This is a genomic window from Streptomyces sp. NPDC101152 (assembly GCF_044768275.1).
GTDB lineage: Bacteria > Actinomycetota > Actinomycetes > Streptomycetales > Streptomycetaceae > Streptomyces.
Window position 1 is genome coordinate 1 of the sequence record NZ_JBIWPO010000056.1, and the last position, 40,709, is coordinate 40,709.

The following is a 40,709-nucleotide window of genomic DNA, read 5'->3' on the forward strand; positions in this document are numbered from 1 at the left end:
CAGTGATCACAGAGCGTCGCAACTCCATGATCACGGAGGCCTGTGCCCGCCTTGCGGCTGGGGCTCCCCATACCGCCTATCTGCGCGAGCTCTAAGCGCAGCCTCCGCGTCGGCCAGCTCGGAGGGCGACGGGATGCAGTCGCATGCTCCACACCGTGCTGCGCCGGAGGGAGAACGGGGACTCCGGCATGCTGAAGAACCGGCGCCTCGCCCGCCGTATCGCCGACGCCGGATTCGGGGAGATCCGCCGCCAGCTCGACTACAAGATGCGCCAGCGCCACGCTACACGCATCGTGGTCGCGGACCGCTGGTACCCGTCCTCGAAGACCTATTCCGGGTGCAAACCAGTGAAAGCCAAGCTGCCGCTGCACGTACGGACCTACGAATGCGACGCCTGCCACCTGGTCATCGACCGGGACGACAACGCCGCGCTCAATCTCGCCGCCCTAGCGGCGGCCTGCACGACTGGTACCGGAGTGGCCGGAGACCAGGACACCGCCCCGGCGGTGTCAAAGCCTCGTGGAGCCGACCAGAAGACCCGCGCCACCCGCCCCCGCCGCAAGGCGGAGGCGGGGCGGGCAGGTGGCGCAACCCTGCCGCAGCAGCGGCAGGAGGAGGCGAGAGACCGTCCTCAAGCCGAAGCCCTCACGCTTTGGTCATGTGACGGGCCTTCCGGGCCGGAATGCCCGGAATGCTGAGAGCCGCTGAGGCTCAAAGCAACGGTGACCAGACCCCGTTCGACCATGCTGCGGCCGGCAGCCACGACGGCATCCTCGCTCGGATGCGGATCCCAGCGCAGGATTCGGCGTGCCTTGTCGGTCGAGAAGCGGCGTGAGTAGCCCAACTCGTCCTTGACCGAGCGCAGGGTGGGGTTGGTGGCAGCTCCAGCGCGCACCGCGTCGTCGGGGATGACATCGGTCGGCACCCGAGCGGCGGCCTTGTCGAGGCGTGCCCTGAGAATGCCGGCGATCTCGCCCATGCTCAGTGCGGGGTCGGCGGCCAGGAGGAACCGCTCGCCGGCCGCGCCGGGCGCGGTCATCGCGGTGACGTGCGCGGCGGCGACGTCGCGCACGTCGACGACCGGGAAGTAGATGTTGAGCAGGCCGGGCACCTGGCCGTTCAGCAGTCGCTGGAGCACCTGGTTGGCGCCGGAGACCCGCGGGCCCAGAACCGATCCCATCACCGCGACAGGGAGCATCGTGGTCAGCTCCAGGCCGCCGCCCTGCGTGGCGACGAAGTCCCATGCCGCCTGCGGAGCACTGGGCCTTGCCCGCTTCGGCGGGCACATCATCCGCTGGTGGCCCACGCCGTCGGCGTTCTGCTTGGGCATGAGGCGGTATCCGCAGCGGGCGGCGGTCAGCCGGACCCAGGTCCCGCCCGCATCAGCAGTCGCATGACGATCACCACACGGTTGATCGACAGAACCGAGTCGAGGCGCGGAGCGTCCGGGAACGGCCGGTCGGGCGGGAAATCGCGGTCAAGGCCTACGACTTCTGTCCACGGCAACGGGGACGACGTGGGCCGAACCCTCGCGGCGGGTTGTCCGCGCATGCGGCGGCCCGGGTGCCGTCGGGCGGAAGAAGCGCGCCGTGGTCACCAGGGCCACGGCGAGGGCGGCGGGGATCGCGTAGGCGATGCGGAAGTGGCCGGTAGCCCCCAGACCCCCGCTCGCGCCGGCTCCGACGAGCACGCCGACGTAGTTGAAGACGTTGAGCCGGGCCAGCACCGTCTCGGGGGCACCGGGTTGCAGCCGGCCGGCCGCGGCGACGCACAACGGGGTCAGGGCAGCGACTCCGAGGCCCGCGCAGCATGCCGTGACGACCGCGTACGGCCAGCTCGGGGCCACCGCCAGACCGGCAAGGGCGACGGCTGCGAGCAGAGCCGCGGCGCGGACCACCGCCACCGGCCCGACCCGGCGCACCAGGTGGTCGGCGCCCGCCCGGCCGGTCACCGTGCCCGCCTGGTAGGCCGCGTACGCGAGCGGCGCGGCGGCCAGGGACGCGGCGAGGGTCTGGTGAAGGTAGGCCGTCGACCAGGCTGAGACCGTGGAGTCGACGACGTAGGCGACGAGCAGAACGACGCCGAAGGGGACGAGCCGCGTCCACATCCGCCGCTCCGGGATCTCGTCGTCCGGCGCCGGGCGGTCGCTGGACGAGGAGGGCACGTGCGCGAGGGCGTGGGGCCGGACGGTCAGCGCCAGGAGGGCCACGAGTACGGCGTGTGCGGTCAGGACGTACTGGACAGGCCAGCCCAGCCGGGAGACGCCCGCCGTCAGCAGCGCGGCTGCCACGCCCGCGGCGCTCCATGCGGCGTAGAAGGAGGAGAGGATGCTGCGCCCGTAGTGGCGTTCGACGGCGGCCGCGCGGGTGTTGACGGACACGTCGATGGCGCCCAGCGCCAGCCCGAAGAGGACGTAGGCCGCCGAGGCGGCGGCCCGGCCGGGTGCCCACGCCACGGCCAGCAGGGTCGCGGCCGCGGTCAGCACCGCCGCGCGCATGACGGCGACGGGACCCGAGCGGCGTACGGCGGCCAGACCCGCGAAGCTGCCGGCGCCCGCAGCCAGGGTCAGGGCGATCGTGAGGGCGGTCATCGCCAGGGACGACAGCGCCAGACGGCTCTCCACGGCGGGCACGGTGGTGGAAACGGCGGCCACCGCCACACCCTGGGCGGCGAACACGGTGGCCGTGACGCGACGGGCTCCCGCGAGCGAGCCGCCCCTCGCGGACCGGGGCGGAGCCGTCGCTCCGACGGATGCGGACATGGGGGACCCTCTTCCTGTCACGGGCCGTGGACGGGCCGGCGTGCGCGAATTGGAGCAACCGTAGAAATCCGGACCGATCCGCCGAAGGACACCGACGGCCACACGGGGGACCCTGGCGGCCAGCACAGGACGGCCCGGCCGGTAGCCGATGGCTTCGGGGTCAGAGCCCACGGCGGCTGGTGCCGAAGAGCCGACGGTTCGGGTGGCCGGAAGTCGACAGCCCAGGAGCCAGGAGCGAAAGGACCGGACCGAGGAGCCGACGGCCCGGGCAACCAGGAGCCAACAGCCCACTCGCCAAGAGTGAAAAGGCCAGGGTCAGGGACCGAGGGCGCACGGCCGGAAACCAGCGGCCGGGGGCCGGGAGCCAACAGCCCGGCAGTCGGGAAACGGAGGGGCTGGGGCTGTCTCGCGGGGCGGGTTCGGCGTCGGCCGGGTGGGAGGGGTATCGGTCTGAGACGCGCCGGGGCGGTCAGTGGGCTGGCCGCTGCAGCCCCCTTTGTGGCCGCACGGGCCAGTCCGCCGGTGCTTGCGTGCTGCCTAAGTTCCTCCCACGCCGAAAGTGGCGACGAGAGGAGGTGGACTCGTGAAGGAGTCCGAATTCGACACGTGTGTCATCGGTGCCGGTCCCGCTGGGCTGGCAGTGGCACGGGCGCTCGGGGAGCGACGGCTTCCCTACACGCACATCGAGCGGCACACCGGCCCGGGCGGCTTGTGGGACATCGACAACCCAGGCAGCCCGATGTACGAGTCGGCCCATTTCATCTCCAGCAAGACCCTCTCGGGCTTCGGCGGCTGGCCGATGCCCGACCACTTCGCCGACTACCCGCCGCAGCGGCAGATCCTGTCGTATCTGACGTCGTTCGCCGACGCGTACGGGCTGTCGGAACGCATCGAGTTCGGCACCGCGGTGCGCGACGTGGCGAAGAACGCGGACGGCACCTGGACGGTCACCCGTGCCGACGGGCGCCCGAGCCGGCACGCGCAGGTGGTGGTCTGCACCGGCTCGCAGTGGCACCCCAACATCCCCGAGATCCCTGGTGACTTCAGCGGCGAGATCCGGCACACGGTCGACTACCGCAGCAGCGACGAACTGCGCGGCAAGCGGGTCCTGGTGGTCGGCGCCGGCAACTCCGGCTGCGACATCGCCTGCGACGCGGCCCGTGCCGCCGACCACGCGGAGATCAGCATGCGCCGCGGTTACTGGTTCATCCCCAAGCACCTGTTCGGCAGGCCCGTGGACACTCTCGAAGGCGTCGGTCCCAGGATACCGAAGTGGCTGGAGCAGAGGCTGTTCGGCGCGCTCCTGCGGATCCTCAACGGCGATCCGGCCCGCCTCGGCCTGCAGAAGCCGGACCACAAGCTCTTCGAGACCCACCCCACGGTCAACTCGATGCTCCTGCACCACCTGCAGCACGGCGACATCACCGCGCGGCCGGGCGTTCTGCGCACCGAGGGCCGCACCGTCCACTTCACCGACGGCAGCAGCAACGACTTCGACCTGATCCTGCTGGCGACCGGCTATGTGCACAAAGTGCCCGTCGCGCAGGCCTACTTCGGCGACGAGCAGCACCCCGACCTGTACCTGTCGTCGTTCTCCCGCGAGCATGAGGGGCTGTTCGGCGTCGGCTTCATCGAGACCAACTCCGGCGCCTACCAGCTCTTCGACGCCCAGGCGCAGCTGATCGCCGGCTTCGTCGAGGACACTCGTCGGGGCCTGCCGAACGCCGCGCGGTTCGCCCGCATGATTCGCAGCGACCGCCCAGACCTGACCGGCGGTCTGCGGTTCGTGGACTCCCCCCGCCACACCGGCTACGTCGACAGCGCCGCGTACACCAAGTACGTCACCAAGGTCGCCGCCGCCATGGGCTGGCCCACCGAGGGGCGCCCGCCGGCTATGGGGGCCGTCCGCAGGAAGGAGACGGTGGCATGAGCGGCTACGACTACACCGGCAAGGTAATCCTGGTGACCGGCGGCGCGGGCGGCATCGGCAGCGCGCTGTGCCGGCGGTTCGCGAGCGGCGGCGCGGTGTGCGTCGTCGTCGACATCGACGGTGAGCGCGCGCTCCGGGTCGCGGACACCCTGCCCGGCGCCGGTCATCTGGGCCTCGGCTGCGACCTGCTGGACCGGGTCGGGGTCGCGGACCTCTTCGAACAGGTCGCCGCCGTCTTCGGCCGCCTCGATGTGCTGGTCAACAACGTCGGTATGACCAGCACCGAGCGGTTCGACACGCGCCCGGTGGAAACCATCGAGCGGGAGATCGACCTCAACATGATCTCCCCGCTGGTGGCCACCCGGCTGGCCATTCCCCTGCTGAGGGCCTCCGTTGATCCCCGCGTCGTCACCACGGTGTCCCTCGCCGGCATCTTCCCCCAGGGAGAGACTCCCATTTACGCGGCGTCGAAGTTCGGGCTGCGCGGCGCGATGCTGTCCATCGCCCTCGACCTGGGCACCAAGGGCATACGCGTCGGCTCGGTGCTGCCGTCGGCCACCGACACCCCGATGCTGCGCCGGGAGGCCGTCGACGGCGGCAACTCCCTGCAGTTTCAGGACCCGCCGCAGCAGCCGTCCGACGTCGTCGCCGCGGTGGTGAGCCTGCTCGACCGGCCGCGGCTCGAGGCGTATCCACGCGTCGGCGAATCGCTCCTGGTCCGCTTCTCCATGCTGGTGCCGAACCTTCTCCCCACCCTTCTCCCGCTCTTCTACAAGCGCGGCGAACGCGGCCTGGCCCGGTACCTGGAGGACCTGCGGCGCAGAGGACTGGCCCGGCAGGTCGACGGCCGCTGGGAACTGGTGCAGGAGGCATGACCATGAACACCGACACGAACACCCGCCCGAACGGCCGTCTGCTCACCGTCATCAACCCGGCCACCGGGGAGACCCTCGACACCCTGCCCGCCGCCACCGCGGGCGAGGTGGACACGGCCGTGGACAAGGCGCAGCGCGTCTTCGACAGCGGGGTGTGGTCGGCTCGGCCGCCCCGGGAGCGGGCAGCGGTCCTGTTGCGCCTCGCCGAACTGATGGAGCGGGACGCCGAGATCCTGGCCCGCCTGGACTGCGAGGATGCGGGCAAACCCATCACGGAGTGCCGTACCGGCGATGTGCCGGGCGCGATCGAGTCGATCCGCTGGTTCGCGGAGGCGGCTGACAAGGTCTTCGGCCGCACCGCCCCCACCAGCCACGACCACCTGGGTCTGATGAGCCGGGAACCCGTAGGAGCGGTCGCCGCCGTCCTCCCCTGGAACTACCCGCTCGCCATGGCCGCCTGGAAGATCGGCCCCGCCCTCGCCGCGGGCAACAGCCTGCTGCTCAAGCCTGCCGAGGCGACCCCGCGCTCGGCCCTCCACGTGGCCGGGCTGGCGACGGAGGCGGGACTGCCGGACGGCACCCTCGCCGTGCTGCCCGGCCATGGCACGGAAGCCGGCCGGGCGCTCGCCCGCCACCCCGGGATCAGCGCGCTCTCGTTCACCGGATCGACGGCGACCGGACGGCGGATCCTGGCCGACGCCGCGGAGACCAACTTCAAGCGGGTCTCCCTGGAGATGGGCGGCAAGAGCCCCCAGGTGCTGATGCCGGACGCGCTCGACTTCGGCGTCGACCTCATCGACGACATGATCGTGGCGGCGTTCCTGACGATGGGCCAGAACTGCACGGCCGGCTCCCGGATCCTGGTCCACGAGGACATCGCCGCCCAGGTCGTCGCACGGTTCACGGCCGCCGCCGGTGCCCTGGTCATCGGCGACCCGGCCAAGCCGGACACCCGCACGGGACCGCTGATCAGCACTGCGGCGCGAGACCGGGTCGCCCGCGCCGTGGACGAGGCGGTCGCGGCCGGAGCCGTGGCCCACACCGCCGGGTTGCCGGCGGGCCTGCACCCGCACGGGGCCTACTACCCGCCCACCGTCGTCGTCGGCGCCCCCGACGGCAGCCGGGTCCTCACGGAGGAACTGTTCGGCCCCGTGGTCACCGTCCAGACCTTCGCCTGTGAGCAGGAGGCGATCCGGACGGCGAACGCCACCCCTTACGGCCTTGCCGCGTCACTGTGGACCCACGACCTCGACACCGCCTTCCGCCTCGCCCGCGGCATCCAGGCCGGAGTGGTCTCCGTCAACTCCTACAGCGAGGGCGACATCACCGCCCCCTTCGCTGGCTGGAAACAGTCCGGATTCGGCGGGGCGGAGCGGTCCACCGACGCCTTCGCGCAGTGGACCAGGGAGAAGACCGTCTGGATCCGTACCCGCTAGCGCGGCCGAAACCGGACGCAGATGCTTAGATTGGTCGCCAGTACGGCCCTGGAGAGAAGCCATGACCGAGGCAACCCGTCCGGAGAACGGCACCACCCGCAGCACGTCGGCGACGATCTCCCCGAACATTCTGCGCTACCTGGTCCAGATCACCGAGGAGTACGGAGTCGACCTACAGCCGGAACTGGCGCAGGTCGGTCTCACCGAGACCCTGATGCGCTCGGCGGCCCTGCGCGTCTCCTACCGCCAAGGCAGTGCCGTCATCCGGCGCGCTGTCGAACTCACCGGGGACGAGAACCTGGGGCTGCGGGTCGGAGCCGCGCAGCACCTCACCGCCTGGGGGCTGCTGGGTTTCGCCATGCTCGCCAGCGATACCCTCCAGGTCGCCATCGAGGCGGGGGTACGTTTCCAGAACGTGTCCGGGGCGATGACGGTCTGGTCGGCGGGCCGGGAGGGCTCCGACTACGTCGTCCGAGCCGACCTCCCAGACCCGATGATCGACCCCAACGTCGCCGTCTTCCTCGTCGAGGAGGCGTACTCGAGCGTCGTCACCCTGGGCCGGCTCGCCGCCGACGCCGGCCTCGCACCCCAGGAGGTCCACTTCGTCTTCGCCGCCCCGCGCGACGTGCAGCCCTTCCGCGACCTCTTCCGCTGCCCCCTGCACTTCGGCGCCTCCCGCAACCGGCTGGTGGTACCGCAGGCATGGGTCAACCGGCCGATGCCGGGCCGCGATCCGGTCACCTACGCCTCGACCCTCGAGCTCCTCGAAGGGCAGATGGCCTCCCGCCGTCGCCAGCAGGACCTGCTGGAGATCCTGGAGATCTCCGTCGCGCAGAGCCTCCCGGTCGTCCCGTCTTTCTCCGAGCAGGCCCGCAGACACGCGTCGAGCGAGCGGACACTGCGCCGCCGCCTGGCCGACTGCGGCACCTCTTACGAGGCGATCGTCGAGGGCGTCCGCCGTGAGCGCGTCGAGCAGCTCCTGCACCGACCTCACCTCACCCTCCGCGAGGTGGCCCGCCAGGCGGGCTTCTCCGACGAACGCGCCCTGCGCCGGGCTGTCCGCCGCTGGCACGGCATGGCACCGTTGCAGCTGCGCGAGGGCTTCTCCTCGAACAAGGCGGGAACCACCCCGAGTCAAGGGCGCGGGGAACTACGCGACCAGCCGTAACCGGACCCGTAGCCGCCTCCACACCGGCGCCCCCACGCTTGAAGGCGGTCTGGGCCGTGGCCAGACCAGAGTCGTGGTCGAACATCTCCTCGGACGCCTTGCTGATCTTGAGTCCGGACTCGCCTACATCGAGGAGCAGGGCGCCGACATCCGCCGCTGGTCGGGGAAACACAAGCTCGAACTGTGTTTCACCCCGACCCACGCCTCCTGGGCGAGCCCCATCGACGCGCACTTCGGACCGCTGAGGCAGTTCACCATCGCCAACTCCGACTACCCCCATCACACCGTGCGGACCCGGGCCCTGCACGCCTACCTGCACTGGCGCAACGCCAACGCCCGTCACCGCGACGTCCTGGCCGCCGAACGCAAGGAACGTGCTGGCATCCGTAGCGAGAAAGGCATCCATTGGGGCGGACGCCCCCTCGCCACAGCGGCCTGAAGAAGCCGACGCACCTCACCCAGTCACAGACCTATCCCGCGTAAGGGTTGCCACCGAGCCAGGTGGTGCCGTCGATCAGTTCGCGCACCGCGTCCAAGTGGCCGCTGTGGCAAGCGACTTCGGTGAGCACGTGGATCAGGATGTGCCGCACGTCAGCCAGCTGCCAGGTCGGCCAGATCTCCACGGGCCAGGCGGCGGGCTCCTGTTCGGGCGCGGCGGCGAGCACGGCGTCTGCACGCGCGATGGCCGCCCGGTAGTCGGCGAAGACCTCGTCGGTGGTCATCCCCTCGGGTACGTACCAGTGCGCCTCCGCGCCTGCCGCGAGCTGTCCGGCCACATCCGGTTCGCCCGCGATCACCCCGGGGAACCAGAAGCGTTCGACATCCAGGGTGAGGTGGCGCAGCAATGCCAGGCAGCTCCAGCCGCTGGGCAGCACCGGCCGCCGCACATCCTCCTCCGAGAGGCCTTCGAGGATCCCGAGGACGTGTTCGCGCTGACGGTCCAGGGCTCCCTTGAGGGCGTCGAGTTCGGCGTTCACCGGGCGGCGCACAGTTCGGCGAGGCGTTCCAGGGTGCTGGCCATCTGCGTCTGCCACCAGGCGCGCCCGCTGTCCACTTCCGCGCGTTTGTCCTGCGGCATGCGCGAACCGTCGAAGGTCTCGGTCACGACCGTCGCCCCGGCTCCGTCCGGGAGCAGATCGAAGATCCACCGGTGGCCCCACGCGGCCCCGGGCGCGGTGGCGTCAGGGTGCCCGCGACCAGGCCTCGGCTCCCAGCCGATACGACGGTCCGGCTCGTACTCGACGACGTGGTTGATCATTTCGTAGTCGCCGTAGCGCTCGTAGTGCATGCGCATCACAAAAACGTCCCCGACGCCCGAGACCACGGCGCCGGAGACGCCACCGCGCAACATCCCCGAGCCATCGAGGTCCGGGTGCCGTCCGGGGTCGGCCAGGAATCGGAAGATCTCCTTCGCCGGGGCCCCGACGCGCCGGGACACCACCACTACGGCCTCGCCTGTCGTACTCGTCATCCGCGCGCCTCCGTCAACCGCACAGCATGAGCCTGACTCCGGCCCGGACGCTACACCGGGGGTACGACAACGCCTCGCCGAGGACGTACCACATGCCGTCGGTTGGCGATCAAGGACTGCCCCAGCTACCCGGCGAACGTATGCGGTCACAGCACTGATCTGTGGTGCCGGTCCGTCAAGGGGCACTCTTCAGCGGCGTCCGGGATTTGGGTCTCGGGCGCCGCCTGTGAGCATGAGGCCGGTCGGTGGCTGGTGGCGCGACTGTCGATCCCGACGCGTGGTCCATGCTGATATACGCGGGTTGGTCACCGCAGGACGGGCTGTTCGGCGGGAGCGCTTCCGCGGGTCTAGAGAATCGAGCGTGGCGGGCTGTGGCCGCTGCTCATCGTGCTGCCGCGGGTCGCTCCTCACGCTGCCGCCGCCCGGTGACCGGCCGGCCGCTCTGTGGACCCGTCTCAGTCTGGCAGGGTGTCCAGTGACCAGCACCAGCCGGCCAGCTCGCGGGCAATGGCCACACCAGATGGCGACCCTCTTGGAAAAGCACCTCGGACAACAAGGCGTCCCCACCCTCTTCCTGCACTGCGGCACCCCCGTCACCCAACGTGAGGAGATGGTGGACCGCTTCCAACGCGGTGAGGTGCCGGTGTTCCTGCTCTCCCCGAAGGCCGCGGGCACCGGCCTCAACCTCACCCGTGTGACCCACGTGGTGCACTACGACCGCTGGTGGAACCCTGCCGTCGAGGATCAGGCCACCGACCGCGCCTAGCGCATCGGCCAGGACAGACCCGTCCAGGTCCACAAACTCCTCACCGGGGGAACCGTGGAGGACAAGGTGGCGAAACTCCTCGAATCCAAGCGCGCGCTCGCCGACGCCGTGGTCGGCTCCGGTGAGGCCGCTCTGACCGAACTGTCCGACGCCGGTCTGGCCGAACTTGTCGCCCTGAGCAGGCAGTCATGAGCCCCTCGATTCCCGGCCCGCGCCGCGCGCCCACCCGCGGCAAGCGTGCCTTCGCCGCACTCACCGACGCCCAGTGGAACACCCTCCTCGACACCATCGCGGCCCAGGCTGGGCATCTCGCCGCTCTCCTTGACGGCGAGATGCCCGCCGAACTCGTCGACGACGCCCGCGTAGCCGGCGTACCCCTGCTCCCCCAGCCCACCGAACTCGACCCCGAATGCTCCTGCCCCGACTGGGGCTCCCCCTGTAAACACGCCGCCGCCCTCTGCTACGCCATCGCCTCCACCATCGACGCCGATCCCTTCGTCGTATTCGCCCTGCGCGGCCGCGGACGGGAGGAAACCCTCGCCCAGTTGCGCGCCCGGCGTATGGCCGCCAGGCGACCTCCACCCCACCGGCCCCAGCCGGCCCCCCGGCAGCCGGCGCCTACGCAGCCTGGGCCGCCCTGGCCGACACCCCTCCGCCCCTGCCCGAACTCCCCGAACCAGCCCCCCACACCGCCGCACCGCCCGCCGCTCCGCCACCCGGCACCGGTCTGTCCACTGGGGACCTCGAACACCTCATGGCGGACACCGCTTCGCGCCGCCCGGCTCCTCACCGGCGACACCACGAGCCTGCACCTGTCCCAGCGCCAGGACGCGGCACGAATCGCCGCCAGCAACTGCGAACCGGAGTGGATCCACCACCTCATCCACAACACCGGTACCAAACCGACCGCGTTCGCCCGCCTCACCCCCGGCCCCGTCACGGCGCTCACCTCCGTCTGGCAACAGACCGAGAGATGACAGTCGGCAGCCGACTGGGTGGCCCACAACCAACCGGGTGCCGTAGGAGGGCCCAGGCCACGAGGTTGACGAGGCGCTGCCCCGGAATCGCCCGGGCCCGCTACCCGCGGCGGGAGCCGGGGCGGTCCTCGCTTGCGGCGAGGCGTATGTGGGGCCGCGGCCAGCTGGTACAGCCGTGGCCTCTGCGGTGGCATCGTTCGCGGCGACCGCGGGATCAGTGGTCCGCGATCCATTGGTCGACCCGTTGCCACTGGGTCAGCAGCCACTGCTCACGCACATCGTCGCCGTAGGGGATCTCCGCGGCGGGGACCTTCCACCAGTGCGCGCGGACCTGTTCGCGCAGCGGTATGCCGGCCCAGGCCGTGTGCACCGAGTCGATGGCGTCGAGGCCGGTGTGTGCCACGAAGACCACGTCGGCGCCTTTCGCCGCCGACAGCGCCGCGAGGGTGCCCGTGGTGTGTGGTGGCAGGACGTGGCGCATGCCGGCCGCCCGGACGGCGGTACGCGTCTTGCCACGCCGCCACAGCGACGCGACGGCCCTGTGGTGGCGCCGCTCGGTGTAGTTGCCGCCTTCCGGGAAAAGCACGAGTGCGTACCCGGAGGACAGGGTTGACGCCAGATTCGCCACCGCCTCGGACGCGGTTGTGCCCCGGCGCGGAGGCAGGAAGCAGTGCGGCAGCCGTCCCATGATCACATCCAGGCAGGGGTCCAGGCGCAGTGCCCGTTTCAGGACGGTGCACGGGAGCAGTCCCGCTTCGGCCAGCAGCAGGTGCAGCACAAGGAACGAATCGCCGGGACCGGCGTGCCGGGCCAGTACGACCACGGGCGGTCTCCCGGGCCGCGCGGCGGGTATCGCAGGTGTCACCCGCAGCGTGAGCCCGAACACCGGCTCCGCGACCCGCCGCAGCACCCGCAGCACCCGGTCGAGCAACGCGTAGGTCGCCGCCGTACGCCGCGCCGTGGCTGCGCGCAGGCCGGGGGCGTACCGCAGCCACAGGGCACCGGCCGCGACCAGCCCCGACAGGTCGACCAAGAGGTAGAACAACAGGAAGGCGACGATCCTGACGAGCCGCCACCGGCCACCGCGCACCGCCGACACCGGTGCCGTGAGCAGGCAGACCGCCATCAGCACGACGGCGGTCACGGGCACCAGGCACAGTGCCGCGGTCGTGGTGAGGATCCGCCGGACCCCGGTCAGCAGGGCCAGGGAGGCGACTGCGGCGGGTCCGTCGTCTCGAGAGGCGTTCACGGCCCGCCGCCGGTGCGCAGGTCGCTGAGGTAGTGGCAGGAGGCGTCGTAGGCACGTTCGACCCGTTCCGCGGTCTGGCCGAACGTCTTGTACCGCAATTGCTGAAGCGTGCCACCCGGGTTCCCGGTGGGTGCGCCACTGGGCAGGACGTGCACAGTCACGTCGGGCGGCAGGTCGGCCATGTCACGAGCGAAGCGGTGGCGACGGGCGATCTCGAACGCGACCATCGCCACCTGCCAGGGCAGCCGCGGCGGCCTGAGCGGGGACTCTATGCGGCCGACCTGGAGCACGTAGATCTCGCGGGCCCCGAGGGTGACAGCACGGCCGACGGGGATGCTGTTGACCAGGCCGCCGTCGACGAAGTGCTCGTCGCCCACGCGCACCGGTGGCAGCAGCCCCGGCACCGCGCAGGAGGCGAGCACGGCGTCCGCGAGCGGCCCCTGCACAAACCAGTGTTCGGCAGCGCGTTCGATGCTCGACGCCACACACTGGAACGGCACCGCGAGGTCCTCCAGCCGCTCGACGGGGAGGTGGGCCTTGAGCAGGTCCCGCAGCGGACCGTCGGAATGCAGATGGGTGCCGCTGCGGAACGCGGTGCCGAGCCTTCCCAGCAACGAGCCGGAAAAGACGCCGGCGTGTCCGAGCCCGGACCACAGACCGGCCAGGTGCTCGATCGCGGCTGGCGTCGGGTCGGCTGCGACGACGACGCCGTTGATGGCGCCGACGGACGTGCCCACCACCAAGTCCGGCATCACTCTCGCCTCCAGCAGTGCTTTCAGCATGCCGACCTCATACGCTCCGAGCGCTCCGCCGCCGCCGAGCACGAAGGCCCGCGCGGGGGTAGGTGCCGCGTGGCCGTGGGCAGCCGCCTGCACGTCGTCCGGCGTGCCGCCATGCGGAATCTGGCTGCTACCGCTCATGAACGGAACATGCCCCGACCACGCGCCCGCAGTCCCCGCTCACCTGGTGCGGCCGTCACGTGCCTCTGGAGTGGGCCCAAGGGATCACGGGCACAACGGCCAACGCTTCATGGGGGTTCGCTACGTCATGGCTGTAGCGGGTGGAAGGTCAGGCCGATCTCCGCGACGAAGCCGTCGAGAACGGCGGCCCGGTACTGAAGGCGCTTGATTCCCGGGCGCGAGCGGCCCGGCCCCCGGCCCCTGGTGCCCTGGGCCGGCATCCCGCCGGTCACCCAGCTGCAGCCCGCCGCGCGCCCGTGGATCAGTTCGTGCCAGGACGGCGCCCTCCAGGACGACGTGAAGGCCGTCTTCCAGGGCATAGACCTACCAGATGCTCGATGAACCGCCATCACGCTTCTCAAAGACAGGGCCCGAGGGCCCCCAGGGCGCGATTCCTGGACCGCTCGCGGACGCGGTCGTGGATGATCGAATCACGCGTCAGCTGACCCGAAGACCGACCGCCAGCATCAGTTCAAGGACCCGGTGTGGCGATGCGAGATCTGGAAACAGCTCCCGCAGCTGCGCCATCCGGTACCGGACTGTCTGGGGATGGACGAACAACGCCCCCGCCACCTCGTCCCGCCTGCCCTGGTGCAGCAGCCACGCCCGCAACGTCTCCTCCAGCCGCCGTGCGGTTGCGACAGGTACGGTCCGCAACGGTGCCAGGGCTCGGGCGCGCAGGTCTGCGTACGCGTCCATGTCGGCGCTCAGCACCAGCTCGGGCAGGTGGTCCTCGGTGTCGCGAATGTCAGAGGAAAGGGAGCGCGCGCGTAGGGCTCGTGCGTACGAGGCGGACGCGCGGGTCCATGGCCGGGCCGGGCCGACCACGGCGGTGCGGTCGTTCAGCTGCCGCAGGAGATGTGATCGGTCGGCATCGGGGACGAGCAGCACACCAGTGGCGTCCGGCAGATCGTCGAGAACGAGGGTGCTCGGGTCGAGCGCGCGGTAGGCAGGTCGGGTCTGCGCAGCGGGCAGCAGGACCGCGGTCAGCGAAACCGGAGGCTGCCACCCGGCCCGTTGAACAGAGGCCAGCAGTACGTCCGGGCTCGCGCCGGCGAGGAGGTCGCGGGCCAGGATTTCCAGGTGGCGCTCCTGAGCCCTGCCCCGGGCGGCCAGTTCGTCGGCGTGGCCCGCGGCGCTCGCGGCGGAGAGCTCGTCGATGTAGGCGAAGGTCAGCTCGGCGAACTTGGCGACCTCTGCGGCGGGCAGACCTGCGAGTACGGCACCCGCTGCGAGGCATCGCCAGGCCACGCGGGCGCCGACGCGGTAGGCGCTGAGCAGGGCGTCCATCGAACGGCCGTCGCGGACCTCGCCGCGGCCCAGCTCGTAGGCTGCGTCACCGGCGTCGCCGCCTGTCGCCTTTCCGCTCGCGAGGTCCAGGTAGTGCCCCAGGGCGGTGCGGACGGCTCGGCGGATGGTGGCGCCCATGTGGCCCGTAAGGGCGTTGGCGTAGGGAGGCACCTCGTCGATGATCGCCTGGACGACCTCGTCGGCGGTCGTCTTCAGCGCGGCCCGCAGTGCGGTGACCGTCGTCTCATCCAGGACCAGTTCGCTGGCCCTCTCGATTGCATGGCTCACGTCTTTGTTCCCTGAGAACAATTCAGCCGACCAGATTCACATCCTGCGGTCAGGACTTTACGCCTCAAGGCGCAGCAAGCTGGAGTCATGACGAGTGCAGCCCTGCGCAGCAGGGCGTGGAAAATGCTGGAGATGGTCACGACGCCACTGCTGCCGTCGGACTACCTCGACCTGGTCAGCCCGCTGCGTGTGGGCGCTGACCTGCGGGGGCGTATCGAGGCCGTGCACCCGGAGACGGCTGACGCCGCGACTGTCGTGATCAGACCGGGACGGGGCTGGCGCGGCCACACGGCCGGTCAGTACATGCGGGTCGGGGTCGACGTCGACGGGGTGCGCCTGTGGCGTGCCTACTCCATCACCTCGCCGACGAACCGCCCGGACGGCCGCGTCACGATCACCGTGAAGGCGATCCCGGACGGCAAGGTCAGCAACCACCTGGTCCGCCGGGCGAAACCGGGCACGCTGATCCAGCTCGACCAGGCGACCGGTGACTTCGTGCTGCCGCAGGCCAAGCCCGCCAAGGTGCTCTACCTGACGGCCGGAAGCGGCGTTACGCCCGTGATGGGCATGCTGCGCGACACCGAGTTCGACGACGTCGTCATGGTCCACAGCGCGCCACAGCCGCACGACGTGATCTTCCGCAGCGAGCTGCACGGCCTGGTCGCGGACAAGAAGCTGCGACTCACCGAGGTGCACACCGACACGGACGGCGTGCTCGACATCGCCCGCCTCGACGAACTCGTGCCCGACTGGGCCGAGCGCGAGACGTGGGCCTGCGGGCCCGCGGGCCTGCTCGACGCCGCCGAAGAGCACTGGACCGAGCACGGCGTACCAGAGCGCCTGCACACCGAACGCTTCCGCCCCAGCATCGTCGTCGCTGGCGACGGCGGCGCGGTCACGTTCAGCGCCACCGGCAAGACCGTCGACGCGGACGGCGCAACGCCGTTGCTGGACATCGGCGAGGAGGCCGGCGTGCTCATGCCCTCCGGCTGCCGCATGGGCATCTGCTTCGGCTGCGTCACGCCCCTCAAGGCGGGCGTCGTCCGCGACCTGCGCACCGGCGAGATCACCGAGGCCGAGCCGGGCGTCCTCATCCAGACCTGCGTGTCCGCCGCGGCGGGCCCCTGCGACATCGACCGGTAGGAGCACCTTGACCGCCATCGACCCCACCGCCCACCTGACCGCGAACCAGATCGAGGAGCTTGGCCGCGAGCTGGACGCGATCCGCGACGAGGTGATCGCCGGCCGCGGCGAGAAAGACGCCGCCTACATCCGGAAGGTCATCTCTGCGCAGCGCAAGCTCGAGCTGGTCAGCAGGGGCGTGCTGCTGTTCTCGATCTTCCCGCCCGCGTGGCTGCTCGGCACCGCCGGCCTGTCCGTGGCGAAGATCATGGACAACATGGAGATCGGCCACAACATCCTGCACGGCCAGTGGGACTGGATGCGAGACCCGAAGATCCACTCCACCACCTGGGAATGGGACCACGTCTCGCCGGCCGACCAGTGGAAGCACTCGCACAACGAGCTGCACCACACGTACACCAACGTGATCGGCAAGGACAACGACCTCGGCTACGGCATCATGCGCGTCGACGAGGACCAGAAGTGGCACCCGTTCCACCTCGGCCAGCCGCTGTGGAACTTCATCAACGCCTGCTTCTTCGAGTACGGCATCGCCGCCTACGACCTGGAGCTCGGCAAGAACCTGCACAAACACCGCCGCAGGAACCCGGAGTTCCGTGCGCGGGCCAAGGCCGTGGGCCGCAAGATCCGCAAGCAGGTACTCAAGGACTACGTGCTCCACCCGATGCTGTCGGGCCCGTCGTTCCTCACCACGCTCGCCGCCACGTTCACAGCGAACCTGGTCCGCAACCTCTGGTCCCACTCGGTGATCATGTGCGGGCACTTCCCCGAGGGCGTACAGGTCTTCGAGCGCCGGTCGATCGAGGGCGAGACGCGTGGTCAGTGGTACCTGCGCCAGATGATGGGCTCGGCGAACATCAGCGGCAGCAGGGCCATGCACTTCATGACCGGCAATCTGTCGCACCAGATCGAGCACCACCTGTTCCCGGACCTGCCGAGCAACCGGTACGCCGAGGTAGCGGTGAAGGTGCGCGCACTGTTCGAGAAATACGAGCTGGAGTACGTCACCGGGCCGCTGCCCAAGCAGGTGTTCTCCGCGTGGCGCAAGGTCTTCCGGCTCTCGCTGCCGAACAAGAAGCTTGATGTCAAGACGCCGGACCGCGAGCAGGAGCTCATCGCCGCCTGATTGCCGGTATTGGTTCAGATCTCTCGGCCGAACCCGGCGGCACCGCCGGGTTCGGCCGGGTCCGTTGGCGCCTTGGTCTGCCACGCTCCTGCACGCCCTCGCCGAGGACAACCTCGCCGCGCCGCGCCCCGATCTGCTGCGCGCGATCGTCACGACGTTCGCCGACGCACTCATGTCCGCCGAGGCACGCCGTATCCGCGTTGAGCACAGCATCGCCCATGAGCGACACCATCCAGGCAGTCGCTGCACTGCTCTCTCACCAGCAGGCGCTCACACTCGCCGCCGATGAACCGAGTGGGAACACCACCCGTGTTCTGGTCGCGCTCCTACTTCGCCGGATCGTGCGGCGGCGCACCCCTCAGCATGGTCCGCCAGTACCTCGAGAGCCAGAAGCGGCCCACATGATCGCCACCGAAGAGACGCAGCGAACTCCGGCGCTGCACGCCTCCGGCCCAGGGATGCGTTTCCCCCGCACCGCTGAAGCCGGGGACACACGCAAGATCAGGGATGGTGGATCGCCGTCCTCGAATCGGTCAGGGGAACGCCCGTCCCTCCGCGCCGGGCCGCGACGATCTCCGCCGCGATGGACAGCGCAGTCTCCTCGGGAGTACGGGCGCCGAGGTCCAGGCCGATCGGCGACCTCAGCCGGGCCAGTTCATGCTCGGCCAGGCCAACTTGGCGCAGCCGCCGGGTGCGGTCCTCATGGGTGCGACGTGAGCCCATCGCGCCGACGAACGCGACCGGCATCCGCAGGGCCGACTCCAGCAGGGGGACGTCGAACTTGGCGTCGTGGGTGAGCACGCACAGGGCCGTCCGTCCGTCCGTCGCCGTGCGCCGCAGGTAACGGTCCGGCCAGTCGACGACGACGTCGTCGGCCTCGGGGAAGCGGGCCCGGGTGGCGAAGACGGAGCGGGCGTCGCACACGGTCACGTGGTAGCCGAGGAACTTGCCCGCGCGCACGAGCGCCGCGGCGAAGTCGATCGCGCCGAAGACGATCATGCGGGGCGGCGGTACGTTCGCCTCGACGAGCAGCGTGAGCCCGCCGGGGCAGCGCGAACCGTCCTCGGAGAGCCCGACCGTGCCGGTGCGCCCGGCGTCCAGCATGGCCCGGGCCTCGGCCGCCGCCGTCCGGTCCAGCTCCGGGTGCCCGCCGAGCCCGCCTTCGTGCGTTCCGTCCGGGCGTACGAGCAGGGCCGCACCGAGGAGCCCGGCCGGGCCCCGGGCGACCCGGACGACGGCGACCGGCTCGCCCCGGACGGCGGCCGACAACGCCTGCCGGAACACCGCTGCGGCGGGCGCGTCCGCGCGGACCGGCGTGATCATCACGTCGATGACCCCGCCGCAGGTCAGCCCGACGGCGAAGGCGTCCTCGTCGCTGTAGCCGAACCGCTCGAGGACGGTTTCGCCGTCCTCGAGCGCCTGGACGCACAGGTCGAACACCGCTCCTTCCACGCAGCCGCCGGAGACCGAGCCGATGACCGCGCCGGCGCGGTCGACCGCCAGGGCGGCCCCGGGGCCCCGGGGAGCGCTGCCCCCGACGGCCGCGACGGTGGCGACGGCGAAGTCCCGTCCCTCCTCCATCCAGCCGTTCAGCTCGGAGGCGATGTCAAGCATTCCGGCCCGCCATGAGGACGCGGTCGGGCCGGATGGGCAGGTTCCGGTGGCGGGTCCCCGTCGCGTGCCAGACCGCGTTGGCGACCGCCGCCGCGGCACCCACGAGGCCGACCTCGCCGATGCCCTTGATCCCGACCGGGTCGTCGGGGTCCGGGTCGTCGATCCAGTCCGCCTCGATGTGCGGCACGTCGGCGTTGACGGCGACGTGATAGCCCGCGAGGTCGGCGGCGTAGTGGCCACCCGAGGCCCGGTCCCGGACCGCCTCCTCGTGCAGGGCCATGGAGATGCCCCAGACCATTCCTCCGATGAACTGGCTACGGGCCGTCAGCGGGTTGATGATCCGGCCCGCCGCGAAGACTCCGAGCATGCGGCGCACGCGCACCTCGCCGGTGGCGGGGTCCACGGCGACCTCGGCGAACTGCGCTCCGAAGCTGTGCCGTTCCTTCTGCGCGAGGGCCGCGAGGGCCGCGGAGGTGTCCGACCGTACGGTGATGCCCTCCGGGGGGATGTGGGTGCCCGGCACGAGCCGCTCTCGCAGTACCCCGGCCGCGGCCGTGACGGCCCAGGACCAGGACCGGGTGCCCATCGAACCGCCGGCGATCCCAGCCGGCCCGAGATCGCTGTCCCCGATGCATACGTGGACGCGGTCCGGTTCCGTCCCCAGCGCGTCGGCGGCGACCAGGGTGAGCGCGGTCCTGGCGCCCGTTCCGATGTCCGTCGCGTTGATCCGTACGGTGAAGGTTCCGTCGGCCTCGGCCGTCACGGCCGCCGTGGACGGCAAGGCTCCGGCGGGGAAGGACGCCGCCGCCGTGCCGGTCCCGAGCAGCCAGCGCCCGTCGCGGCGCAGGCCGGGGCGCGGATCCCGGTCCGCCCAGTCGAACCTGCGGGCGCCCTCCCGGAAACAGGCGAGCAGATTGCGGCTGCTGAACGGCAGCCCGGAGACGGGACCCCGCTCGGGCTCGTTGCGCATCCGCAGCGTGATGGGGTCGATCCCGCACTTCTCGGCGAGTTCGTCGAGCGCCGACTCCACGGCGAACGACCCCGGTGCCTCACCCGGCGCACGCATGAACGTCGGCGTCGGCAGGTCGAGACGCACGACCCGGTTGGCCGTGTGGTGGGCGTCGGCGTCGTACATCACCCTGGCCACGCCGGCACACGGTTCGACGAACTGGTGCACGGTCGACGTGAGGCTCAAGGAACGGTGCTCCAGCGCGCGCAGCCGCCCGTCGGCGTCGGCGCCGAGCCTGATCCGCTGCGTCGTGGGGCTCCGGTAGCCGGTGAGGGAGAACATCTGCCGGCGTGTCATGACGACCCGGACCGGACGCTGGAGGACGGTCGCGGCCATCACGGCGGCCACCTGGTGCGCGCGGACGCCCTTGCTGCCGAAACCGCCGCCGACGTGTTCCGACCGTACTCGCACCGAGCCCGGGTCGAGCGAGAACAGGTTCGCCAACTCGGACGCGACCCAGGTGGTGCCCTGGTTGGAGTCGACGACCTCGAGCCGGCCCCCGTCCCAGCGGGCCGCCGCCGCGTGCGGCTCCATCATGCCGTGGTGCTCTTCGGGCGTGGTGTATTCCTCGTCCACGACGACGGCGGACGCGGCGAGTTCGGCGTCCAGGTCGCCCTTTTCCGCCACCCCCGGCATATGGCCGTCCACCGCGTAGGCGTCCGGACGGTCCGCGGAGAACGCGATGTCGTGCGGCTCCTGCTCGTAGTGCACCACGAGCGCCTCGGCGGCCTCCCTCGCCTGCTCCGAGGTCTCGGCGACGACCAGCGCGACCGGCCAGCCGAGGTACGGTACCCGGTCGTGCTGGAAGACGGCCACGGTCGGGTCCGGGGCTCCGAGCAGGCCGACGTAGTCGGTCTCGAGGCGCGGGGCGTTGTGATGGTGCAGCACGGTGAGAACGCCCGGCATCGCGAGAACGGCCTCCGTCTCGACCGACCGGATGCGACCGCGGGCGACGGTGGACAGCACGAGCCAGCCGTGGGCGAGGCCCGCGAAGGGGATCTCTCCGGCGTAGCGGGCCGCGCCGGTGACCTTCTCGCGACCCTCCACACGGGTGTGCGCGGTGCCGACGGAGCCCTTCGTCGCCGTAGTGCGGGATGTCGCGGTGGTCATCGGGCGGTCTCCTCGGCGAGTTCGGACAGGACGGCCACGACGAGGTTGCGCATCAGGGTGACCTTGTATCCGTTGTGGGGCAGCGGCTTCGCCACGGCCAGTTCGGCGTCCGCGGCGGCGGCGAACGTCTCCGGATCGGCCGGGGCCCCGGTCAGTACCCGCTCGGCCGTCCGGGCCCGCCAGGGTCGCGACGCGACGGCCCCGAAGGCGAGGCGCACGTCGTGCACGACGCCGTCCCGCACGTCCAGCGCGGCGGCGATCGATCCGATCGCAAAGGCGTACGAAGCCCGTTCGCGTACCTTCCGGTAACGCGAGCGCGCAGCGACCGGGGAGGGCGGCAGAGTGACGCCGGTGATCAGCGCGCCCGGTGGCAGCGCCGTCTCCAGGTGCGGGGTGCCGCCGACAGGCAGGTAGAACTCGGCGAGTGGCAACTCTCCCCCAGAGAGGGTGCCCCCAGGGCCGTCGGCGGTTTCGTACGCCACGACGGCGTCGAATGCGGTCAGGGCCACGGCCATGTCCGAGGGGTGTACGGCCACACAGCGGTCGGAGGCGCCCAGGATCGCGTGGTTGTGATGCTCACCTTCGGCAGCGGGGCAACCGCTGCCGGGTACACGCTTGTTGCAGGGTTTGGTGACGTCGGTGAAGTAGCCGCAGCGGGTGCGCTGCAGCAGATTCCCACCGACCGTGGCCATGTTGCGCAGTTGCCCGGAGGCGCCTGCCAGCACCGCCTGTGCGAGCGCCGGGTAGCGGCGCCGGATCTCGGGGTGGGCGGCCAGGTCCCCGTTGGTGACGGTCGCGCCGACGCGCAGACCGCCCTCGGGCGTCGTCTCGATCTCATCGAGAGGGAGTTCACGGATGTCAATGAGCCGGGCGGGTCGCTCGACGCCGATCTTCATGAGGTCGACGAGGTTGGTGCCGCCACCGAGGAAACGTGCGTCCGGATCGGCGCCGAGCAGTGCGACGGCGCCGGCGACGTCGTGCGCCCGCTGATAGCCGAACTCCCTCATGCCAGGGCCTCCTTCGCACGCGCTGCGGGATTCACGCGTCCCTCGCCCGTCCGGGATTCCGCCGCGCGGGCCACCGCCTCGACGATCGAGACGTACGCGCCGCAGCGGCACAGGTTGCCGCTCATCCGCTCCCGGATCTCGTCGGCGGTCAGGGCCGGCGGCCCCGCTTCGGGACGGACGTCTTCGGTGACGGCACTGGGCCAGCCCGCCGCGTGTTCCTCGATCACCCCGATCGCCGAACAGATCTGTCCGGGAGTGCAGTAGCCGCACTGAAAACCGTCCAGGTCCAAGAACGCCTGCTGTACGGGGTGCAACCGGTCGCCGTCGGCCACGCCTTCGATAGTGGTGATCTCACGGCCCTCGGCGGCGACGGCCAGTTGCAGGCAAGCGACGACCCGGCGCCCGTCGAGCAGCACGGTGCAGGCGCCGCATTGTCCCTGGTCACAGCCCTTCTTGGTGCCGGTGAGATCGAGACGCTCGCGCAGCGCGTCGAGCAGGGTGGTGCGATGTTCGACGGGCAGTGTGTACTTCTCGCCGTTGATCTTCAAGGTGATGACACTGGACGTCGATAAGGCCATGGGGTGCTTCTTTCGTGTTTTCCCGGACAGACGGGAGAGGGTTGGCAGCCGGAGTGCCGGGCGCGCGGAAAGTGCAGGCTTGCGGCTTCTCGGACCGAACAGTGGCAGTCGGCGGCTGCCACTGTGTCGGGTCCACAACTATGGTGAACGTAAGCGGACAGTCGTCCACTACAGGGAACCTAACGGACAGCTGTCCGCTTAGCAAGGTCGAGATTCGGTCGCGAACCATCGAGGAGGACGAGTGCCGCAGCAGAAGGACTCACCCCGGCGCTCGGATGCACAACGCAACCGCGAACGCATCCTGCAAGTGGCTCTCGCCGAACTGTCGCACTGCGCGGACACCCCCCTGAGCGCGATCGCCAAGAAGGCCGGCGTCGGACAGGGCACGCTCTACCGCAACTTCCCCAATCGCGAGTCACTCGTCCTCGAGATCTACCGCCACGAAATGCAGCAGGTCGCGGACTGCGCGGACCACCTTCTGGAAACCCGGGCGCCCGATGAGGCCTTGCGCGCCTGGATGGACCGGCTCTCCGTATTCGCCATGGCCAAGGCCGGACTGGCCGACGCGCTGCGGCAGGTGACCGGCACACCGGGCGGCCCGGCGAAGCCGTCCCCCACGCCGGTGGCCTCCGCGGCGGAACACCTGCTCCGCGCCAACGAGGAAGCCGGCACCATCCGGCCCGGAGTCACCGTGGACGACTTCCTCCTCGCCATCACAGGTCTGTGGCAGCTCGATCCGCACGACGACTGGCAATCACGGGCCACCCGGCTCTTCGACCTGGTCCTGGACGGCCTGCGTACAGGAGCACCCAACACCTGAGCGGCTGCGCTGATGGCACTGTCGGTGACTGTAGGCGCGGGCCAGCGGTCGTTGCGGGCCGCTGCGGCATCACTTCCCGATGCGCGCGCTCCCGTTCCGGCCGGGCTCCGCTCAGGAACATCACGCAGGCCCGTGGACCAGCACCACGTATGTCTCGCCCCTGTTCAACAGCATCGGTCGGCCGCTGACCGTGTACCGCGTTGCCGAGTTGTCCGTGGGCTTGGCCCACAGGCCGTGCCAGACCTGTCCGTTGCGATAGAAGTCGGCACGGCCGCTGCCGGTGGTGACGGAGAAGACCTCGTTGTCTGGGTGGCCGCCGTTGTAGTCCGTGTACTTGCCGCGCATGAGCCGGACGTGCTGGACGATGACGTTGACGGTGGTGAGCGAGGTCGACCGCCCGTCCACGGCGATGGTCCACCTCGAACCGCTCGCGGTGAAGACGAAAGAAGCGGCCGGCATGGCCGCGCGGACGCTGTCCGCAGGACTGCCGCCCGGCATGCTCGCCCCGAACCGGAAGCCCACGTCCCTCGCCTGGGACAGGTTCCGGTACCGGGAGAAGACCTGGGCCGGACGGACGTAGGTGGGCGAGGACCCGCCGTTGCTGAACAGGCCGCTGACCGGGGTGATGTTCTGCAGGTCAGCCCTGGCCAGGTCGGGAAGCAGACCGGAAATGGCGCCGCTGTAGGCGAAGCCGACATGCCCGTAGGCGGCGAGGACGGGGATGTCCGTCTGACGGGCGCTGCGCACAGGCCCGACCCGGCCGGGCACGTGGTTGCTGTCGAAGACCGCCAGGTACCGGCTGAGCCCGCCCTCGACCTGCTCGACGTAGACCACGTCCGCGGCGTTCAGGCCGACCTGCTGCGACTGGGCGGCACCCACGTTGTCGACCTTCACCGCCAGCACCCGCCCCGCCGCCCCGACCCCTGTAAGCGGGTTCGCGCCCCGGCTGGGTGAAATCGTCGGCGAAGGAGCCGTCTCCGTACCACTGCCCCAATGCAACGCCAGGAACAAGCCTGCCGCGACGATCGCGGCCAGGGCCGCCGCGATCCCCGCCTTGGCGGCGGCCGGGAGCCGGCGCAGCCGCGCCCTGAACTGTGTCTCCATCATGATCACCCCGATCGGTTGTGACGAGACGGCGGCCGCGGTGTGAGCGGCGGAGCACCACCCGGCACCGTGCCTGACGCCCTTGCCGGCGACTCGGCAGGCGCACCTGTTCGGCGACCGGCCTTCCGCCCCTCGGCAAGCCCCGTGACCGGCCATCCGGCCGACGACGAACCGACCGAGAGTCACCCCCGCGCGCCGTTGCGGTTCAGCCGCAGCGGCTCACCTCACACCGCAACCCGCTCACCCCACACGGATCGACAGCTCATCGACCCAATCCCGCAGTCCGCTCCCCCACCCGCGACATACTGCATGAGAAGAGGCGAGGCGTGACGCCGGTGACTGGCTTCCCGGTCGGCTGACCACCTACCGGGAGCCCCCGTTGGCCGTGCCGCTCCGGCCGATGGTGTCGTGCGGCCTCACGTCCGGCAATGCCCTGGCTAGAGAGGGTGGCCGTGCCTGCCACCCGGATCGTGTGGCCGCTGGGCAGAGGTGCCGAGCTGGGCGGCATCCAGGCCGTCGCCGCCTCGGTGTTCGGCGGTGCTCTGGGGCGGTCACGCCTGGGCGCAGGTGCCACAGGAGTGGGAGGCGGAACTGCTGTCCGCCGGGGACAGGTAAAGAGTCTTCCCGGACCCGCCGACGAATGTCCGGTCGAGGGAGACGATGCGCGCCTGCAACGCGCCGGAGCCGCCGACAGCGGGTCTCCGGTTTCCTGACGTATGCGAGGAGCCCCACAAGGCGCTCGTCGCGCCGGAGCCCTGCGTCCTACGGCGAGGTTCGGGGCGGCGCTCGCCGCCACGGCAGTCCCGGCGGTGCGGTTCATGACATTCGACTCCCCACAAAGCCCCCTGCCACGAAATATGCGGTAGGGCCGGCCCACCGCCCGCCACAGGGACAGGTCTACAGTTCGATACGTGCGGCATTCCGTCTGATTTCACTTATCGCCACATTTCGCATGAGGTATGTACGGCATACCGTCGGCCTACCACGCCTCGCGCACATCCCGGCCATGCCAGGCCCCGCCTGGTCACTTGATCACGGAAGGGGTCACTTTTCATCGACCGACAGGGGTCGCGGTTCACGGGGCAGACGTTGGCCGAGTTGGCAGGTGGTCTCCGGCTATGTGACCGCGTGTGGCGGGGAGTTGGAGCTGTGGCGCCGGCGGTGGGAGCAACTCCGCCCCGCAACCGACGGGGAACCACCCGCCATACTGCCTCCGGCTGTACCGCCGACCTCGCCGTCGGAGGCCACCCCGGCGTCGCAAGCCGAGCGGGAGCCGAAACCCGTCCCCGCAACCGGTGTCTCCGATCGGCCCGCCGTTGGCCGCCGTCCGCTGACGGCGCTCTGGCGACGCGTGGCGCGGGCCGGCCGACGGGCCTGGGCAGTGCCGCCGCAGTGCTGCTCGCCGCGCTGAGCGGGGCGTCCGGCGCTCGGCAAACGGTGTTCGCCGGATCGGCGTCGCCGCACGCGGCCGCCGCCCTGGCAGAGGGTGCGCCTACCCCTATGCGTCGGCGCGACACGCTGACCCTGAGGCCCGGGCAGGTGGCCGACCTGGACTCGATGGCCGCGGACTGGGACGTACGGCCCGAGCCGGGACCCGTCACGGCGGACATCTGGTTCGGCGCCTAGGACCACGCCCTGCACGGCGTGGCGGACAACGACATCGCCGTGCGCACGCGAGCAGGACTACGGAGTGACGCTCGCCGGTAAAGGCATCCGTCCCGGACAGGTCGTGTGCGCTCTCACAGCCGCCCGTCGCGTGGCCGAACTCCGGGTGAAAGCCGTTCCGCGCACGGCATCCGGCGAGCCACGCGAGATCTTGTTCGACGTCACCGTGTGGGTGCCGCCGCACCGGACCTAACCAGACGGATGGCTGAGCCGACCTCTTCGCTTGACGGACTGCGAACTCGCCTGTCCCGCCATCCCTCTGCTTCCCGCCTCGATGAGGGCGGCCTCCACACCGGGCCGCCGGTGTTCGGCTCGGTGTGGAGGCCCCGAAGGTTGATGAACGCGGCCGAGGCGGCCGGGCCGCGGGGGGTGGTGGACTTCAACGGTGCTCGGGTCGGCACGGACAGCCGGTCGCTGCGGTCGGTGTCGGCTGACTCGTTTTCGGTGCCGCTGCGGCTCTGGACGCCACTGGCACGGCTCTGGGCCTGGGAAGGATCACCCGGTGACCAGGGTCCAGTGCATGTCGTGGAGGGTCTTTCCGATGGGCACGTAGTAGACACCGGCCAGGCACCAGGGTGTCCTGCGATGACCGTCGAGCACGGTGTCGGGGTTGTACGCAGGCGGGCAGGTGACGGTCCGGTCGAGGGCGGTGATGATTCCGCGTGCCTCATCGGCTGTGTGGTTGCGGACGCTGGCGAAGACCGGGCCGCCACTGTCGCCGTTGACGGCTGCGACACCGCCAGGCGTGGCGGAGGTGGCATAGGCGAGGTCGACGTCGGGGCGGTAGATGCCGTTGGGCCCGGTAACGCCGATGTCGGTCTGGGCAATGCGCACACCGCAGTGCACGCCGCCGTTGGCGCCGTCGGTGCACACGTAGTCGCCGACGTTGTTGTGCCCCCAGCCTGTGACGGGCTTGGCGTAGCCGTCGGAACGGCTTGCCGGGCCGTCGTAGAGGCGGCCGCTCACGCGCTTTGAGGGCAGCTTGATGCCGACCACGTCGTCTTGCGGGGAGCGCTGGGTGGTGTCGGTGGTGCCGATGAGGTCGCCGCCCCACCAGGTGGTCCACCGGCCTTCAGGGCCGGGGCCGCAGTGGTAGGCCGATGTCAGCATGTACTGGCCCTGAGCGTTCTTCACGCCGTAAGAGCCGGAGCAGATTCCGCCAAGTGGGTTCTTCAGCGCCGAGGCTCCGGTCCAGGGCGAGGTGTCATGCTGCCGGGAGGACAGATCCACGCTCTGCAGCCGGTGGAGCGCGGCGACGTGCACTCCCGACAGGCGGCCGGCTGCCATGGCGACCTGCTGCAACGTCTTGCCGTGTCCGCTCGTCAGGAGACTCCTCGCCGTGCGGGCGGCGTTGTCGTAGCCGACCTCCAGGCCGCTGCCGTCCACCGCCGGTGCGATGCTGGTGACGCGGACAGGGTCCGCCGTCCCGTCGACTCGCAGCTTCATGGAGGCCAAGCTGGTCAGCAACTTCACGCGGGCCGCGTGGAGTTCGGCCCTGGAATAGCGGGCGGGGTCGACCTCGGCGGACACTCCGTGAGGGAGGTGGGCGAGGATACTCTTGACCCGCTGGGGCGGGGCGCCTTTCCAGTACAGGCGCAGGTGGTTATGGTCGGGGTCGACCTCCACCTCAGCAAAGCCGGGTATGTGCGCCCGGCCGGACTCGGAGAGCCCTTCGGTGATGCGGCCGGCAACGGCGTCGAGGACCTGCTGGCGTTCGTCGATCCGCGCGGCTGCCTGTGTGGCCGGCGTAGGAGAGGCGCCAGCGAGTGAGGGGATGATAAACGGGACTGCGGCGGCCAGAGCCGCGGCCGGCAGCACGAATGCCACCCATCTGTGACGTGCAGCGTGTTTCATATGCCGCTGTCTTTCTGCTGGAGCCGTTGTGACGCGGACATGCTCCTACGGCAGGCACGTCAAACAAAATTGTGATCAGGCGGGCGAGGGAAGGTTCCTCCTGATGCGAAGCCGCCGCCTCGTGCGGGACTTCGAACGGTCCATCGGCAGCGCGGAGGCGATGGTCTACTGGTCGATGACCGCGCTCATGACCCGTCGCCTGGCCAAGGGACGGCCTTCGCGACCGTGAACCGCCCGGTGCCGGCTCGGCCAGCCACCCGCGCGCCGTCAGCCGCTTCGCCTTCGACCGCAACGCCTCGATCTTCGCGGGCACCAGGTCCAGACCGAAGCAGCCGCCCATCTCCTGGCACGTCAGCGGACCTTGACCGAGACGGCCCCGTCCGCGAAAGCCTGCACGATGCGCTGACAGTCCGCCGACTGTGCCGACCAAGCCAGACCCGCACGCCACACCGGCACCACTGACTTCGACTTCGCCGCCTCCGAAGATGCAGGCTGCACCGGCAATTCACCCCGATCCGACGGGTCCTTGGCGACGTCCGGGCCGACGGTGCCCCCTTCGCTCGGGGACAGCACCTCGCCGACGCGTGAACGGGCGATAATCCACTCGTTCCACTCCCGCTCGGCCGCGACCAGCTCGGCCTGGATCGGGTCCGCCTCCTCCCGCAGCGCGTCCACACGACGGCGAGCGGTCCGTTCACGCTGTTCCAGCAGCCACACGGCCGACGGCATCCACGACCTCCAGCAGAGCGACAATCGGACTTTGAAACAGCCCAGCGTTCACCGGAGTTTCGTTGCATCCGTGACGGTCCGACTCGCGTTCCTCGCACCTCCGCGACCCGCGGACTCGCATGATCACCGGGACCTTGAAACCCTCTGCAGGTATCACACCGCAGAACGCATCGCTGGGAAACGGGCAGATCCGAGTTGTTGTAACGGTCGCGCAGGAGCAAACCTGGGACGTGCTTCCGATGCCTCCGTTGGTCCGTTCGGCGACGGCGCGCGTTTGCCCAGCTGGGCGGCGCGGATCGCGGCGACGTAGCCACCGAGTACCGCCACGTCGAACCGGTCGCCCTGCTCGTCCACCATCGCTGCCTCCTTCTCGGGGCTCGTGCCGCCGCCGCGGTTGTGGGCCACATCCCGGGTGCGTGTCGGCCCCAGCCAGAGTTTCCTGCTTCGTCGCCGACGGCGAACAGCCGGGTCTCCTGGGAGCAGGACTCCGTCAAGTTCCGTGATTGCGTGGAAAGTTGACGATCAGCTGATATGGGCGGATAGCGGAGCAGGCACGGCGGTTCGTGACTATTGTGGTGTCGAAACCAGATGATCACGAGAATGTCCCGTGCCTGCTGTTGCATCGTCCCCTGTCCCTGGCGTGCTGGAGAAACTGGGGCCGCTGGATGCGGACCGGATCGCTGACCTGCGCCCGAGGGGCCGCAAGCCGGGTCACCGCAGGGGTGAGGCTGGGGTGGGGATGACGCGGGTGATGACGGACTTCTCGGGGATCAGCAGGCCGTAGACGGCCGGGCCGATCTCGTTCTTCCAGCGGTCGTGCTCGTACACGGCCTCGTACAGGGCCTGGCTCTGGGTCTCGTCCTCGAACCGGCGGATCCACACGTAGCCGTCCTCGTCCTGGTCGTCGACGAAGGAGGCGGTCACGTCCATGCCCAGCGAGGCCTGGAACGGGATGACCACGTCCTCCATGTAGCGCACCCATTCCTCGCGGCGTCCGGGCTGGGCCTGGTAGCGGCGGATCTCGTAGTACATGGTGCTGCTCCTGACTGCTTGCAGGGAAGGTCAGTCGGTCACGGTGAGGACGACCTTGCCGCGGGTGCGGCCGGCCTGGACGTGGGCGTGGGCCGTGCCGACCTGGTCCAGCGGGAAGGTCTCCTCCACCTCGACGGCGACCTCGCCGGCGTCGATCAGGCCGGCGATCGTGGTCAGCGCGGGACCGTCCGGCTCGACCAGGTACGGGGTGACGCGCACGCCGGCTGCCTCGGCGGCCTGGGCCAGTTCCGGGGAGACGCCGGCCGGGATGGCGACCAGCAGGCCGCCCGGGCGCAGGACCTTCAGCGAGCGGGTGCTGGTCTGGTCGTGGGCGTCGCCCACCAGGTCGATGACGACGTCGACGTCCTTGACGACGTCCTCGAAGCGGGTGGTGGTGTAGTCGATGGTCTCGTCGGCGCCGAGTTCCTTGAGCCAGGGGTGGCGTGCGGCGCTGGCGGTGGCGATCACGTGGGCGCCCAGGTGCCGGGCGAACTGGACCGCGAAGTGGCCCACCCCGCCGGCGGCGGCCGTGATCAGGACGCGCTGGCCGGCCTGGACGTGGGCGGTGTCGAGCACGGTCTGCCAGGCGGTCAGCGCCGCCAGCGGCACGGCGGCCGCGTGCACGTGGTCGAGGGTGGCCGGCTTGCGGGCCCACTGGCGGGCCGGGGCGGTGACGTACTCGGCGTAGCCGCCGGCGGGGCGCGGGAACCACGGCATGCCGTAGACCTCGTCGCCGACCTTCAGGGTGGTGACGCCGAAGCCGACCTCCTCGACGACACCGGAGATGTCCCAGCCCAGGACCAGCGGGAGCGTCTGCAGCCCCGCCATGCCCTGACCCTCGCGGGTCTTCCAGTCCACCGGGTTGATCCCGGCGGCATGCACCCTTACCAGCACCTCGGTCGGCAGCGGCACCGGGCGCGCGACCTCCTCGAGGGTCAGCACCTCCGCTCCGCCGAACTCCGTGACGGTGACGGCCCGCATCGTGTGCTCACTCATGTTGTCCTCGCTCATGTCCGTCTCACTGTTTCTCGGTTGCTTGTGCCGGGACCGCGGTCCCGGCACAAGCAACAGTGGCCTGTGCCCGCAGCGGCGGGTGAGTGGCTGGGAGGACATCTGTCGTACCATTCCAGCCATGACGCATCGTGTTGTCGTTCTCGCCCTCGACGCCGTCCAGCCGCTGGACCTGGGCATCCCGGCCCGGGTGTTCAACGAAGCCTGTGAACCGGACGGGACCCGTCTGTACTCGGTCGTCACCTGCTCCCTCGGCGGCCGGCCGGTACGCACACACGAGGACTACCGGATCGTCGTCGACCACGACGAGTCGGCGCTGGAGAGCGCGGACACCGTCGTTCTGGCCACGCAGGAGCCCAGCGAGCAGCTGCTCGCGACCGGCACGCTCCCCCAGGAACTCGCCGCGGCGCTGGACCGGATAGGGCCGCACACCCGCATCGTCAGCCTGTGCACCTCGGCCTTCCTCCTTGCGGCGGCCGGTCTGCTGGACGGCCAGCGGGCCACCACCCACTGGGCGCTGTGTGACGAGCTGGCGCGGCTGTTCCCCGACATCGACGTCGATCCGGACGTCCTGTTCGTCGACAACGGACGCATCCTGACGTCCGCCGGCGGAGCGGCCGGCATCGACCTGTGCCTGCACCTGGTCCGCCTGGACCACGGCGCGGCGGTGGCCTCGGCCGCCGCCCGGCGCTGCGTGGTGGCGCCGTGGCGCGAGGGCGGGCAGGCCCAGTTCATCGAGCACCCGGTTCCGCAGGACACCGACCGCTCCACCTCGGCGACCCGGCAGTGGGCGCTGGACCGGCTGGCCGAGCCGGTCACACTGGGCGACATGGCCCGCCACGCCCACATGAGCGAGCGCACCTTCACCCGGCGGTTCCGCAGCGAGGTGGGCAGCAGCCCGCTCAAGTGGCTGGCGCAGCAGCGGCTGGCACACGCGCGCCTGCTGCTGGAGTCCACCGACCTGACCGTCGCACGGATCGCCACCGTCTGCGGCTTCGGCGACCCCGTCGCCCTGCGCAAGCACTTCCACACGTACCTGGGCCTGTCACCCCTGGCCTACCGTCGCGCCCACAACGCGCCGGAGCCGGTGATGGCACGGTGACCTGCGGCTCTGCCGTGTGCTCGGAGTCTCCCGCTCGGGCCACTACCGGCACGTGGCCACCGGACAGGCCCGTACCGAGCGCCAGGCTGAGGAGAAGCGGACCGTGAGCGAGATCCCCGGCATCCACGCCGAACACCAGGGCGCCTACGGCGCCCCGCGCGTCCATGCCGAGCTGCGTGCGAGAGGACACAGGATCAACCGCAAGCGCGCCACCCGGCTGATGCGGATCAACCACATCGTCGGCCGGCGCCTACGCAAGAAGAAGCGACGACGATCGCGGACAGGAGCGCGCCGCCGCGCCGGACCTGGTCATGCAACCGGCTGGGGAAGCCGCCCCGGTGAGCGTGATCGTGCGGGCGGGCAGGCCCTCGTTGGCCACGCCTGTTCGGTCTGCGCGGCCAGGTGGCGGTGCCGGATCGCGCCCTCGTGCGCGTGGAGCAGGCTGAGGGACTCGCCCTTGTTGAGCCGTCGGGCGAGCCACCTGACGGTAGGTCTCGTCTGCCAGACAGCGGGCGCCGTAGATCGCGCGGCGACCACAGAGCGCTTACCATGCTTGGCGATACATCGTGACGCGTTATATCCTCTCACGGAGGTCGACGGGGAGGGGAATCGTGGCGTCCGAGACCGATCCGGCCGTACTCGTGTTGGCGAGTCTGGCCGGCGAGCCCAGGCACGGTTACGCGATCACTCAGGACATCGCGAACTCGGTCGGTGTTGTCCTCGGCCCCGGCACCCTGTACGGGGTACTGGCCCGTTTGGAAGCTGACGGGCTGATCGAGGCGCTGCCCGCGCAGGGGCGTCGCCGCCCCTACCGGATCACCGGTCTCGGCCAGCGCACGCTGGCCGAACAGGCGGAACAGATGCAGCGGGTGGCCGATCTGGGGCTACGCCGGCTCCGGGCCGCAGGGGCCACGCCGTGAAAATCCCGAACGCCGCCGAGGACAGGGCCGACTGGCGGGTGCGCGTGCTGGTCGGGTTGTATCCGCCCGTGTGGCGGCACCGCTACGCCACGGAGTTCGCGGCCCTGCTGGAGGACAGTGGCGTCGGGGTTCGGCAGGTGGTCGACGTCGCGGCCGCGGCGGTGCGCGTCTGGGCCCGTCCCAGCACGCACCTGCACGACCGGAACGGACGGATGTGCACCACCATCGCGGTGACCCTGTGCGCGTGGACGGCGCTGGCGGCCGGTGCCGTCCTGTTCGCCAAGACCACTCGGGACGGGGCCTGGTACGTCACCAGGCACACCGACCCGGCGGCAGGGTGGTACAACGTCTACGCGCTGGCCTCGGCCACCTCGGCGCTGGCCATCACGGTCGGCTGGCTGCCCCCGGTGGCCGCCGTTCTCCGTGCCCCGCAGTGCCATCACGGACGCCGCCGCGCCCGCCTGCTGTTGCTCGCCCCACCGGTCGCCGTATCGGCCTTCCTGGGCGCTGCGGCGGTTCTCCGGCTGATCACCCACGGGGTGGGTGTCGGCCCCACCGGATTTCTGGTCCTGGTCGGGTTCGGACTGTTCTCCGGTGCCGTCTTCGCCGCCGGACCGGCCGCCGCGCTGCGGTACGTCACGCCGAGCGGTGCGGGGCTACGCGTCGCCACCCTGGCCGGCGCGGTCGCCACGACACTCATGGCGGTGGCCGTTACCGCCAGCGTCGGCTGGGGCCTTATCACCTCCGCCGACCGGCCCGGGTTTACGGCACTGACCGGCTACGGCACGGTCATGGCGGTCACGCTGGTGATCGCGGCGACCTCCTCCGCACGCGGCCTGCGGGCCGCCATCGCACGTACCCGGGGCAGCGTCGATGCGCACTGACCGTCGGTGGCTACGGCGAACCCTGAAGACCCTGCTCGTCCTGGCGATCGTGCTGGTGGTGACGCTCGGCAGCTACATCGGCTACGTGGCCGTCCGGCAGGGGCAGCAGGTCACCCTGCCCGCCCCGACCGGCCGTTATCCAGTCGGCCGGACCACGGCCGACTGGACCGACCACGCCCGCACCGATCCACTCGCCCCGCACCCGGGCATGCCGCGGGAGCTGTCCGCGTGGTTGTGGTACCCGGCCGCACCGGCCCCCGGTGCGCCACCCGCGCCCTACGCCCCGGGCGCCTGGTCGGGACTGCACATGGGCGGCCTGCCCGGGCTGGGCGAGACCAGTTTCGACGACATCCGGGTGCACGCCGTCGCCGACGCCCCCGTCGCCGCCGGCCGGTTCCCCGTGGTGGTGCTCGAACCCGGGTTGGGTCTGGCCGCGCCGCAGTACACCACGCTCGCGGAGAACCTGGCCAGCCACGGATACCTGATCGCCGGGATCACCCCCACCTACAGCGCGAACCTGACCGTGCTGAACGGACGGCCGGTGAACGCGACACCCGCCGGTAACCCGCAGGACTCCGACACTACTGCCATGCGCCCGGCCAACGACCGGCTGGTCAGCGTCTGGGCGGCCGACGACCGCTTCGCCGCAACCCGTCTCGCCGCGCTGGACGCCACCGGCCGGTTCGCCAGGCACGTCGACGTGGCCACCACCATGTACCTGGGCCACTCCTTCGGCGGAGCCGCCGCACTGCAAGCCTGCCACGACGACCCGCACTGCGCCGGCGCAGCCGACCTGGACGGAACCCAGTTCGGCACGGTCGTCCACTACGGACTCGGCAAACCGATGATGCTGCTGGCCAGCCAAAGCTCCTGCATCGCCGGAACCTGCCGACCGAGCAATGCCGACGAGCAATCCCAACGCGACGCCGCCCGCGCCTTGCTGGCAGCCAGCACCGGGCCCGTCTGGAGTTACCGGCTCAACGGGGCCGAGCACTTCAACTTCAGCGACTACGGCGCCTACTACCTGGCCGCACCGATTCGGTCTGTGGTCGGGCTCGGGTCGATCGACAGCGACGACGCGCTGACCATCACCAACGCCTACCTGGCCGCGTTCGTCGACCATGTGGCCCGCGGCCTGCCGGAACCGCTGCTGGCCCGCCGGTCCTCGCCGTACCGCCAGGTGGAGGTACAGCGCACCGCGTCGTGAGCATGTGCACAGGAGTTTGGAATTCCGTGCAGCCGACTGTGCGACATCCCGTGAGTTCCCTGAGCCGCCCCGCGCGCAGGAAGCGCTTGGGGAGCTTGGGAGCTCACGTCTCAACGCCCTTGTACAGGTCGAGCAGGCATACGACGCCCCCAACCAGGCGACCATCCAGAACGGCTCCGTCAACGGCTACGCCGCCTACAGGGTGGCCGACTCGGTGACCACGCACGAGGCGTGGGGCCTCGGCAGCTACTGCAACTACAACGTCGACGCGACCATCGTCCAGCACAACGGCTTCGCCGCCACGACCACACCGGGCGTGAAATTCCACGGCCTCCTGGTCATCTCCCTCGGCGGTAACGGCCAGTACGAGCACGTCATCAACGACACCGGCGCCCCTGCATCAGGCACATCGACCATCCCGTTCAACGTGGTCTCCTACCGTTCCTAAACAGTGTGCAGGAGTGACATTTGCTGTCAGCTCCTGGAACTGCGCGCGTCCCGAACGGTGTTGGATGCACTGGTCTGCCGCGTTCGCTGTGTCCCGGTCCGGCTGCGTGCATCGTGTGCACGCTCCGTGACGGGTGGGCGGGTTTCCTCACGCCCTCGTGCGCCTGGTCTGGCCTGGGCGGTCCGATGCCCCGCAGCATCGCTCTGGTACTGCGGGGGCGGTGCCGTCCGTCGCCGGATCGGGTGCCCGAGGGCGCGTCGCCCGATCGCGATGCCAGCGGCATCGTGACGGGACATTTTTCGTTTCTTCGAGGTGAGGGGCTTCTTCCAGTGCTGATCGCCCCACATCGATGTGTACGCCGGGTCCACGGCAACGATCGACAGGCCGTGTGCGGACGCCATGGACACCAGCCGGGCCTTGAGCTTGCCGGTGGGGATGCCGGAGATGATCTGCCTGAAGCGCTTACGTCTGCCGTGCTTCTCGCGGGTCTTCTCGGTGGCGAAGTCCAGATTCTCCAGGCCGATGGCTTTGACGCCGCACCGGTCTGCCCAGTGCAGCAACTGGCTGATGGCGTGCCGGACCTGGGCGTCACGGTGCTCTGCGCGGCCGGACAGGTCGTAGAAGAACCGCTTGGGGTCGCCGACCGGGTTGCCGTGCCGGTCGAGCCGGTAGGCGGCGAAGTGGTCGGCGTTGGTGTCCACACCGACCATGCCCTCAGACCGCGCCGTCTGAAGCGGGATCGTCTGGACAACGGGCCGTGTCCACGACGCTGTCAGGTACCAGCGGCCCCGCTCCATGTCCAGGTGGATGCGGTAGGCCACGGCCCGGTTGTCTTCGATCCGGTCGCGCCAGTCACCTCCCCTGTGCTGGAACTGCACGCGGGTGGCGAGGACGTACCGACCGTGCTTGCTGTTGGCCAAGTGGGCGAGCGGGGCGGGCAGCTTGATGCTGACCTCGCCATCCGGTGTGACGCGGATGGTCTCGTTGCCGAAGCGTTTGCCCAACTCGCCATCGGCGGCGAGGAACCACCGTTCGGCTTCCCACCGCTCACGCCACTGCTCGGCGGTGAGCTGGGCGGCTTCGAGGTTGTGACGGTTGTTGAGGAGGCGCCGGCCGCCGCGCACGACGTGCACGACACCGGTCTCACGCTCAGCGCGGGCCACGTCCAGGCGGTGTTCCAGGGTCGTCAGACGGCGCGACTTCTGGAACCACTCGGCCCGACTGCGGTATCCGCCGGGTGCCCGTTTGGTGCCCTTCTCCCCGATCGGCTGGGAGAGACGGTGCATCAGCGTCCGCACACCAGCCTCAAGCCCTTGGATGTGGGCGAGCTGGCAGCGGCGGGAAAGCGCCCACTGATCGTGAGTGGCCTTCGTGATCGAACCGGCCCACCGGGATGAGGAATCGGCCGTCAGGCTCTGCTTCCGGGCGGCCCACATGTCGCTGTTGTGGTCCAGGCCGTCAGCGCAGCGGTTCTTGATGTCCAGCGAGGCAAGGCGTCCGAGGTGTTCACCGACCAACCGCAACACCTTGTCGTCCACGTCGGTGAGGTGCTTGAGGCGGTCGCGTATCGCCACCCCGGACGGCCCGAGCGCGACGAACGGCGCGTCGATGGTGCGGAGCTTCTTCTTCGGCTCACTCATCGGCAGCCGCCGCTTCGAGAGCCTTCCTCGCCCGGGTCTTCGCCGACCGGCGGCCGTACAGGCGGGCGCAGAACGACGTCAGCACCTCCACCATGTCCCGGACCAGGTCGTCTTCAACTTCGCCGTCATCAAGGACGACGAGTCGGCGACCAGTCGCGGACAGGGCGGCCTCGATCAGCTCCACATTCATCCGTCCGAGGCGGTCTTTGTGCTCGACCACAACCGTGGTCACCGCCGGGTCGGCCAGCAGCCGCTTCGCCTTCGCGCGGCAGCCGTTCATGCCCGAGGCGATCTCGGATTCGATCCGCACGACCTTCTGCCCGGCCTTTGCCGCCCATGCCGACAGGCGAGCGGTCTGCCGCTCCAGGTCCGGCTTCTGATCGTGCGAGGAGACGCGGGCATACAGACCTACACCGCCGGTCACGGAGGGTGAGGTGTTCGCATCGATGTTCACCAGGATCGTGCGCGGTCCCACGCGTTCCGCAGGTACCGGCAATGTGCCCTCACGGAACCAGCGATACGCGGTACGCGGGGCGATCCCCTGCGCGCGTGCCATTCCGTCAGGTTCATACGCAAGACCGTACAACACCGTGACATCTAAAAGACACTCATGGACACTTATGTGAGAGCAGTTTATGACCCCTGGGACGCCACCCGTTGAGGACTGGATCAGAATGCGGTTCCAGGGCTCGGGAGTGACGGCATGTCAGTTCGCGTTGACGGCCCGCCCAGGCCTATGGAAGCTGGACACCGGACCAGGCATCCACTTCGCACTGTCTGTCGGCATTGTTGCCTGCGGTCACGACTGTTCCGTTGGCACGCAGACCGAGGGTGTGCGTTGAACCGGCCGCCACCGCGACAATGTCGCGCCAATCGCCGACTTCGCACTGCCCGTAGCCGTTGTCTCCCACCGCGAGAACCCGCCCGGACGCTGTGACCCCGACGGTGTGGTAGCTGCCCGCACTCAGCGCCACCACGTCTTCCCACTCATCGACCTCGCACGCCCCGGTTGCCCGCTCTCCGGTCGCTACTGCCCGCCCGTCGCGTCTGAGGCCGACGGTATGGAGATACCCGGCCGAGACGGCGGCCAGGTCACGCCACCCTTCAACGTCGCACTGCCCTCGTCGGTTGTTCCCCGCGGCCAGTGCAGAACCGTCCGACCGGACGCCGACCGAGTGCCAGTCACCACACGAGAGGACGACCATCTCGCGCCAGGACTGCACGTCGCACTGTCCTTCTGAACTCCGGCCAGCTGCCAGCACCCGGCCACTGGCGAGTAGCCCGAGCGTGCGGCGCCAGCCCGCGGCGACGGCCGTGACGCCTCGCCATCCGGTGACATCACACTGCCCATCGCCATTCCACCCCGTTGCCAGCACCGTGCCGTCCGACCGGAGTCCCACCGTATGAGACCTGCCCGTGTTCGTCGCGGTATGGACGTTGCCGGCTGCCACCGCGACGACGTCTTCCCATCGCTCGACACGACACTCAGCGGCTGCGTTATTGCCCACGGCGAGAACGGTTCCGTCCCCGCGCCGTCCGACCGAGTGACGTCTTCCGGCCGCCATCGCCGACAAGCCAGTGCCCATGTGCGCCTCCTTGTGCTCGGCGCGCGTTCGCGACACGGGCGCCACCTTACGTTGGCCCGGAATCAGAGCAGGGTCCTCAGCCGTCGCCAGCAGATGGCGGCACAACCGAGGGTGATGAAGGCGCGGTGGATGTCGTCGCGGATCTCCCAGCGGATGCGTTGCCGGCGCAACCAGTGCAGTAGTGCAGTGGCTCCTTCCACGACCCAGCGGTGTACACCGAGGCCCGAGCCGTGGTCGGTGCCGCGTCGGGCGACGGCGGGGTGATTTCGAACCGCTGGGCCTGGTCGCGGTAGCTCTCATGGTCGGAGCCGCGGTCGGCGTATAGATGCTTCGGGCGGCGCAGGTCTTGGCCGGGTTTGCCTCGGATCGGCGGGACGGCTCGGATCGGCGGGATCAGCTGGGTCACGTCGTTGCGGTTGCCGTCGGTCAGCGTGGCGGCCAGCGGGATGCCGAGCAGGCGTGGGACAGCGGATCCGCCGGGCACTGCAACGGACACGGTGCGCCCCTCGCGACAGAGCCCGTCCACGCAGTCGCACAAGCGGTCGGTACGTCCAGGGCCCCCGGGACCACTCCTCGCCGACTGGGCCAGGCAGGACTCCGCCTCACTCTGGATGGGCCAGGATCAGTTCCAGCAGGCCTGTCAGAGTGTCGATCTGCTCGGGGTCGAGGGCATCAAGGAGTGCGGCCCGGACGGTACGGACATGACAGGGCGCCGCCCGTTCGAGCAACTCGGCTCCCTCCTTGGTGAGTTCCACCATGATGACGCGGGCGTCGTCTGCCGAGGAGCCCCGTCGGACGACTCCGAGGCGTTCCAGACGGTCGACCTGGTGGGTGAGCCGGGTCCGGGGGATCTGGGCGACGTCGGAGATGGTCGACATGCGTGCCGCACGACCGGGCGACCGCGAGAGCAGCGCAAGGATCGCGTATTCGTTGTGGGAGATGCCCGCATCCCGCCGGATCTGTTCGCTGACGCGGCGTTCGATGCGCCAGCTCGCATCGATCCAGGCCTGCCACAGTCGCCCCTCCGCCGGAGACAGCCAGGGTTCCTCCTGCTCCACGATCGGCTTCCTCCATGTATTCCAACGTTGGAGTACATGCTATCGTCCCCCCAAATAGTCCAATCTTGGCCTATTGAGGTTCCTGCGCCTCGCGCAACGGAAAGGACGAAACACCCATGAAACTCTCTCGTGCTTCCCTCGCCGTCATCCCGCTGGTTCTCGCTCTGGGCGCGGGGACGACCGCCGCCTTCGGCGCCTCAAGCGGTGCCACCGCAGCGCAGCCGGCCACTCAGGCCGCTCATGACCGCTCCCGGACCCGCGTCGAGACCGACGCCGTCCTTCCCAGCGTCGGTCGGACCTGGCTGGCGGATTTCGGCGACCACACCGCCTTCGGCCCGTTCGCTGCGGACATCACGTTCACCTCCGCGACCCAACTGAGCTTCGTCATCACCAAGGGGGCGCTACAAGGGGCGACGGACACCGTCACCTACACCACCACCAGGATCCGGCCCGGCCTCTATCTGCTGCGCTGGCACGAGCCCAAGTCAGGCGCCTACGTCACCCACGTCGAGGACTACAGCCACCACACCGTCGTGTCCAGTATCGTCGCCGGAACCCAGTTCGTGCAGATGGACGGCAGCCTCACCAGGGTCAAGTGACCCGGTGTCAGCACTGTCCACGTCATCACGTGACGGACGAGGGGGCAGGTCACCATCTTCCCCTCGGACCTGAACAACCTGGCGCGGCTGGTCCCGGAGACACCTGGGACGGTGGGCTGCTGGTGCAGTTGTGCGGCTTCGATGCGCTCGCGGACGCCTTCGGCGTAGGTGAGCCAGGTGGAGACGCCAGCGGTGCGGGTGTCGGCGTACGGCCTCTGGTCCCCAGTTGCGTACGGGCGAACGTCCCCGGCGGTTAGGCCACTTCGGTCTCTCGCTCGATGGCCTTGAGGCGG

General features: G+C 70.1%; 37 protein-coding genes and 7 pseudogenes. 21 read left to right on the plus strand and 23 right to left on the minus strand.

The annotated features are described in order from the left end of the window. Window positions 1–143 precede the first annotated feature (143 nt). Window positions 144–698, plus strand: coding sequence for a zinc ribbon domain-containing protein (locus ACIRVK_RS38895; RefSeq protein WP_404255774.1), 555 nt, complete (start codon window positions 144–146; stop codon window positions 696–698). Here the strand turns inward: ACIRVK_RS38895 and ACIRVK_RS38900 are convergent. Both ACIRVK_RS38900 and ACIRVK_RS38905 read right to left on the minus strand, forming a co-directional pair. Then, window positions 632–1,330, minus strand: a complete 699-nt coding sequence (locus tag ACIRVK_RS38900; protein WP_404255776.1) for a hypothetical protein — start codon at window positions 1,328–1,330, stop codon at window positions 632–634. The two genes, ACIRVK_RS38895 and ACIRVK_RS38900, sit on opposite strands and share 67 nt — an antisense overlap. A gap of 147 nt (window positions 1,331–1,477) precedes the next feature. Then, the gene (locus tag ACIRVK_RS38905; RefSeq protein ID WP_404255778.1) at window positions 1,478–2,761 is read right to left on the minus strand and encodes an MFS transporter; all 1,284 of its coding nucleotides are present in this window, start codon (window positions 2,759–2,761) and stop codon (window positions 1,478–1,480) included. Between the two features lie 583 nt (window positions 2,762–3,344). Here ACIRVK_RS38905 and ACIRVK_RS38910 point away from each other — a divergent pair. From ACIRVK_RS38910 to ACIRVK_RS38930, 5 genes and pseudogenes are all read left to right on the plus strand, one after another. Further along, a complete protein-coding gene (locus ACIRVK_RS38910; protein WP_404255780.1) occupies window positions 3,345–4,691 on the plus strand; it encodes a flavin-containing monooxygenase in 1,347 nt (448 codons plus the stop codon). Continuing rightward, window positions 4,688–5,566: an SDR family NAD(P)-dependent oxidoreductase gene (locus ACIRVK_RS38915; protein WP_404255782.1), complete on the plus strand. Its 879-nt coding sequence runs from the start codon at window positions 4,688–4,690 to the stop codon at window positions 5,564–5,566. The genes ACIRVK_RS38910 and ACIRVK_RS38915 overlap by 4 nt, the downstream gene beginning before the upstream one ends. A gap of 2 nt (window positions 5,567–5,568) precedes the next feature. Further along, window positions 5,569–7,002 carry an aldehyde dehydrogenase family protein gene (locus ACIRVK_RS38920; RefSeq protein WP_404255784.1) on the plus strand — a complete coding sequence of 478 codons (1,434 nt, stop codon included), beginning with the start codon at window positions 5,569–5,571 and terminating at the stop codon, window positions 7,000–7,002. A 61-nt stretch (window positions 7,003–7,063) separates the two neighbouring features. Beyond that, complete coding sequence (locus tag ACIRVK_RS38925) at window positions 7,064–8,170, plus strand: AraC family transcriptional regulator (RefSeq protein WP_404255786.1); 1,107 nt, start codon at window positions 7,064–7,066, stop codon at window positions 8,168–8,170. A gap of 136 nt (window positions 8,171–8,306) precedes the next feature. After that, window positions 8,307–8,609 (plus strand): annotated as a pseudogene (locus ACIRVK_RS38930) (IS630 family transposase); the annotation flags it as partial. Between the two features lie 31 nt (window positions 8,610–8,640). Here the strand turns inward: ACIRVK_RS38930 and ACIRVK_RS38935 are convergent. Then, window positions 8,641–9,147: a DinB family protein gene (locus ACIRVK_RS38935; protein WP_404255788.1), complete on the minus strand. Its 507-nt coding sequence runs from the start codon at window positions 9,145–9,147 to the stop codon at window positions 8,641–8,643. After that, window positions 9,144–9,641: an SRPBCC family protein gene (locus ACIRVK_RS38940; protein ID WP_404255790.1), complete on the minus strand. Its 498-nt coding sequence runs from the start codon at window positions 9,639–9,641 to the stop codon at window positions 9,144–9,146. Before ACIRVK_RS38940 ends, ACIRVK_RS38935 begins: the two co-directional genes overlap by 4 nt. 517 nt (window positions 9,642–10,158) lie before the next feature. Here ACIRVK_RS38940 and ACIRVK_RS38945 point away from each other — a divergent pair. Together ACIRVK_RS38945 and ACIRVK_RS38950 are read left to right on the plus strand one after the other, a co-directional pair. Beyond that, window positions 10,159–10,599 (plus strand): annotated as a pseudogene (locus ACIRVK_RS38945) (DEAD/DEAH box helicase); the annotation flags it as partial. Beyond that, window positions 10,596–11,384: an SWIM zinc finger family protein gene (locus tag ACIRVK_RS38950; RefSeq protein ID WP_404255792.1), complete on the plus strand. Its 789-nt coding sequence runs from the start codon at window positions 10,596–10,598 to the stop codon at window positions 11,382–11,384. The pseudogene ACIRVK_RS38945 and the gene ACIRVK_RS38950, both read left to right, overlap by 4 nt. 214 nt (window positions 11,385–11,598) lie before the next feature. Here the strand turns inward: ACIRVK_RS38950 and ACIRVK_RS38955 are convergent, their stop codons facing one another. The 4 genes from ACIRVK_RS38955 to ACIRVK_RS38970 form a co-directional block, all read right to left on the minus strand. Next, complete coding sequence (locus tag ACIRVK_RS38955) at window positions 11,599–12,633, minus strand: 1-acyl-sn-glycerol-3-phosphate acyltransferase (protein WP_404255794.1); 1,035 nt, start codon at window positions 12,631–12,633, stop codon at window positions 11,599–11,601. Further along, entirely contained in the window at window positions 12,630–13,553 is a 924-nt protein-coding gene (locus tag ACIRVK_RS38960; protein ID WP_404255796.1) for a patatin-like phospholipase family protein, read from the minus strand. The genes ACIRVK_RS38955 and ACIRVK_RS38960 overlap by 4 nt, the downstream gene beginning before the upstream one ends. A gap of 125 nt (window positions 13,554–13,678) precedes the next feature. Further along, window positions 13,679–13,912, minus strand: a complete 234-nt coding sequence (locus ACIRVK_RS38965; RefSeq protein WP_404255798.1) for a hypothetical protein — start codon at window positions 13,910–13,912, stop codon at window positions 13,679–13,681. A gap of 118 nt (window positions 13,913–14,030) precedes the next feature. After that, the gene (locus tag ACIRVK_RS38970) at window positions 14,031–15,170 is read right to left on the minus strand and encodes a PucR family transcriptional regulator (RefSeq protein WP_404255800.1); all 1,140 of its coding nucleotides are present in this window, start codon (window positions 15,168–15,170) and stop codon (window positions 14,031–14,033) included. 87 nt (window positions 15,171–15,257) lie between these two features. Here ACIRVK_RS38970 and ACIRVK_RS38975 point away from each other — a divergent pair, with 87 nt between their 5' ends. The 3 genes and pseudogenes from ACIRVK_RS38975 to ACIRVK_RS38985 all read left to right on the plus strand — a co-directional run. Further along, window positions 15,258–16,313, plus strand: coding sequence for a ferredoxin reductase (locus tag ACIRVK_RS38975; protein ID WP_404255802.1), 1,056 nt, complete (start codon window positions 15,258–15,260; stop codon window positions 16,311–16,313). A 7-nt stretch (window positions 16,314–16,320) separates the two neighbouring features. Next, window positions 16,321–17,439, plus strand: a complete 1,119-nt coding sequence (locus tag ACIRVK_RS38980) for a fatty acid desaturase family protein (protein WP_404255804.1) — start codon at window positions 16,321–16,323, stop codon at window positions 17,437–17,439. Between the two features lie 288 nt (window positions 17,440–17,727). After that, window positions 17,728–17,844, plus strand: a pseudogene (locus ACIRVK_RS38985) (transposase); the annotation flags it as partial. Window positions 17,845–17,940: 96 nt separating this feature from the next. Here ACIRVK_RS38985 and ACIRVK_RS38990 read toward each other — a convergent pair. From ACIRVK_RS38990 to ACIRVK_RS39005, 4 genes are read right to left on the minus strand one after another with little or no spacing between them, the layout of a single operon-like run. Continuing rightward, complete coding sequence (locus ACIRVK_RS38990; protein ID WP_404255806.1) at window positions 17,941–19,053, minus strand: XdhC family protein; 1,113 nt, start codon at window positions 19,051–19,053, stop codon at window positions 17,941–17,943. Beyond that, a complete protein-coding gene (locus ACIRVK_RS38995; protein WP_404255808.1) occupies window positions 19,046–21,172 on the minus strand; it encodes a xanthine dehydrogenase family protein molybdopterin-binding subunit in 2,127 nt (708 codons plus the stop codon). Before ACIRVK_RS38995 ends, ACIRVK_RS38990 begins: the two co-directional genes overlap by 8 nt. Next, on the minus strand, window positions 21,169–22,179 hold the full coding sequence (locus tag ACIRVK_RS39000) for an FAD binding domain-containing protein (protein WP_404255810.1): 1,011 nt from the start codon (window positions 22,177–22,179) through the stop codon (window positions 21,169–21,171). The genes ACIRVK_RS38995 and ACIRVK_RS39000 overlap by 4 nt, the downstream gene beginning before the upstream one ends. Continuing rightward, window positions 22,176–22,757 (minus strand): (2Fe-2S)-binding protein, encoded by a 582-nt coding sequence (locus ACIRVK_RS39005; RefSeq protein WP_404255812.1) that lies wholly within the window; start codon window positions 22,755–22,757, stop codon window positions 22,176–22,178. Before ACIRVK_RS39005 ends, ACIRVK_RS39000 begins: the two co-directional genes overlap by 4 nt. A 241-nt stretch (window positions 22,758–22,998) precedes the next feature. Here ACIRVK_RS39005 and ACIRVK_RS39010 point away from each other — a divergent pair, with 241 nt between their 5' ends. Continuing rightward, the gene (locus ACIRVK_RS39010) at window positions 22,999–23,577 is read left to right on the plus strand and encodes a TetR/AcrR family transcriptional regulator (RefSeq protein ID WP_404255814.1); all 579 of its coding nucleotides are present in this window, start codon (window positions 22,999–23,001) and stop codon (window positions 23,575–23,577) included. A gap of 120 nt (window positions 23,578–23,697) precedes the next feature. On the opposite strand, the gene ACIRVK_RS39015 is transcribed toward ACIRVK_RS39010, so the two are convergent. Then, on the minus strand, window positions 23,698–24,684 hold the full coding sequence (locus tag ACIRVK_RS39015) for a DUF3048 domain-containing protein (protein WP_404255816.1): 987 nt from the start codon (window positions 24,682–24,684) through the stop codon (window positions 23,698–23,700). A 1,497-nt stretch (window positions 24,685–26,181) separates the two neighbouring features. Between ACIRVK_RS39015 and ACIRVK_RS39020 the strand changes: the two genes are divergently transcribed. After that, window positions 26,182–26,307, plus strand: a complete 126-nt coding sequence (locus tag ACIRVK_RS39020) for a hypothetical protein (RefSeq protein ID WP_404255818.1) — start codon at window positions 26,182–26,184, stop codon at window positions 26,305–26,307. Between the two features lie 534 nt (window positions 26,308–26,841). Here the strand turns inward: ACIRVK_RS39020 and ACIRVK_RS39025 are convergent. After that, window positions 26,842–28,173, minus strand: coding sequence for a hypothetical protein (locus ACIRVK_RS39025; RefSeq protein ID WP_404255820.1), 1,332 nt, complete (start codon window positions 28,171–28,173; stop codon window positions 26,842–26,844). 130 nt (window positions 28,174–28,303) lie between these two features. Here ACIRVK_RS39025 and ACIRVK_RS39030 point away from each other — a divergent pair, with 130 nt between their 5' ends. After that, on the plus strand, window positions 28,304–28,429 hold the full coding sequence (locus tag ACIRVK_RS39030; RefSeq protein ID WP_404255843.1) for a hypothetical protein: 126 nt from the start codon (window positions 28,304–28,306) through the stop codon (window positions 28,427–28,429). Here the strand turns inward: ACIRVK_RS39030 and ACIRVK_RS39035 are convergent. The 4 genes and pseudogenes from ACIRVK_RS39035 to ACIRVK_RS39050 all read right to left on the minus strand — a co-directional run bounded on the left by ACIRVK_RS39035 (window position 28,386) and on the right by ACIRVK_RS39050 (window position 30,957). Further along, window positions 28,386–28,929 (minus strand): annotated as a pseudogene (locus ACIRVK_RS39035) (hypothetical protein). The gene ACIRVK_RS39030 and the pseudogene ACIRVK_RS39035 sit on opposite strands and share 44 nt — an antisense overlap. Window positions 28,930–29,082: 153 nt before the next feature. Then, window positions 29,083–29,286: a hypothetical protein gene (locus ACIRVK_RS39040; RefSeq protein ID WP_404255845.1), complete on the minus strand. Its 204-nt coding sequence runs from the start codon at window positions 29,284–29,286 to the stop codon at window positions 29,083–29,085. Window positions 29,287–29,640: 354 nt separating this feature from the next. Next, entirely contained in the window at window positions 29,641–29,961 is a 321-nt protein-coding gene (locus ACIRVK_RS39045; protein WP_404255822.1) for an NIPSNAP family protein, read from the minus strand. A 30-nt stretch (window positions 29,962–29,991) separates the two neighbouring features. Next, window positions 29,992–30,957: an NADP-dependent oxidoreductase gene (locus tag ACIRVK_RS39050; RefSeq protein WP_404255841.1), complete on the minus strand. Its 966-nt coding sequence runs from the start codon at window positions 30,955–30,957 to the stop codon at window positions 29,992–29,994. A 136-nt stretch (window positions 30,958–31,093) separates the two neighbouring features. Here ACIRVK_RS39050 and ACIRVK_RS39055 point away from each other — a divergent pair, with 136 nt between their 5' ends. The 6 genes and pseudogenes from ACIRVK_RS39055 to ACIRVK_RS39080 form a co-directional block, all read left to right on the plus strand. Further along, window positions 31,094–32,074: a GlxA family transcriptional regulator gene (locus ACIRVK_RS39055; protein ID WP_404255824.1), complete on the plus strand. Its 981-nt coding sequence runs from the start codon at window positions 31,094–31,096 to the stop codon at window positions 32,072–32,074. Next, a pseudogene (locus tag ACIRVK_RS39060) lies at window positions 32,070–32,391 on the plus strand (IS3 family transposase); the annotation flags it as partial. The gene ACIRVK_RS39055 and the pseudogene ACIRVK_RS39060, both read left to right, overlap by 5 nt. Window positions 32,392–32,685: 294 nt before the next feature. Beyond that, window positions 32,686–32,994, plus strand: a complete 309-nt coding sequence (locus ACIRVK_RS39065) for a PadR family transcriptional regulator (RefSeq protein ID WP_404255826.1) — start codon at window positions 32,686–32,688, stop codon at window positions 32,992–32,994. After that, window positions 32,991–33,878 (plus strand): hypothetical protein, encoded by an 888-nt coding sequence (locus ACIRVK_RS39070; RefSeq protein WP_404255827.1) that lies wholly within the window; start codon window positions 32,991–32,993, stop codon window positions 33,876–33,878. Before ACIRVK_RS39065 ends, ACIRVK_RS39070 begins: the two co-directional genes overlap by 4 nt. Continuing rightward, window positions 33,868–35,085 (plus strand): alpha/beta hydrolase, encoded by a 1,218-nt coding sequence (locus ACIRVK_RS39075; RefSeq protein ID WP_404255829.1) that lies wholly within the window; start codon window positions 33,868–33,870, stop codon window positions 35,083–35,085. Before ACIRVK_RS39070 ends, ACIRVK_RS39075 begins: the two co-directional genes overlap by 11 nt. Before the next feature lie 124 nt (window positions 35,086–35,209). Next, window positions 35,210–35,533, plus strand: a pseudogene (locus ACIRVK_RS39080) (coagulation factor 5/8 type domain-containing protein); the annotation flags it as partial. A 26-nt stretch (window positions 35,534–35,559) separates the two neighbouring features. On the opposite strand, the gene ACIRVK_RS39085 reads toward ACIRVK_RS39080, so the two are convergent. The 5 genes and pseudogenes from ACIRVK_RS39085 to ACIRVK_RS39105 all read right to left on the minus strand — a co-directional run bounded on the left by ACIRVK_RS39085 (window position 35,560) and on the right by ACIRVK_RS39105 (window position 39,817). After that, a complete protein-coding gene (locus tag ACIRVK_RS39085; protein WP_404255831.1) occupies window positions 35,560–37,173 on the minus strand; it encodes an IS200/IS605 family accessory protein TnpB-related protein in 1,614 nt (537 codons plus the stop codon). Next, the gene (locus tag ACIRVK_RS39090) at window positions 37,166–37,729 is read right to left on the minus strand and encodes an IS607 family transposase (RefSeq protein WP_404255833.1); all 564 of its coding nucleotides are present in this window, start codon (window positions 37,727–37,729) and stop codon (window positions 37,166–37,168) included. Before ACIRVK_RS39090 ends, ACIRVK_RS39085 begins: the two co-directional genes overlap by 8 nt. Window positions 37,730–37,907: 178 nt before the next feature. Then, window positions 37,908–38,759, minus strand: coding sequence for an RCC1 domain-containing protein (locus ACIRVK_RS39095; RefSeq protein WP_404255835.1), 852 nt, complete (start codon window positions 38,757–38,759; stop codon window positions 37,908–37,910). A 62-nt stretch (window positions 38,760–38,821) separates the two neighbouring features. Continuing rightward, window positions 38,822–39,210 (minus strand): annotated as a pseudogene (locus ACIRVK_RS39100) (transposase); the annotation flags it as partial. A 151-nt stretch (window positions 39,211–39,361) separates the two neighbouring features. Beyond that, window positions 39,362–39,817, minus strand: a complete 456-nt coding sequence (locus ACIRVK_RS39105) for a MarR family winged helix-turn-helix transcriptional regulator (protein ID WP_404255837.1) — start codon at window positions 39,815–39,817, stop codon at window positions 39,362–39,364. 116 nt (window positions 39,818–39,933) lie between these two features. On the opposite strand from ACIRVK_RS39105, the gene ACIRVK_RS39110 reads away from it, so the two are divergent. Next, window positions 39,934–40,416 (plus strand): MoaF-related domain-containing protein, encoded by a 483-nt coding sequence (locus tag ACIRVK_RS39110; protein ID WP_404255839.1) that lies wholly within the window; start codon window positions 39,934–39,936, stop codon window positions 40,414–40,416. Window positions 40,417–40,709: the final 293 nt, after the last annotated feature.

Bases quoted from the DNA above. Each gene is read 5' to 3' on its own strand.
- ACIRVK_RS38895 (WP_404255774.1), top strand. From the start codon at position 144: ATGCTCCACACCGTGCTGCGCCGGAGGGAGAACGGGGACTCCGGCATG.
- ACIRVK_RS38900 (WP_404255776.1), bottom strand. From the start codon at position 1,330: ATGCCCAAGCAGAACGCCGACGGCGTGGGCCACCAGCGGATGATGTGC.
- ACIRVK_RS38905 (WP_404255778.1), bottom strand. From the start codon at position 2,761: ATGTCCGCATCCGTCGGAGCGACGGCTCCGCCCCGGTCCGCGAGGGGC.
- ACIRVK_RS38915 (WP_404255782.1), top strand. From the start codon at position 4,688: ATGAGCGGCTACGACTACACCGGCAAGGTAATCCTGGTGACCGGCGGC.
- ACIRVK_RS38920 (WP_404255784.1), top strand. From the start codon at position 5,569: ATGAACACCGACACGAACACCCGCCCGAACGGCCGTCTGCTCACCGTC.
- ACIRVK_RS38925 (WP_404255786.1), top strand. From the start codon at position 7,064: ATGACCGAGGCAACCCGTCCGGAGAACGGCACCACCCGCAGCACGTCG.
- ACIRVK_RS38940 (WP_404255790.1), bottom strand. From the start codon at position 9,641: ATGACGAGTACGACAGGCGAGGCCGTAGTGGTGGTGTCCCGGCGCGTC.
- ACIRVK_RS38950 (WP_404255792.1), top strand. From the start codon at position 10,596: ATGAGCCCCTCGATTCCCGGCCCGCGCCGCGCGCCCACCCGCGGCAAG.
- ACIRVK_RS38960 (WP_404255796.1), bottom strand. From the start codon at position 13,553: ATGAGCGGTAGCAGCCAGATTCCGCATGGCGGCACGCCGGACGACGTG.
- ACIRVK_RS38965 (WP_404255798.1), bottom strand. From the start codon at position 13,912: ATGCCCTGGAAGACGGCCTTCACGTCGTCCTGGAGGGCGCCGTCCTGG.
- ACIRVK_RS38975 (WP_404255802.1), top strand. From the start codon at position 15,258: ATGACGAGTGCAGCCCTGCGCAGCAGGGCGTGGAAAATGCTGGAGATG.
- ACIRVK_RS38990 (WP_404255806.1), bottom strand. From the start codon at position 19,053: ATGCTTGACATCGCCTCCGAGCTGAACGGCTGGATGGAGGAGGGACGG.
- ACIRVK_RS38995 (WP_404255808.1), bottom strand. From the start codon at position 21,172: ATGACCACCGCGACATCCCGCACTACGGCGACGAAGGGCTCCGTCGGC.
- ACIRVK_RS39000 (WP_404255810.1), bottom strand. From the start codon at position 22,179: ATGAGGGAGTTCGGCTATCAGCGGGCGCACGACGTCGCCGGCGCCGTC.
- ACIRVK_RS39005 (WP_404255812.1), bottom strand. From the start codon at position 22,757: ATGGCCTTATCGACGTCCAGTGTCATCACCTTGAAGATCAACGGCGAG.
- ACIRVK_RS39015 (WP_404255816.1), bottom strand. From the start codon at position 24,684: ATGATGGAGACACAGTTCAGGGCGCGGCTGCGCCGGCTCCCGGCCGCC.
- ACIRVK_RS39020 (WP_404255818.1), top strand. From the start codon at position 26,182: ATGCGTCGGCGCGACACGCTGACCCTGAGGCCCGGGCAGGTGGCCGAC.
- ACIRVK_RS39030 (WP_404255843.1), top strand. From the start codon at position 28,304: ATGCGAAGCCGCCGCCTCGTGCGGGACTTCGAACGGTCCATCGGCAGC.
- ACIRVK_RS39040 (WP_404255845.1), bottom strand. From the start codon at position 29,286: ATGGTGGACGAGCAGGGCGACCGGTTCGACGTGGCGGTACTCGGTGGC.
- ACIRVK_RS39045 (WP_404255822.1), bottom strand. From the start codon at position 29,961: ATGTACTACGAGATCCGCCGCTACCAGGCCCAGCCCGGACGCCGCGAG.
- ACIRVK_RS39050 (WP_404255841.1), bottom strand. From the start codon at position 30,957: ATGAGTGAGCACACGATGCGGGCCGTCACCGTCACGGAGTTCGGCGGA.
- ACIRVK_RS39055 (WP_404255824.1), top strand. From the start codon at position 31,094: ATGACGCATCGTGTTGTCGTTCTCGCCCTCGACGCCGTCCAGCCGCTG.
- ACIRVK_RS39075 (WP_404255829.1), top strand. From the start codon at position 33,868: ATGCGCACTGACCGTCGGTGGCTACGGCGAACCCTGAAGACCCTGCTC.
- ACIRVK_RS39085 (WP_404255831.1), bottom strand. From the start codon at position 37,173: ATGAGTGAGCCGAAGAAGAAGCTCCGCACCATCGACGCGCCGTTCGTC.
- ACIRVK_RS39090 (WP_404255833.1), bottom strand. From the start codon at position 37,729: ATGGCACGCGCGCAGGGGATCGCCCCGCGTACCGCGTATCGCTGGTTC.
- ACIRVK_RS39095 (WP_404255835.1), bottom strand. From the start codon at position 38,759: ATGGGCACTGGCTTGTCGGCGATGGCGGCCGGAAGACGTCACTCGGTC.
- ACIRVK_RS39110 (WP_404255839.1), top strand. From the start codon at position 39,934: ATGAAACTCTCTCGTGCTTCCCTCGCCGTCATCCCGCTGGTTCTCGCT.